General features: G+C 72.5%; 58 protein-coding genes (1 of these 58 cut by a window edge). 36 read left to right on the top strand and 22 right to left on the bottom strand.

Features of this window, described 5'->3' with window-relative positions; all coding sequences use genetic code 11:
* The 3 genes from A6P39_RS31625 to A6P39_RS31635 all read left to right on the top strand — a co-directional run.
* Positions 1 to 340, top strand: the final stretch of a protein-coding gene (locus A6P39_RS31625; protein WP_067048791.1) for a class II aldolase/adducin family protein. Its footprint begins 344 nt before the window's first position; only the last 340 of its 684 coding nucleotides appear in the window; its start codon lies off the left edge, out of view; its stop codon occupies positions 338 to 340.
* 167 nt (positions 341 to 507) lie between these two features.
* A complete protein-coding gene (locus tag A6P39_RS31630; protein WP_067048793.1) occupies positions 508 to 1,635 on the top strand; it encodes an alpha/beta hydrolase in 1,128 nt (375 codons plus the stop codon).
* 364 nt (positions 1,636 to 1,999) lie between these two features.
* Positions 2,000 to 3,352, top strand: a complete 1,353-nt coding sequence (locus tag A6P39_RS31635) for a hypothetical protein (protein WP_067048796.1) — start codon at positions 2,000 to 2,002, stop codon at positions 3,350 to 3,352.
* A 40-nt stretch (positions 3,353 to 3,392) separates the two neighbouring features.
* Here A6P39_RS31635 and A6P39_RS31640 read toward each other — a convergent pair whose 3' ends face one another.
* Complete coding sequence (locus A6P39_RS31640; protein WP_067048800.1) at positions 3,393 to 3,809, bottom strand: VOC family protein; 417 nt, start codon at positions 3,807 to 3,809, stop codon at positions 3,393 to 3,395.
* Positions 3,810 to 4,174: 365 nt separating this feature from the next.
* On the opposite strand from A6P39_RS31640, the gene A6P39_RS31645 reads away from it, so the two are divergent.
* From A6P39_RS31645 to A6P39_RS31655, 3 genes are all read left to right on the top strand, one after another.
* Entirely contained in the window at positions 4,175 to 5,773 is a 1,599-nt protein-coding gene (locus tag A6P39_RS31645) for an ABC-F family ATP-binding cassette domain-containing protein (protein ID WP_067048803.1), read from the top strand.
* A gap of 323 nt (positions 5,774 to 6,096) precedes the next feature.
* Positions 6,097 to 6,318: a helix-turn-helix domain-containing protein gene (locus A6P39_RS31650; protein ID WP_004002281.1), complete on the top strand. Its 222-nt coding sequence runs from the start codon at positions 6,097 to 6,099 to the stop codon at positions 6,316 to 6,318.
* Positions 6,319 to 6,444: 126 nt separating this feature from the next.
* Entirely contained in the window at positions 6,445 to 7,248 is an 804-nt protein-coding gene (locus A6P39_RS31655; protein WP_067048806.1) for an enoyl-CoA hydratase/isomerase family protein, read from the top strand.
* A gap of 24 nt (positions 7,249 to 7,272) precedes the next feature.
* Here the strand turns inward: A6P39_RS31655 and A6P39_RS31660 are convergent, their stop codons facing one another.
* Entirely contained in the window at positions 7,273 to 7,989 is a 717-nt protein-coding gene (locus tag A6P39_RS31660; protein WP_067048809.1) for a nucleopolyhedrovirus P10 family protein, read from the bottom strand.
* 87 nt (positions 7,990 to 8,076) lie between these two features.
* On the opposite strand from A6P39_RS31660, the gene A6P39_RS31665 reads away from it, so the two are divergent.
* The 5 genes from A6P39_RS31665 to amaP are packed head-to-tail and all read left to right on the top strand — an operon-like array spanning position 8,077 to position 10,416.
* Positions 8,077 to 8,547, top strand: a complete 471-nt coding sequence (locus tag A6P39_RS31665) for an Asp23/Gls24 family envelope stress response protein (protein WP_067048812.1) — start codon at positions 8,077 to 8,079, stop codon at positions 8,545 to 8,547.
* A 53-nt stretch (positions 8,548 to 8,600) separates the two neighbouring features.
* Positions 8,601 to 8,795 (top strand): hypothetical protein, encoded by a 195-nt coding sequence (locus A6P39_RS31670; protein WP_023551711.1) that lies wholly within the window; start codon positions 8,601 to 8,603, stop codon positions 8,793 to 8,795.
* A 6-nt stretch (positions 8,796 to 8,801) separates the two neighbouring features.
* Positions 8,802 to 9,221 (top strand): Asp23/Gls24 family envelope stress response protein, encoded by a 420-nt coding sequence (locus tag A6P39_RS31675; RefSeq protein WP_067048821.1) that lies wholly within the window; start codon positions 8,802 to 8,804, stop codon positions 9,219 to 9,221.
* Positions 9,218 to 9,829, top strand: coding sequence for a DUF6286 domain-containing protein (locus tag A6P39_RS31680; RefSeq protein WP_067048824.1), 612 nt, complete (start codon positions 9,218 to 9,220; stop codon positions 9,827 to 9,829). The genes A6P39_RS31675 and A6P39_RS31680 overlap by 4 nt, the downstream gene beginning before the upstream one ends.
* 5 nt (positions 9,830 to 9,834) lie before the next feature.
* Positions 9,835 to 10,416 carry an alkaline shock response membrane anchor protein AmaP gene (gene amaP, locus A6P39_RS31685; RefSeq protein WP_067049000.1) on the top strand — a complete coding sequence of 194 codons (582 nt, stop codon included), beginning with the start codon at positions 9,835 to 9,837 and terminating at the stop codon, positions 10,414 to 10,416.
* Positions 10,417 to 10,434: 18 nt separating this feature from the next.
* Here amaP and A6P39_RS31690 read toward each other — a convergent pair whose 3' ends face one another.
* From A6P39_RS31690 to A6P39_RS31715, 6 genes are all read right to left on the bottom strand, one after another.
* Positions 10,435 to 11,190 carry an SDR family oxidoreductase gene (locus A6P39_RS31690; RefSeq protein WP_067048827.1) on the bottom strand — a complete coding sequence of 252 codons (756 nt, stop codon included), beginning with the start codon at positions 11,188 to 11,190 and terminating at the stop codon, positions 10,435 to 10,437.
* Between the two features lie 5 nt (positions 11,191 to 11,195).
* Positions 11,196 to 12,980, bottom strand: a complete 1,785-nt coding sequence (locus A6P39_RS31695) for a glycoside hydrolase family 15 protein (RefSeq protein WP_067048830.1) — start codon at positions 12,978 to 12,980, stop codon at positions 11,196 to 11,198.
* A gap of 80 nt (positions 12,981 to 13,060) precedes the next feature.
* The gene (locus tag A6P39_RS31700) at positions 13,061 to 13,891 is read right to left on the bottom strand and encodes an SURF1 family cytochrome oxidase biogenesis protein (protein ID WP_067048833.1); all 831 of its coding nucleotides are present in this window, start codon (positions 13,889 to 13,891) and stop codon (positions 13,061 to 13,063) included.
* Between the two features lie 63 nt (positions 13,892 to 13,954).
* The gene (locus A6P39_RS31705) at positions 13,955 to 14,188 is read right to left on the bottom strand and encodes a hypothetical protein (RefSeq protein WP_067048836.1); all 234 of its coding nucleotides are present in this window, start codon (positions 14,186 to 14,188) and stop codon (positions 13,955 to 13,957) included.
* 149 nt (positions 14,189 to 14,337) lie between these two features.
* Positions 14,338 to 15,321, bottom strand: a complete 984-nt coding sequence (locus tag A6P39_RS31710; RefSeq protein WP_107304401.1) for a DEDDh family exonuclease — start codon at positions 15,319 to 15,321, stop codon at positions 14,338 to 14,340.
* A gap of 160 nt (positions 15,322 to 15,481) precedes the next feature.
* Positions 15,482 to 16,174 carry a TetR/AcrR family transcriptional regulator gene (locus A6P39_RS31715; RefSeq protein ID WP_067048839.1) on the bottom strand — a complete coding sequence of 231 codons (693 nt, stop codon included), beginning with the start codon at positions 16,172 to 16,174 and terminating at the stop codon, positions 15,482 to 15,484.
* Between the two features lie 117 nt (positions 16,175 to 16,291).
* On the opposite strand from A6P39_RS31715, the gene A6P39_RS31720 reads away from it, so the two are divergent.
* The 6 genes from A6P39_RS31720 (at position 16,292) to A6P39_RS31745 (ending at position 22,491) form a co-directional block, all read left to right on the top strand.
* Complete coding sequence (locus A6P39_RS31720) at positions 16,292 to 17,092, top strand: acetoacetate decarboxylase family protein (RefSeq protein WP_067048842.1); 801 nt, start codon at positions 16,292 to 16,294, stop codon at positions 17,090 to 17,092.
* A gap of 5 nt (positions 17,093 to 17,097) precedes the next feature.
* A complete protein-coding gene (locus A6P39_RS31725; RefSeq protein WP_067048845.1) occupies positions 17,098 to 17,982 on the top strand; it encodes an SDR family NAD(P)-dependent oxidoreductase in 885 nt (294 codons plus the stop codon).
* Positions 17,983 to 17,995: 13 nt separating this feature from the next.
* The gene (locus tag A6P39_RS31730) at positions 17,996 to 19,306 is read left to right on the top strand and encodes an amidohydrolase family protein (protein WP_067048848.1); all 1,311 of its coding nucleotides are present in this window, start codon (positions 17,996 to 17,998) and stop codon (positions 19,304 to 19,306) included.
* The gene (locus tag A6P39_RS31735; protein ID WP_067048851.1) at positions 19,303 to 20,532 is read left to right on the top strand and encodes an amidohydrolase family protein; all 1,230 of its coding nucleotides are present in this window, start codon (positions 19,303 to 19,305) and stop codon (positions 20,530 to 20,532) included. Before A6P39_RS31730 ends, A6P39_RS31735 begins: the two co-directional genes overlap by 4 nt.
* Before the next feature lie 62 nt (positions 20,533 to 20,594).
* Entirely contained in the window at positions 20,595 to 21,305 is a 711-nt protein-coding gene (locus A6P39_RS31740; RefSeq protein ID WP_067048854.1) for a VIT1/CCC1 transporter family protein, read from the top strand.
* Positions 21,306 to 21,444: 139 nt separating this feature from the next.
* Positions 21,445 to 22,491 carry a zinc-dependent alcohol dehydrogenase family protein gene (locus A6P39_RS31745; protein ID WP_067048859.1) on the top strand — a complete coding sequence of 349 codons (1,047 nt, stop codon included), beginning with the start codon at positions 21,445 to 21,447 and terminating at the stop codon, positions 22,489 to 22,491.
* Positions 22,492 to 22,552: 61 nt separating this feature from the next.
* Here the strand turns inward: A6P39_RS31745 and A6P39_RS31750 are convergent, their stop codons facing one another.
* Positions 22,553 to 23,563 carry a CopD family protein gene (locus A6P39_RS31750; RefSeq protein WP_067048862.1) on the bottom strand — a complete coding sequence of 337 codons (1,011 nt, stop codon included), beginning with the start codon at positions 23,561 to 23,563 and terminating at the stop codon, positions 22,553 to 22,555.
* A gap of 100 nt (positions 23,564 to 23,663) precedes the next feature.
* On the bottom strand, positions 23,664 to 25,052 hold the full coding sequence (locus A6P39_RS31755; protein ID WP_067048865.1) for a CoA transferase: 1,389 nt from the start codon (positions 25,050 to 25,052) through the stop codon (positions 23,664 to 23,666).
* 294 nt (positions 25,053 to 25,346) lie between these two features.
* Between A6P39_RS31755 and A6P39_RS31760 the strand changes: the two genes are divergently transcribed.
* From A6P39_RS31760 to moaA, 3 genes are all read left to right on the top strand, one after another.
* Complete coding sequence (locus tag A6P39_RS31760; RefSeq protein ID WP_067048868.1) at positions 25,347 to 25,703, top strand: DUF485 domain-containing protein; 357 nt, start codon at positions 25,347 to 25,349, stop codon at positions 25,701 to 25,703.
* The gene (locus A6P39_RS31765) at positions 25,700 to 27,325 is read left to right on the top strand and encodes a solute symporter family protein (protein WP_067048871.1); all 1,626 of its coding nucleotides are present in this window, start codon (positions 25,700 to 25,702) and stop codon (positions 27,323 to 27,325) included. The genes A6P39_RS31760 and A6P39_RS31765 overlap by 4 nt, the downstream gene beginning before the upstream one ends.
* Before the next feature lie 156 nt (positions 27,326 to 27,481).
* Complete coding sequence (gene moaA / locus A6P39_RS31770; RefSeq protein ID WP_067048874.1) at positions 27,482 to 28,471, top strand: GTP 3',8-cyclase MoaA; 990 nt, start codon at positions 27,482 to 27,484, stop codon at positions 28,469 to 28,471.
* A gap of 32 nt (positions 28,472 to 28,503) precedes the next feature.
* On the opposite strand, the gene A6P39_RS31775 is transcribed toward moaA, so the two are convergent.
* Both A6P39_RS31775 and A6P39_RS31780 read right to left on the bottom strand, forming a co-directional pair.
* Positions 28,504 to 28,722, bottom strand: coding sequence for a hypothetical protein (locus A6P39_RS31775; protein WP_067048877.1), 219 nt, complete (start codon positions 28,720 to 28,722; stop codon positions 28,504 to 28,506).
* Between the two features lie 212 nt (positions 28,723 to 28,934).
* Entirely contained in the window at positions 28,935 to 29,327 is a 393-nt protein-coding gene (locus A6P39_RS31780; RefSeq protein WP_067049006.1) for a DUF3099 domain-containing protein, read from the bottom strand.
* A 267-nt stretch (positions 29,328 to 29,594) separates the two neighbouring features.
* On the opposite strand from A6P39_RS31780, the gene A6P39_RS31785 reads away from it, so the two are divergent.
* A complete protein-coding gene (locus A6P39_RS31785; protein ID WP_067048880.1) occupies positions 29,595 to 29,876 on the top strand; it encodes a GlsB/YeaQ/YmgE family stress response membrane protein in 282 nt (93 codons plus the stop codon).
* A 123-nt stretch (positions 29,877 to 29,999) separates the two neighbouring features.
* Here the strand turns inward: A6P39_RS31785 and tyrS are convergent, their stop codons facing one another.
* The 3 genes from tyrS to A6P39_RS31800 all read right to left on the bottom strand — a co-directional run bounded on the left by tyrS (position 30,000) and on the right by A6P39_RS31800 (position 34,271).
* Entirely contained in the window at positions 30,000 to 31,268 is a 1,269-nt protein-coding gene (tyrS, locus tag A6P39_RS31790; protein WP_067048883.1) for a tyrosine--tRNA ligase, read from the bottom strand.
* A 79-nt stretch (positions 31,269 to 31,347) separates the two neighbouring features.
* Complete coding sequence (locus A6P39_RS31795) at positions 31,348 to 32,751, bottom strand: metallopeptidase TldD-related protein (protein WP_067048886.1); 1,404 nt, start codon at positions 32,749 to 32,751, stop codon at positions 31,348 to 31,350.
* Positions 32,748 to 34,271, bottom strand: a complete 1,524-nt coding sequence (locus tag A6P39_RS31800; RefSeq protein WP_067048889.1) for a TldD/PmbA family protein — start codon at positions 34,269 to 34,271, stop codon at positions 32,748 to 32,750. The genes A6P39_RS31795 and A6P39_RS31800 overlap by 4 nt, the downstream gene beginning before the upstream one ends.
* Before the next feature lie 248 nt (positions 34,272 to 34,519).
* Here A6P39_RS31800 and fabG point away from each other — a divergent pair, with 248 nt between their 5' ends.
* From fabG to A6P39_RS31815, 3 genes are all read left to right on the top strand, one after another.
* Positions 34,520 to 35,224 (top strand): 3-oxoacyl-[acyl-carrier-protein] reductase, encoded by a 705-nt coding sequence (gene fabG / locus A6P39_RS31805; protein WP_067048892.1) that lies wholly within the window; start codon positions 34,520 to 34,522, stop codon positions 35,222 to 35,224.
* 5 nt (positions 35,225 to 35,229) lie between these two features.
* Positions 35,230 to 35,997, top strand: a complete 768-nt coding sequence (gene fabI / locus A6P39_RS31810; RefSeq protein WP_067048895.1) for an enoyl-ACP reductase FabI — start codon at positions 35,230 to 35,232, stop codon at positions 35,995 to 35,997.
* A 565-nt stretch (positions 35,998 to 36,562) separates the two neighbouring features.
* Positions 36,563 to 36,985: a hypothetical protein gene (locus A6P39_RS31815; protein WP_067048898.1), complete on the top strand. Its 423-nt coding sequence runs from the start codon at positions 36,563 to 36,565 to the stop codon at positions 36,983 to 36,985.
* Here A6P39_RS31815 and A6P39_RS31820 read toward each other — a convergent pair.
* Positions 36,963 to 37,655, bottom strand: a complete 693-nt coding sequence (locus tag A6P39_RS31820) for a FadR/GntR family transcriptional regulator (RefSeq protein ID WP_067048901.1) — start codon at positions 37,653 to 37,655, stop codon at positions 36,963 to 36,965. The genes A6P39_RS31815 and A6P39_RS31820 overlap by 23 nt on opposite strands.
* Before the next feature lie 124 nt (positions 37,656 to 37,779).
* Here A6P39_RS31820 and A6P39_RS31825 point away from each other — a divergent pair, with 124 nt between their 5' ends.
* The 4 genes from A6P39_RS31825 to A6P39_RS31840 all read left to right on the top strand — a co-directional run bounded on the left by A6P39_RS31825 (position 37,780) and on the right by A6P39_RS31840 (position 40,269).
* Positions 37,780 to 39,075 carry a CynX/NimT family MFS transporter gene (locus A6P39_RS31825; RefSeq protein WP_067048904.1) on the top strand — a complete coding sequence of 432 codons (1,296 nt, stop codon included), beginning with the start codon at positions 37,780 to 37,782 and terminating at the stop codon, positions 39,073 to 39,075.
* Between the two features lie 98 nt (positions 39,076 to 39,173).
* Entirely contained in the window at positions 39,174 to 39,293 is a 120-nt protein-coding gene (locus A6P39_RS31830; protein WP_267133403.1) for an SGM_5486 family transporter-associated protein, read from the top strand.
* A gap of 172 nt (positions 39,294 to 39,465) precedes the next feature.
* Positions 39,466 to 39,672, top strand: coding sequence for a hypothetical protein (locus A6P39_RS31835; RefSeq protein WP_067048908.1), 207 nt, complete (start codon positions 39,466 to 39,468; stop codon positions 39,670 to 39,672).
* Between the two features lie 78 nt (positions 39,673 to 39,750).
* Positions 39,751 to 40,269, top strand: coding sequence for a SixA phosphatase family protein (locus A6P39_RS31840; protein ID WP_067048912.1), 519 nt, complete (start codon positions 39,751 to 39,753; stop codon positions 40,267 to 40,269).
* A gap of 72 nt (positions 40,270 to 40,341) precedes the next feature.
* On the opposite strand, the gene serB is transcribed toward A6P39_RS31840, so the two are convergent.
* Positions 40,342 to 41,565 carry a phosphoserine phosphatase SerB gene (serB, locus tag A6P39_RS31845; protein WP_067048916.1) on the bottom strand — a complete coding sequence of 408 codons (1,224 nt, stop codon included), beginning with the start codon at positions 41,563 to 41,565 and terminating at the stop codon, positions 40,342 to 40,344.
* A gap of 1,167 nt (positions 41,566 to 42,732) precedes the next feature.
* Between serB and A6P39_RS31850 the strand changes: the two genes are divergently transcribed.
* Positions 42,733 to 45,306 (top strand): ABC transporter ATP-binding protein/permease, encoded by a 2,574-nt coding sequence (locus A6P39_RS31850; RefSeq protein ID WP_067048918.1) that lies wholly within the window; start codon positions 42,733 to 42,735, stop codon positions 45,304 to 45,306.
* Positions 45,307 to 45,390: 84 nt separating this feature from the next.
* Here the strand turns inward: A6P39_RS31850 and A6P39_RS31855 are convergent, their stop codons facing one another.
* From A6P39_RS31855 to A6P39_RS31865, 3 genes are all read right to left on the bottom strand, one after another.
* Positions 45,391 to 46,137 carry a transglycosylase SLT domain-containing protein gene (locus A6P39_RS31855; RefSeq protein WP_067048921.1) on the bottom strand — a complete coding sequence of 249 codons (747 nt, stop codon included), beginning with the start codon at positions 46,135 to 46,137 and terminating at the stop codon, positions 45,391 to 45,393.
* Between the two features lie 299 nt (positions 46,138 to 46,436).
* Positions 46,437 to 47,510, bottom strand: a complete 1,074-nt coding sequence (locus tag A6P39_RS31860) for an S-adenosylmethionine:tRNA ribosyltransferase-isomerase (protein ID WP_443053077.1) — start codon at positions 47,508 to 47,510, stop codon at positions 46,437 to 46,439.
* An 8-nt stretch (positions 47,511 to 47,518) separates the two neighbouring features.
* Positions 47,519 to 48,214, bottom strand: a complete 696-nt coding sequence (locus A6P39_RS31865) for an SDR family NAD(P)-dependent oxidoreductase (protein ID WP_067048926.1) — start codon at positions 48,212 to 48,214, stop codon at positions 47,519 to 47,521.
* A 226-nt stretch (positions 48,215 to 48,440) separates the two neighbouring features.
* Here A6P39_RS31865 and A6P39_RS31870 point away from each other — a divergent pair, with 226 nt between their 5' ends.
* From A6P39_RS31870 to A6P39_RS45590, 4 genes are all read left to right on the top strand, one after another.
* Complete coding sequence (locus A6P39_RS31870) at positions 48,441 to 49,610, top strand: GAF domain-containing sensor histidine kinase (protein ID WP_067048929.1); 1,170 nt, start codon at positions 48,441 to 48,443, stop codon at positions 49,608 to 49,610.
* The gene (locus A6P39_RS31875) at positions 49,603 to 50,244 is read left to right on the top strand and encodes a response regulator (protein ID WP_067048933.1); all 642 of its coding nucleotides are present in this window, start codon (positions 49,603 to 49,605) and stop codon (positions 50,242 to 50,244) included. The genes A6P39_RS31870 and A6P39_RS31875 overlap by 8 nt, the downstream gene beginning before the upstream one ends.
* A 183-nt stretch (positions 50,245 to 50,427) precedes the next feature.
* On the top strand, positions 50,428 to 50,673 hold the full coding sequence (locus tag A6P39_RS31880) for a chaplin (RefSeq protein ID WP_067048936.1): 246 nt from the start codon (positions 50,428 to 50,430) through the stop codon (positions 50,671 to 50,673).
* Positions 50,674 to 50,969: 296 nt separating this feature from the next.
* A complete protein-coding gene (locus tag A6P39_RS45590; RefSeq protein ID WP_443053002.1) occupies positions 50,970 to 51,110 on the top strand; it encodes a chaplin in 141 nt (46 codons plus the stop codon).
* A 49-nt stretch (positions 51,111 to 51,159) separates the two neighbouring features.
* Here the strand turns inward: A6P39_RS45590 and A6P39_RS31890 are convergent, their stop codons facing one another.
* Entirely contained in the window at positions 51,160 to 51,948 is a 789-nt protein-coding gene (locus A6P39_RS31890) for a hypothetical protein (protein WP_079133517.1), read from the bottom strand.
* A 150-nt stretch (positions 51,949 to 52,098) separates the two neighbouring features.
* Between A6P39_RS31890 and A6P39_RS31895 the strand changes: the two genes are divergently transcribed.
* From A6P39_RS31895 to A6P39_RS31905, 3 genes are all read left to right on the top strand, one after another.
* Positions 52,099 to 52,896 (top strand): ABC transporter ATP-binding protein, encoded by a 798-nt coding sequence (locus A6P39_RS31895; protein WP_067048942.1) that lies wholly within the window; start codon positions 52,099 to 52,101, stop codon positions 52,894 to 52,896.
* A gap of 61 nt (positions 52,897 to 52,957) precedes the next feature.
* On the top strand, positions 52,958 to 53,389 hold the full coding sequence (locus tag A6P39_RS31900) for an NfeD family protein (protein WP_067048946.1): 432 nt from the start codon (positions 52,958 to 52,960) through the stop codon (positions 53,387 to 53,389).
* A 110-nt stretch (positions 53,390 to 53,499) separates the two neighbouring features.
* The gene (locus A6P39_RS31905; RefSeq protein ID WP_067048949.1) at positions 53,500 to 54,459 is read left to right on the top strand and encodes an SPFH domain-containing protein; all 960 of its coding nucleotides are present in this window, start codon (positions 53,500 to 53,502) and stop codon (positions 54,457 to 54,459) included.
* A gap of 113 nt (positions 54,460 to 54,572) precedes the next feature.
* Here the strand turns inward: A6P39_RS31905 and A6P39_RS31910 are convergent, their stop codons facing one another.
* Positions 54,573 to 55,079: an HNH endonuclease gene (locus tag A6P39_RS31910; protein ID WP_067048952.1), complete on the bottom strand. Its 507-nt coding sequence runs from the start codon at positions 55,077 to 55,079 to the stop codon at positions 54,573 to 54,575.
* Positions 55,080 to 55,083: the final 4 nt, after the last annotated feature.

Here is a 55,083-nt window from a genome sequence, read left to right on the forward strand (position 1 = left end):
CTCCACCCTGGTGCCCGAACTCCCACCGGTCCACTACATGACCGCTGCCCTCGGCGGCCCCGTCCGCGTCGCCCCCTACGCCACCTACGGCACCGAGGAACTGGCCGCGAACATGCTCCGCGCCCTCACCGGCCGCTCCGGCTGCCTGCTGCAGAACCACGGCACGATCACCTACGGCGCCACCCTCGACCAGGCCTACGACCGCACCGCCCAGCTGGAGTGGATGTGCCGCCTGTGGCTGGCGGCCGCCAGTGTGCCGGGCCTGACCCCGTCCCTGCTGACCGAGGCCCAACTGGCACAGGCGGGGGAGCGGTTGCGGGGGTACGGGCAGCGGAAGTGACCGCGGCCGCTCCCCGAGTCCCTTCCTCATCTCCCTTCCTCATCCTTTCCCTCCGGTGGTGCCGAGCCCTCCTCCGGTGGTGCCGAGCCGGCCCGTACCACCACGCCCTTCACCCGGCCACCTCCGCTCCGCTGGCCGGGGGAGGCGGCCCCGACGACACTGGACAGGTGCGCCCAGTCAAAGCGACCGCCACCGCAGTCACCGCGGTCCTGGCGGCCGGCGCGGCATCCGTCGCCGCAGGCCGGCTCGCCAGCGACGCCGCGCTCAAGGCACCCGCGGGCCGCCCGCTGCCCACCGAACCCCGCCTGACCGTGCACGGCACCGCCGCCGGCCGGATCACGCTCACCCGAGCCCTCGCCGCCCTGCGCCCCGGCAGCTACGGTCTCGCCGGGGACGGCGTCCACGCGGTCGTCGGCCCCGTCCTGGACGCTGCCCCGCACAGCGCCGACGCCGTCGTACGGCGCCTGGAACGCGTCACGCACGGCACCCTCCGCCCCGGCGACGCGGTGTGGCTCACCCCGAACCTGTACGTCGGCAACCCGCGCACCGCGCTCGGCCTCGACCACGCCGACATCGACGTGCCCGGCGAACTGGGCGCCCTGCCCGCCTGGTTCGTGCCCGGCGCCCGGGACACCTGGCTGATCGCCGTGCACGGGCTCGGCGCCACCCGGGAACAGGCCATGAACCTCATGGCCCCCCTGCACACCCGCCGGGTGCCGGTCCTCGCGCTCGCCTACCGCGGCGACCTCGGCGCCCCGCGCCCGCCCGACGGGCTGAACCACCTCGGCGAGACCGAGTGGCGGGACGTGGACGCGGCGATCCGCTACGCCGTCCGCCACGGCGCCCGCCGGGTCGTCCTGCTCGGCTGGTCCACCGGCGCCACGATGGCCCTGCGCGCCGCCGAGCACTCCCCGGTGCGCGAGCACATCGCCGGGCTGGTCCTCGACTCGCCCGTGCTGAGCTGGGAGGCCACGCTGCGGGCCCTCGCCCGGGCCCGGCACACCCCGCCGCCGCTGCTGCCGCTCGCGGTGCGCGCCGCCCAGGGCCGGACCGGCCTGTACGCCGATAAGGCCGCCGAGCCCACCGACCCGGACCTGCTCACCGTGCCGACCCTGATCTTCCACGGCCCGGACGACCAGGTGGCCCCCTGGGAGTACTCCCGCCGCCTCGCCGCCCGCCGCCCGGATCTGGTCGCCCTGCACACCGTGGCCGGGGCCCCGCACGCGGCGATGTGGAACGCCGACCCGCAGGGGTACCAGGAACGGCTGCGCCGCTTCATGACCCCGCTGGTCTGAGCGCGCCCCGGGCTCGCCCCGGACCCGGTCAGGGCCCGTCCCGTCCCCTCCGGCGTGCGCCGGGCATCCCGGTGCCGCGCATTCCGTTTAAGGCCGTACGACTGGCCTGATCCCCCCTTCCCGCCCCGCGCCGGACCCCGTGCGTTGGCCAGCCCCGTCGCCCGCCGTGACATTCCGTTTGGGTTTTCGGACCGTCAACCGGAAGACTGCACCCGTGACGTCCCGTATCCCGCGCGACTCCAGGCTTCGACTCGTCCGACCGCGACCCCTGGCCGCCGCCCCCAGAGCTGTGAACCAGCGGCGCCAGCAGCGCCCCTCGCCCCGGCCGCCGGAGGGCACCCCCGCCCCGGCCGAACTGGCCAGAATGGCGCGCACAGGCCTCGCGGGCCCGGTCCGCGTCGCCCGCTGGGCCGACGCCGCCCTAGGCCCCGGCAGCCCGGGCGCCACCGTCGACGGCAAGGCCACCCTCTCCGACCCGACCGCCGAACGCGCCGCCGCCGACCTCGGCCTGAGCGCCGCTCAGGTCCGTGCCCACTGGGACACCGCACGTCTGGCCGGACTGGTCGAGGTGCACGGCGACAACGCGCGCCCCAGCTGGCGGCTGCGCGCCTGGGACCGCGACGAGAGCGCCGTACTGCGCGGCTGGGTCGCCCTCTTCGACGCCTGGTCGCTCGCCTCCCCGGAGCCGGAGGACCACGAGCCGGCCGCCGTCGCCGAGGTCGTCTCGGCCATGCCCCAGGTGCTCTCCTTCCTCCAGCTGTCCGCCGGGCCCGTCCCCGTGGAGCAGCTGCTCGACCTGCTCCAGCAGCGCGTCACCGAACTGCGCACCGAGCGCTGCGAGGTCCCCTACGAGTCCGGCACCGACCGGGCCGGCGGGGCCGGGCCCGTACGGCCGGCCGTGCCGGGGGCCCGGCAGCCGGCCGAGTCCGAGTCCGTGCCCGTGACCGGACAGCCTGCCGGGAACCCGGGCCCGGCGGACCCCGCCCCGGCCGCCGACACCCCGCTCGCCCCCCTCCTCGACTGGGCACTGCACGCCCTCGCCGCCGTCGGCGCCCTGACCTACGGCGACGGCCAGGCCACGCTCACCCCGCTGGGCAGCTGGGCGGTGTGGGTCAAGCTCGAGCAGATCTGCGTCGCCGCGCAGAGTCCCGCCGGCAACATCGAGCAGTCCGCCGAGGACATGCTCCGCGGCTGCGCCCAGCTCCGCCCCAACGCGGCCCGCGCCGAGTACCGCGCGTGGCTGGCCGCCCGGCCCGTCGGCGGCGCCGTCACCGAGCTGATCGAGGCCGCGCGCGGCGAGGACGCGCTGCTGCGCGGCCTGGCCTTCGAGGCGCTGCGCGTCGTCGGCGCCCCCGCCGAGCCCGACGTGCACGGGGTGGTGGACGAGCCGGCCCTCAGGCCCTACGCCTTGCTGTGGCTCGCCGAGCACGACGGGGTCGACCCCGAGGACGCCCACGAGGTCCTCACCCGGGAGGAGGCGACCTGGCTGTGGGTGGACACCGCCGCGGCCGTCGCCGACCACGGGGAGGCGCCGATGCTGGTCCGGCATCTGGAATCCGCGGTGCAGCCCACCGTCCCCCAGCTGCTCGACGAGGTCCGCGCCGTCGGTCACCCGCGCACCGTGCAGGTGCTGGTCGCGCTCGCCGCCGCACACCCCGACCCGGCCCTGGCCAAAGCCGTGCGTCGGGCCGCCTTCCAGGTGCACACCGGCGGATGACGGGGGCGCACCGGCGGCCGGTCGGCGCCGGGCGGCCGGCTCACACGCCGGTCTCGGGGCCGATCTCGGGGGCGTACGTCCCGAAGCTCCAGATGTTGCCCTCGAGGTCCCGGGCCATGTAGTCCCGCCCGCCGTAGTCCTGGTCCGTCGGGGGCATGAGGATCTCCACGCCGTGCTCCAGGGCCCGCTGATGGTGGGCGTCGACGTCGTCCACGACGACGTACACCCCGGCGGGTCCCGCGTCCTTCATCGCCGCGTCGAAGCGGCCGCCGCGGCCCTTGGAGCCGATCATCACCGCGCCGTGGCCCTGGACCAGCTCGGCGTGCATCACCCTGCCGTCCGCCGTCTCGTACAGCGACAGCTCCGTGAAGCCGAGGCCCTCCGTCAGCTGTCTGATCGCCGCCTGCGCGTCCGCGTACAGCAGCGAGGGACAGATGCCCGGCCGTCCACCACCCATGCCTGCCACGCCGATCACTCCTTCGTGAGCTTCGTAGGCCTTCGTACGGCTGCGTACGCCGTTCCCGCGGCGTCCCGTCCAGTCTCGCAGCCGCCACCGACAACGCCTCGGCGCAAGATGCCGCGCCGCCGCGCGCCCCCCGTGCGCCAGCCCGCGGCACGGCGACGACCTGCCGGAACGGGCTCCGGGCGTGCGGAGCGACCGGATCCGAACACGGGGACGTCGCACTGATGTGGTGCGGACGCAGGAAAACCGCTTGCCTGGTCCCGTTAGACTTCTTTCATGGCCATTCTCCTTGCGCATTAGACGGCGGGAACGCCCTCAGCCGCCCACCCGCCCCTACCTGTACGCCCTGGAGTCTGTCCGTGATCTCCGCCTCCGGTATCGAGCTGCGCGCCGGTGCCCGAATCCTCATCGAGAGCGCCACCTTCCGCGTCGCCAAGGGCGACCGCATCGGCCTGGTCGGCCGCAACGGCGCCGGCAAGACCACCCTCACCAAGGTCCTGGCCGGTGACGGCATCCCCGCCGCGGGCACCGTCACCCGCTCCGGCGAGGTCGGCTACCTCCCGCAGGACCCCCGCACCGGTGACCTCGACGTCCTCGCCCGTGACCGCATCCTGTCCGCGCGCGGCCTCGACGTACTGATCCGCAAGATGCGCGAGAACGAGCAGCGCATCGCCAACGGCCAGGGCGCCACCCGCGAGAAGGCGCTCAAGCAGTACGAGCGCCAGGAGACCGAGTTCCTCACCAAGGGCGGGTACGCCGCCGAGGCCGAGGCCGCCACCATCGCCGCCGCGCTCAACCTGCCCGACCGCGTGCTCGGCCAGCCCCTGCACACCCTCTCCGGCGGTCAGCGCCGCCGTATCGAGCTGGCCCGGATCCTGTTCTCGGACGCCGACACCCTGCTGCTCGACGAGCCGACCAACCACCTCGACGCCGACTCGATCGTCTGGCTGCGGGACTACCTGAAGACCTACCGCGGCGGCTTCATCGTGATCTCCCACGACGTCGACCTGGTGGAGACGGTCGTCAACAAGGTCTTCTACCTGGACGCGAACCGGTCCGTGATCGACGTCTACAACATGGGCTGGAAGCTCTACCAGCAGCAGCGCGAGGCCGACGAGAAGCGCCGCAAGCGCGAGCGCGCCAACGCGGAGAAGAAGGCCGCCGCGCTCCACTCCCAGGCGGACAAGATGCGCGCCAAGGCCACCAAGACCGTCGCCGCGCAGAACATGGCCCGCCGCGCGGACAAACTGCTGGCCGGCCTGGACGCCGTCCGCGTCTCCGACAAGGTCGCCAAGCTCCGCTTCCCGGAGCCCGCGCCCTGCGGCAAGACCCCGCTGACGGCCGAGGGCCTGTCGAAGTCGTACGGCTCGCTGGAGATCTTCACCGACGTCGACCTCGCCATCGACAAGGGCTCCAGGGTGGTCATCCTCGGCCTCAACGGCGCCGGCAAGACGACCCTGCTGCGGCTGCTCGGCGGCGTCGAGCAGCCCGACACCGGCGAGGTGATCCAGGGCCACGGCCTCAAGCTCGGCTACTACGCCCAGGAGCACGAGACCCTGGACCCCGCCCGGACCGTCCTGGAGAACATGCGCTCGGCCGCCCCCGACATGGACCTGGTCGAGGTCCGCAAGGTGCTCGGCTCGTTCCTGTTCTCCGGCGACGACGTCGACAAGCCCGCCGGTGTCCTCTCCGGCGGCGAGAAGACCCGCCTCGCCCTCGCCACGCTCGTCGTCTCCTCGGCGAACGTGCTGCTCCTGGACGAGCCCACCAACAACCTCGACCCGGCCAGCCGCGAGGAGATCCTCGGCGCGCTGCGCACCTACAAGGGAGCGGTCGTCCTCGTCACGCACGACGAGGGCGCCGTCGAGGCACTCCAGCCGGAGCGGATCATCCTGCTCCCCGACGGCGTCGAGGACCTGTGGGGTTCCGACTACGCGGATCTCGTCGCCCTGGCGTGATCCACTGCGTATGGATCATTCGGCCGAGCCGTGATCCATCATCTGTGTGAGATCTCCTCGTATCGGGGTGTGTCGTACACGGATTTTCCGGCCGATCCCGTGCGCGCCAAGGGATCGGCCGTTGCGCGTCGCTGACCTGGTACTTCGCGAATCCACCCGTTCGGTCGCATGCGTGCCACTCCTTGGAATCGAATATTCCGCTTGTGGGGATCCGCTCCTGTCGTCACAACGATGTCTCACCGACCTTGCCGAATGGGTGGCCATCCCGCCCAAGAGGGGTGATCATGAGGAGACCAGAGCGCACTTCCCATGAGGAGGCACGGGTGGCCGAGACTCTGAAGAAGGGCAGCCGGGTGACCGGCGCCGCGCGCGACAAGCTCGCGGCAGACCTGAAGAAGAAGTACGACTCCGGTGCGAGCATCCGGGCGCTGGCCGAGGAGACCGGCCGCTCGTATGGCTTCGTACACCGGATGCTCAGCGAGTCGGGCGTCACGCTTCGTGGGCGTGGCGGAGCGACCCGGGGCAAGAAGGCCGCATCGTCCTGACTCCGGGCGGCCCATCGGCTTCGATGGTGGCCACCCGGTCGGCGGTGTGATCGGCCGGGTGGTTACTGTGCAGTCACTTAAGCGTGCCCAGCACGCCTGACAGACCGCACCCATCGGAGGCGCCCCATGGCTTCGGCCGACCAGGACCTCGCTCCTGTACTCGACAAGGACGGCGTACGGCTCACCGTCGACGACGCGCTCGCCACGGTGACGCTGACCAACCCGGCCAAGCGCAACGCGCAGAGCCCCGCCCTGTGGCGGGCGCTCACCGAGGCCGGCCGGCTGCTGCCGGGCTCCGTCCGTGTCGTCGTGCTGCGCGGCGAGGGCAAGTCCTTCTCCGCCGGGCTGGACCGCCAGATGTTCACCCCGGAGGGGATCCCGGGCGAGCCGAACTTCATCGAACTCGCGCGCCGTGACGACGCCGGGCTCGACGCGAGCATCGCCGAGTTCCAGCAGGCGTTCACCTGGTGGCGGCGCAACGACATCGTGTCCATCGCCGCCGTCCAGGGACACGCCATCGGCGCCGGCTTCCAGCTCGCGCTCGCGTGCGACCTGCGGGTCGTCGCGGACGACGTGCAGTTCGCCATGCGCGAGACCAGCCTCGGTCTCGTACCCGACCTGACCGGCACACATCCGCTGGTCGGTCTCGTCGGGTACGCCCGCGCGCTCGAGATCTGCGCCACCGGACGGTTCGTCGGAGCCGAGGAGTCGGTGGCGTCCGGGCTGGCCAGTATCGCCGTGCCCGGCGATCAACTGGACGAGTCCGTACGGGACTTGGCCGCGGCGCTGCTGGCCGCGCCGCGGGATGCGGTGGTGGAGACCAAGGCGTTGCTGCGCGGCGCCTGCGACCGCACCTACGACGAGCAGCGTGCGGCCGAGCGGGCTGCTCAGGCGCGCCGGCTGCGGGATCTGGCCGGCGTCGGGGAATGAGTCCTGTGCCGGCGCGTGCGCCGGTCAGCCGACCGAGGTGATCAACACCGCCACCGTCGGCCGGTCCTCCAGTGCCTCCCGCACGGCCGTGCGGACCCCCCGGGCCACCTCGACGGCCCGGTGGTCCGCGTCGGCCGTCAGTTCCACGCGCGCGTGCCGGTGCGGCAGTGCCGTCGTACCGGCCGTGCGCTCCTGAAGACGTACCCCGCGGCCGAGGACGGCGGTCAGCCCCCGCACGCCCGGGACGGACAGCGCGGCCGTCGCCGCCCGTGCCTCGTCCGGGTCCGAGGGCTCCCCGGCAGGCACCGGCCGCGGAGCGCGTACCTGCCGGGGCGGCTCCGGCGCGTCCAGCAGGTCGGTCACCCGTAGGTCCACCTCCCGCACCACCAGCCCGAGCCGGCGGGTCGCGGCCGCGGCCAGTGTCCGCCGCAGGCGGGACGCCACCGCGGGCAGAGGTTCGGCGGCCGTCGCCGCGAAGTCCGCCGTCAGGCGCAGCGGGCCCGGCGGCAGCGCGGCCGGCGGGGGCGGTACGACCGGCTCGTGCACATCGTCCGGATCGGCGAGCGCGAGCCGTAGCGTGCCCAGGCGCACGCCGGGCAGTTCGTCAGCCGCCGCGCGCTCCACCACGGCCACGGCCGCCCCCTCCGCGATCCACGCGCCGTCACGCGGGCCGCCGAGCGGCAGCAGCCTGCCCAGCCCCACGTGCTGCCGCACCGTCTGTGCCCACCGGTCCGCCGTCATTCCACCAGCCTGCCGTATCCCCGGTGTGCGGGCGGGGAACCGTGCGTACGGTGGTCGGGAGACGACGACCGAAAGGGACGTACGGCGATGACCGACATGACGACGACCCCAGAGGGCGATCACGAGGAGCCGCTGCCGGCCCGCAAGCCCACCCGGCGGGGCACCGGCGACCCGGCGGCCCGCGGACGGACGACCATCGCCGACGGTGTCGTGGAGAAGATCGCCGGGCTCGCGGCCCGGGACGTGGTCGGCGTGCACGCCCTGGGCAGCGGGCTGGCCCGCACCTTCGGCGCCGTGCGCGACCGGGTGCCCGGCGGCTCCAAGTCGGTGACACGGGGCGTCAAGGCCGAGGTCGGCGAGGTGCAGACCGCGCTCGACCTGGAGATCGTCGTCGACTACGGCGTCTCGATCACCGGCGTCGCCCGCGCGGTGCGCGAGAACGTGATCGCCGCCGTGGAGCGCATGACCGGACTCGAGGTCGTCGAGGTCAACATCGCGGTGAGCGACGTCAAGCTGCCCGAGGAAGAGGACGAGGAGCCCGAGCCGCGGATCCAGTGAACAGGCCGGACCCGGCTCCGGATCCCGCACACCGACGAGTTGAGGAGCGCTGCATGAGCATGGCCGTGGTCGGCATGATCGCCGGGATGGCGCTGGGATTCGCCGGGTACTTCGGCGGCTTCGGCGCCTTCCTGCTGGTGGCCGCGCTGGGTGCGATCGGGTTCGTCGCCGGCCGGTTCGCGGAGGGCGACCTGGAGCTGGGCGACTTCTTCCGCACCCGTGACGACCGGCGCGACCGGCGGCGGTGACCGGCGGTGAGCGCCGAGACCGTGGCGGCGCACCCGCACCCGCCGCCGGTGCCGCCGGTGCCGCCGGGCGAGCGGGGTGCCCTGCGGATCGCCGACCGGGTCGTGGCCAAGATCGCCGCGCAGGCCGCCCGTGAGGCACTGCCGCCCCTGCCCGCCGACGCGGCCGCCCCGCACGCCACGGTCGTGGTGCTCCCCGGCTCCCGGCCCGGCCCGAGCGGGGGGAGCACCGCCGAGGCGGCCCGCGTCCGGATCCACCTCGAGCTGGGCTACCCCTGCGACATCGGCGCGCACTGTGCCGCCGTGCGTCGTCAAGTCGCCGAGCGGGTAAGCGCGTTGGTGGACATGGAGGTGCCCGAGGTCGCCGTCCGGATCGAGCGGCTGCATCCGGCACCGGAACCCGGCGCGGTCCATGGGAGGGCACGATGAGCGAGCCACCGGCGACCACCCCGACCCTCGACAAGGCCCCGCCCGCGGCCCCGGCCCCCGCCCGGGGCAGCCGCCGCTTCTGGTCGCCGCGCCGGGTGCCGGCCGCCGTCGTCGCCGTCCTGCTCGTGGCCGGCGCGGGCCTGCTGCTGTACGACGTCGCCGCCGTCCGCGCCCACCGGCCGGCGATGCACTGGCGCCGCGCGCTGGCCCGGCAGCTGGCCGAACGACAGCTGGACGACACCTGGGTACTGGCCGGCGCGGGAGTCGCCGTCGCCCTCGGCCTGTGGCTCGTCGTCCTCGCGGCCACACCCGGCCGGCGCGACCTGCTCCCGATGCGCCGCCCGCACCCCGACGTCCGTGCCGCGCTCCGGCGCGAGGCGGCGGCGCTGCTGCTGCGCGACCGCGCGCTGGACGTGTCGGGGGTCCGCTCGGTACGGGTGCGGATGCGCCGTACGAAGGCCGACGTCCGCGCCGTCTCGCACTTCCGTGACCTGGACGACGTATGCGCCGACCTGGCCCTCGCCCTCGAGGACGCGATCCGGGGCCTCGGCCTGACCCGGCCGCCCACGCTGTCGCTGCGGGTGACCCGGCCCGGGCGGAAGGGGTGACGGCGATGCGTACGGGCCGCCTCAACCGCGTCCTGCTGGCCCTCGTCGGCCTGCTCCTGCTCGTGCTCGGCGGGGCGGTGCTGGCCGTCGGCCTGGGCGCGCCGGTCCCCTCCTGGTGGATCCACACCGGCTCGCACGACGTCCTGCTGACCCGGGCCGAACGCACCCGCTGGCGGCACACCACCTGGTGGTGGCCGGCCGTCCTCGCCGGCCTCGCCGCCGTGGTCCTGCTCGCCCTGTGGTGGCTGACGACGGTCCCGCGCCGCCGCCGGCTGACCGAGATCCTGGTCGACACCGGCGACGGCGACTGCGCCCTCCTGCGCGGCAGGGCCCTGGAATCGGCACTCGCCCAGGAGGCCGTCCAGCAGGAGGGGGTGGCCCACGCCGAGGTCGTCCTGCGCGGCCGTCGCACGGCACCCACGGCAAGGATCTGGCTCCAACTGGAGCCGCACGTGGACCCGTCGACGGCCCTGAACGGCTTCACGACCCAGGCCCTCGCCCACGCGCGCGAGTCGGCACGGCTGGAGTCCCTGCCGGCGGAGGTGAGCCTGAGAGCGGTCAAGCACCGTGCGGAAAGGGTCACTTGACGACAGGACCCCGGGGCACTAGAACCCGTGCCGCATGCCCCCGTCCACCGGCACCATGATCCCGGTCAGATAGGAAGCCGCCGGAGACAGCAGGAACGCCGCAACCCGGCCGAACTCCTCCGGTGCCCCGTACCGCCGCAACGGAATCCGGGCCTCGTTCGCGGCCCGAGTGGCCTCGGGGTCGGCGGACAGCCCGTCCAGCTCGCGCACGCGGTCCGTGTCGATGCGGGCAGGCAGCAGCCCCAGCACCCGGATCCCGCGCGGCCCCAGCTCGTCGGCGAGCGACTTGGCGAACCCGGCGAGCCCCGGCCGCAGCCCGTTGGAGATGGTCAGCGCGGGGATCGGCTCGTGCACCGAGCCGGACAGCACGAACCCGATCACCCCGCCCGGCTCCAGCTCGGCCGCCGCCGCCCGCGCGATCCGCACCGCGCCGAGGAACACCGACTCGAACGCGTCGCGCCACTGCTCGTCGGTGTTGTCCGCGACGAACCCGGGCGGCGGGCCGCCCACGCTCACCAGCACGCCGTCGAAGCCGCCGAAGTGCTCACGGGCGGCCGCGACCAGTTGCTCCGGAGCCTGCGCGTCGGAGTTGTCCACGGCCACGCCCAGCGCGTTCGGGCCCAGTTCGGCGGCGGCGTCGGCGACCCGCTTGCCGTCCCGGCCGCTGATCACGACCTTCGCCCCGTCGGCGACGAGTTCCCGCGCGGCGGCGTTGCCCAGCCCGCGCGTCGCCCCGGTGACGACGTACACCCGGTCCTTCAGTCCAAGATCCATGGTCCCTATCCTGCCTGGTCGCCCCCGAACAGTGTGAGCGCGGTGTTCACCAGGGCGATATGGCTGAAGGCCTGCGGGAAGTTGCCCACCTGGCAGCGCAGGTCCGGGTCGTACTCCTCCGCCAGCAGCCCCACGTCGTTGGTGAGGCCCACCAGCCGCTCGAACAGCCCCCGGGCCTCCTCCTCGCGGCCGGTCGCGTGCAGGGCCTGCGCGAGCCAGAACGAGCAGGCCAGGAAGGCACCCTCGCCGCCCGGCATCCCGTCGACGCCGACCGCGTCGGTGTCGTAGCGGCGCAGGAGGCCGCCGTGGTCCAGGTCCGCGCGGATCGCGTCGACCGTGCCGGTCACGCGCGGATCGTCGGGCGGCAGGAATCCGACGAGGGGGATCATCAGCAGGGCGGCGTCCAGCTCGCGCGAACCGTAGTACTGCGTGAACGTGTTGCGCCGGGGGTCGTAGCCCTGCTCGCACACCTCCCGGTGCACCTCGTCGCGCATGGCCCGCCAGCCGTCCAGATCGCCGCGCAGTTCCGGGTGTTCCTCCAGCGTCCGTACGGCGCGGTCGGCGGCCACCCACACCATCACCTTCGAGTGCACGAACTGGCGCCGGCCGCCGCGCACCTCCCACAGGCCCTCGTCGGGCTGGCGCCAGGCCGACGCCAGGAACTCCATCAGCGAGCGCTGGATCGCCCACATGTGCGGTCTGGTCGGCAGCCCGCCGGCGCGGGCCAGCGACAGCGAGTCCATGACCTCGCCGTACACGTCCAGCTGGAGCTGGTCGACGGCGCCGTTGCCCACCCGCACCGGGGCGGACTGCGCGCAGCCGGGCAGCCAGGGCAGCTCCCACTCCGGCAGCCGTCGCTCGCCGGCCAGGCCGTACATGATCTGCAGCTCCGCCGGGTCGCCCGCGACCGCGCGCACCAGCCAGTCGCGCCAGGCCTCGGCCTCCTTGTGGTAACCGGCCGAGAGCAGGGCGCCGAGGGTGAACGTGGAGTCGCGCAGCCAGCAGTAGCGGTAGTCCCAGTTGCGCACCCCGCCCGGCTCTTCCGGCAGTGAGGTGGTGGCCGCGGCGACGATCCCGCCCGTCGGGGCGTAGGTGAGGGCCTTGAGCGTGATCAGGGACCGCACGAAGGCGTCCCGGTACGGCCCGTCGTAGTGGCAGCGGGAGGCCCAGCGCCGCCAGTCCCGGACACTGGCGCTCAGCGCCTCATGGGGGTCGACGAGCGGGGGACGCGGCTGGTGCGAGGGGTGCCAGGTCAGCACGAACGCGACCTGCTGGCCCTTGGCGACGGTGAACTCGCAGTGGGTGCCGAAGTCCTCGCCCCACATGTCCACGTGGGGATCGGTGCGCAGCCACACCGAGTCCGGCCCGGCCACGGCGACCCGGTGGCCGTCGGAGCGGCGCATCCACGGCACGATCGAGCCGTAGTCGAACCGCAGGCGGAGCGTGCTGTGGACGGTGACGTGCCCGCTGACGCCCTCCACTATGCGCACGACGTCGGGCGCGCGGTCGCGCTGCGGCATCAGGTCGGTGACGCGTACGGTGCCCTCCGCCGTCTCCCACTCGGTGTCGAGGACGAGGGTGTCGGGCCGGTAGGCGCGCCGGGTGCACACACCGGCGCCCTCGGGCGCGATCCGCCAGTGGCCGTGGTTCTCGTCGCCCAGCAGCTTCGCGAAGCAGGCACCGGAGTCGAAGCGGGGCAGACACAGCCAGTCGATCGAGCCGTCCCGGCCGACCAGGGCCGCCGTCTGCTCGTCGCCGATGAGTGCGTAGTCCTCGATGCGCGCGTTCACGGGATGCGGTTTCCCGTGGGGCCTGGGGGCCAATCAGGTGGTGCGCCGGGGGAGTGACGTGTCCCCCCTACGCCCCCGGATCACACGGCGGCCGGTTCCGTCTCCTCGGGCTTCTCCGGCGTGTCGGGCGTGTCGGGTGCCTTCGGCGCGGTCTCGGCCGCCGCGGCTTCCTTCCGGTCGCGGATCTCGCGCCGGACCAGGGACCACCAGCCGAACGGGACGGCCGCGGCGAACAGCCACCACTGGATCATGTACGCGTAGTTCAGCGGGGCGTCCTCGCTGCCCGGGTCGGAGATCTGCTCCGGGGAGCCCGTCTGGGGCCCGGTCTGCTCGATGTATCCGCCGAGCACCTGGGCGCCGAGCCGGTGCGCCTCCTGCCCGCTGCTGATCAGCATGATCTGCCGGTCGGGCAGGCCCTGGACGTTCTTGATGCCGCTCGCCGCGGTCGTCTCGTCGGCCATGAGCCGCCCGGTGACGGTGGTCCTGCCGGCGGGCGGGGCGGGGATCTTCGGGAAGGCGGTCTGGGCGCCGTCCGCGGGGATCCAGCCGCGGTTGACGAGCAGCACCTTGCCGTCGGTGAGGACGAACGGGGTGAGCACGTGGTAGCCGACCTCGCCGTCGGCGTTGGTCCGGCGCCGGACCACTTCCTGCCTGGCGGTGTCGAAGGTGCCGGTCGCGGTGACCGTGCGGTACCTCTCGGTGCGGGTCACGGCGTGTCCCGGAGAGGACAGCTGCTCGACCGGGACCGGCCTCGCGTGCAGCGCGGAGGAGACCAGGTTGTTGCGCGCGGTGCGCTCCTCGTACCGGTGCTGCTGCCAGAAGCCGAGCCGGATCATCGTCGGGATCAGCGCGATCGCGACGAGTGTGAGGATCACCCACTGGACGGACAACAGGAAGCGGTAGCGGTGCACCCCACGACGGTACCTCCGGGCCGTGGGACGCCCTCGGGCGGGTACCCGGGTCGCGCGCCGGGATCACACCCGGTCGACGATCCCCACCTTCCCCGCCTCGCGGGCGCAGTGCGCGCCGCAGTAGAAGCTGCCCTCGGCCTCCACGCCCTGGCCGATGATCGAGACCTTGCACTTCTCGCAGACCGGGGCCATGCCCTTGATCGCACAGGAGAAGCAGTCGAAGACGTGCACCGCGCCCTGTGCGTGGACCTCGAAGGTCATTCCGTAGTCATTGCCGCAAACTTCGCATTTCGCCATGAGCCACAGGGTGGAACGTCACCGGGGAACGGGCGAGCGGCCGCCGGGTGAGTCGTCCGACAATCACCCGTTCGTACGGTCGTGCCGCTCGTAGACGGTCGCGTGTCCCTTGCCGGGCGTCCTTTGCCGGGCGTCCTTGGTCGCCCGTGTCATTCGTCGGCCGGCTCGACGTCCCGCAGCAGCTGTCCGAAGGCGGCCTCGTCGAGGACCGGTGTGCCGAACTGCCGCGCCTTGACCACCTTGGACGTGCCCGAGTCGGGGTCGTTTGTGACCAGCAGGCTGGTCAGCCGGGAGATGCTGGACGCCACATGCAGCCCGGCCTCGGTCGCCCGGTCCTCCAGCAGCTCGCGGTCGACGGAGGTGTCCCCGGAGAACGCCACCCGCATGCCCTGTTTGAGTCGTTTGCCGTCTTCGTACCGCCCGGGGTTGGGGTGAGGGCAGGCGGGCCGCTTCCGGGACGGGCGCCAACTGCCCGGGCGGTAGCCGCCGTAGCCGCCGCTCGACTGCCGGGGCACCGGGCGGTCCGACCACTCCGTCAGCGGCCGGCACTCCAGCAGCGGCAGCCGTACGCCGCCCGCCGCCGCGGCCCGCAGGCTGGGCCGGAACGCCTCCGCCAGCACGCGCGCGTCGTCCAGCGCGTGGTGCGCCCGCTGCTGTACGACGCCGAAGTGCGCCGCCAGCGACTCCAGCTTGAAGTTGGGCAGCGGCAGGTCCAGCTCCTTCGACAGCGCGATGGTGCACAGCCGCTGACGCACCGGCGCCTCGCGCTTCGCGCGCGCGTACTCCCGCGCGATCATCTGCCAGTCGAAGACGGCGTTGTGCGCGACGAGCACCCGGCCGTCCAGCCGCGCGGCGAACTCCTCCGCGATGTCCGCGAACAGCGGTGCCGCTTCGAGCACCTCGCTCGTCAGACCGTGTATCCACACGGGTCCCGGATCGCGCTCCGGGTTGACCAGCGTGTACCAGTGGTCCTCGACCTCGCCGCGCTCGTCCAGCCGGTAGACGGCGGCCGAGATGATCCGGTCGTCCCGGGCCAGGCCGGTGGTCTCCACGTCAACGACCGCGTATCCCTTCGGATACGCGGTCGGCCACTGGGTGGGGGAGGACACTGCGGTCGCACGGTCTTCGAGCATGGTCACTGAGGATACGGGCCAGGACTGACAGCGGGGTCCCGCAGGTGCCGGTCGCGACCGCCGGGCTCCGCCCGCACGCTCGGGTGCCGCACGCGCGTGCGTGCCCCGCGCCCCTGAAGCGGCCGTCACGCGTGCGTGCTGGGCCCGCCTGAAGCGGCCGTCACGCGTGCGTGCCGGGCCCGTGCTCTTCGGGCGGCCCGGCCGGGTGGGCGTGCGGGTGAGGAGGGTGCTGCGGCAGCAGGGACCGCACCAGCGCGCGTAGGGACGTCACGAACAGCCGCTCCGTGTCCACCGGGCGGGCCAGCGCACGGGCCAGCGCCGGATCGTCCCCGGTGGTCTCGGCACCCCACAGTTCCTCCTCGCCGGGATGCTGTGCCGGGGCCCGCTCGCGGTTGCGCTCCACCAGCACGTGCCCGACGACCTGGAACTGCACGGCCCGGACGAACTCGGCCGCCCGGGCGCCGCGCAGCCCGGCCGCGTGCGCCTCGCGCACCAGGACCCGCTGGGCGGGCAGGAACATCCGGTCGGTCAGCCCCCGCTCGTGCACCAGGGCCACCAGATGCGGATGGCCGCGCAGTTGCCGGCGCAGGGCGCGCGCGACGCCGGTCACGCGCTGCTCGGGGGTGCGTCCGGACGCGCGGATCTCGCCCAGTTCGGCCACGGTCCGCTCCACCAGGGCGTCGAGCAGCGCCTCACGGCCGCCCACGTGCCAGTAGATCGACGTCACCGCCGTCCCCAGTTCGGCGGCGAGCCTGCGCATGGTGAGCGCGTCCGCCCCGTGCTCCTTCACCAGGACCGCCGCGGCCTCCAGCACCGCCTCCCGGGTCAGCGTGCCCCGCGCCTCGATCGTCATGATCCCCCAACTCCCGTCCGTACGCGTGTCTTTACCCCTCACGAGGACTGCTGTAACTGTGTTACAGATGACGGCCCGTCAGGGAGCGGGCGTGCCGGAAGAAGGGCGGTACGGCGTATGGCACGTGCACGCGTACGGTACGGCGCACGGACCGAGCGGGAGATCGCCGCCACGCGCGGCGCGAGCGCGCGGCTTCCCGGGATCTGGTCCACCGGAGTGGTGGCCGTCTGGGAGAGCGACCCGGACGCCGTCGCGGCGGTGCTGCCGCCGCCCCTCAAACCCACCGGCCACCCGCTCGTCCGGGTGAACATCAGCAAGGTCGACCTGCCCGGACACCCGCTCGGCGCCGGCTCGTTCGCGGTCGCCGCCGCCCACGGCACGGTCGAGGGCTGGTACCCGCTGGTCATGCCGATGACCCAGGAGCGGGCCCTCACCGGCGGGCGCGAGGTCTTCGGCGAGCCCAAGAAACTCGGCGAGGTGACGGTCGAGCGCGACGGCCCCTCCGTGCGCGCGGCCCTGGCCCGGCACGGCATCGCCTTCGTCGAGGTGCGCGGCGCGGTCGGCGGCGACCTGCCCGTGCCCGGGCCCGCCCCGAGGACCGACTTCTACTTCAAGTTCCTTCCCGCCGTGGACGGTTCCGGCTTCGACACCGACCCGGTCCTCGTGCACTGCGTGCGCCACGAAAGGGTGCGCCGGCTGGAGCGGATCACCGGCGAGGTCGTCCTGCGCGAGTCGCCGTACGACCCGGTGGCCGACCTGCCGGTGCTGCGCCTGCGTGAGATCACCATCGGTGAGAAGACCAGCGACCAGAGCGGCCGGGTCGCCGAACGCGTCGACGCCCGGGCCCTGCTGCCGTACGTCCACCAGCGGTACGACGATCCGCTCCAGGCCCACGACGCACCGCCCGAGGGGAGCTGAACGGCATGGACCTGTGCACCGGACAGGTCGCCGTCGTCACGGGCGCGGCGAGCGGGATCGGGCTCGCGATAGCCCGGCGGTTCGCGGCCGAGGGTCTGAAGGTGGTCCTCGCCGACGTGGAGGAGGCCGCCCTCGACAAGGCCGCGGCCGGCCTGCGGGCCGAGGGCGCCGACGTGTACGCGCGCGTGGTCGACGTCGGCGAGCGCGCCCAGGTCATGGAGCTGGCCGAGGCGGTGTACGACACCTACGGCGCGGTGCACGTCCTGTGCAACAACGCGGGCGTCGGCTCCGGTGCCGAGGGCCGGATGTGGGAGCACGACCCGAACGACTGGCGTTGGGCGTTCGCCGTCAACGTGTGGGGCGTCTTCCACGGTGTCCAGGCGTTCGTTCCACGGATGATCAACTCGGGTCAACCCGGTCATGTCGTCAACACGTCCTCCGGCGACGGCGGGATCGCGCCGCTGCCGACCGCCTCCGTGTACGCGGTCACCAAGGCGGCCGTCGTCACCCTGACCGAGTCCCTGTACGCCCACCTGAAGGCCGAGCACGCGTGCGTGGACGCCTCGGTGCTCTTCCCGGGCCCGCACATGCTGCGCACCGGCCTGTGGGAGTCGCACCGCAACCGCCCGGCCCGCTATGCCAAACAGCGCCCGCGCCGCACCCCTTACCGCAGCCTCGACCAGTGGGAGGCGGCGATGCGCGCGGCCGGCAAGGAGGTCCGCTTCACGCCCGTCGAGGAGGTCGCCGAGCTGGTCGTGGCCGGCATCCGCGACGGCCGTTTCTGGCTGCTGCCGGCCGGCGGGCACAGCGACGCCCAGATCCGCGCGCGGGCCCGCTCGATGCTGGACCGGGCGAACCCGTCGTACCTCGAAAGCTTCGTCCTGGACTGAGAGGGGGACTGTGATGACCGAACAGGACCCGTATCTGATCATCTCCTCCGACTGTCACGCCGGGCTGCCCACCGAGGAGTACCGGCCCTACCTGGAGTCCCGTTTCCACCGGGACTTCGACGACTTCCTCGCGGGCCAGGGCCGGCGCCGCGAGGAGATGACCCGGCTCGGCATCCGCAACGAGTCGTTCGCGGCCCAGTGGTTCGAGGACAACGAGGAGGGCCTGCGCGGCGGCTGGGACACCGCGCAGCGGCTCAAGGAACTGGACGGGGACGGCGTGGCCGCCGAGGTGGTCTTCCCGGACGCCGACGCCGTCGACAGCCGCACCGCGGCCCCCTTCGGCGTCGGCCTCGGCCTGAGCGGCGACCAGGACCCGGAGCTGGGCATGGCGGGCGCGAAGGCGCACAACCGCTGGCTCGCGGACTTCGTGTCCGAGCACCCCGAACGGCACTGCGGAGTCGCCCTGTTGCCGGTCACCGGCGAGGTGTCCGGGGCCGTCGCCGAGATCCACCGTGCCAAGGAGTCCGGCCTGGGCGCCCTGATGATCCCTTCGATGTGGGCGGACAAGGAGCCGTACCACGACCGCCGCTACGACCCCGTCTGGGCGGCCGCCGCCGAGTGCGCGATGCCGGTGCTCACCCACTCCGGCGCCGCCCCGCGCGAGGAGTACGGCGACCACCTCGGCATCTATGTGAGCGAGGTGACCTGGTGGCCGGCCCGGCCGCTGTGGTTCCTGCTCTGGTCCGGAGTCTTCGAGCGTCACCCCGGGCTGCGCTTCGGAGTCGCCGAGTCCGGCTGCTGGTGGCTGCCGAACCTGCTGTGGTTCATGGACCGCCTCTACCTCGGCGCGCACGGCGGCAAGAAGCTCTCGCCGTTCGAGGCGCTGCGGCGCCCGCCGCACGAGTACCTGGACCGGCAGATCTTCGTCTGCGCCACCAACACCAAGCGGCGCGAGCTGGCCCAGCGCTACGAGATCGGCGTCGACAACATCCTCTGGGGCAGCGACTTCCCGCACCCCGAGGGCACCTGGCCCGACACGCGCGCGTGGCTGCGCCGCACCTTCCATGACATCCCCGTGACCGAGACCCGCCGCATGCTCGGTCTCACCGCGGCCGACGTCTTCGGCTTCGACGTCGGCAGGCTCACGTCCCTGGCCCGCCGCATCGGCCCGACCCCCGCCGACCTCGGCCAGGCCGAGGACCAGGCGGGCGTCGAGGCGTCCTGGGCGCGCTCGCGCGAGACCGGCCGGCACTGGCTGACGGACCAGGACTTCCCCGTGCTGGGGACCGATGCCGGCCGCCCGGCACCGGGGGCGCGCCGATGAACGACGACCGGTACACGGTGATCTCCGCCGACTGCCACGCGGGCGCCGACCTGCTGGACTACAAGCCGTACCTGGAACAGCGGTACCACGACGACTTCGACGCCTGGGCGGCCACCTACGTCAACCCCCACGAGGACCTGCTGGCCGACTGTGCCGAACGCAACTGGAACTCCGAGCGGCGCCTCGCCGAGCTGGAGGCCGACGGGATCGTCGCCGAGGTGATCTTCCCGAACACCATCCCGCCGTTCTTCCCGTCCGGCTCGCTCATGACCCAGCCGGCCGGCCCCGAGGACTTCGCACGCCGCTGGGCCGGCCTGCGCGCCCACAACCGCTGGCTCGCGGACTTCTGCGCCGCCGCGCCGGGCCGCCGGGCGGGCGTCTTCCAGATCCTCCTCGGGGACGCCGAGGAGGCCGCCAAGGAGATCCGACGGGCCGCCTCGGCGGGCCTGAAGGGCGGCCTGATGCTGCCCGGCACCCCGCCCGGCTCCGGCCTGCCCGAGCTGTACTCGCGGACGTACGACCCGATCTGGGCCGCCTGCGCGGAACTCGGCGTCCCCGTCAACCACCACGCGGGCTCGGCCTCCCCGCCGCTCGGCGAGGAACCGGCCGCCCGCGCGGTGTTCATGGTGGAGACGACCTGGTTCTCCCACCGCGCCCTGTGGCACCTGGTGTTCGGCGGCGCCTTCGGCCGTCACCCGGAGCTGAAACTCGTCCTGACCGAGCAGGGCTCCGGCTGGATCCCCGGCGTGCTCGGCATGCTGGACTACTACCACGGCCGGCTGGTCGCGGCGGGCACGCGGGCCGGCACCGCAGAGGCCCGGTTCGGTGCCGGGCTGGCCGAGGGCATGGGCGCGGCGCCCTCCCGGGCCTGGCGGGACCACTGCTTCGTCGGCGCCAGCTTCATGCGCCCCCACGAGGTGCCGCTGCGCGACCGCATCGGCGTCGACAAGATCATGTGGGGCAGCGACTACCCGCACGACGAGGGCACGTTCCCCTACACCCGCGAGGCCCTGCGGTACGCCTGCGCCGGCGTCCCGCGCGTGGAGCTGGCGGCCATGCTCGGCGGCAACGCGGCCCGCGTCTACGGCTTCGACCTCGCCCTCCTGGACCCCGTCGCGGCGAAGGTCGGCCCGAGGGTCGCGGAGGTCGCCGAGCCGCTGACCGAGCCGCCGGCCGACGCCACCAGCCCGGTGTTCGCCCGGGGCGCGTCGGTCCGGGTGTGGTGAGGCCGGCCCCGGGGGAGCGTCGGTACGGCGCGAGCGGCCCCGTGAGTGCGATCCTCCCTGCTGTGACGGAATCCATCCATGAGGAGGCTCACGGCGGCGCGCTCGGCTCGCGGCTGAACTGGCTGCGTGCCGCCGTGCTCGGCGCGAACGACGGCATCGTCTCCACCGCGGGGATCGTCGTCGGCGTGGCAGGCGCCACCGACGACCGGGCCACCCTGCTCACCGCCGGACTCGCCGGACTGCTCGCCGGATCCATGTCGATGGCGGCCGGCGAGTACGTCTCCGTCTCCACCCAGCGGGACTCCGAGATGGCCGCGCTGGCCGTGGAGAGCCGCGAACTGTGCGAGCAGCCCGAGGCCGAACTGCAGGAGCTGACCCAGCTGCTGCAAGAGCGCGGCCTGACCCGGGAGGTGGCCCGGGAGGCTGCCGAGCAGCTCACCGCGCGGGACGCGCTTCGGGCCCACGCGCGCGTGGAACTCGGCATCGATCCGGAGGCGCTGACCAACCCCTGGCACGCGGCCTGGGCGAGCTTCCTCGCGTTCACCGTGGGCGCGCTGCTGCCGCTGCTGGCCATCGTGCTGCCCCCGGCCGGCTGGCGGCTGCTCGTCACCGTCGTCTCCGTACTGGCCGCGCTCGTCCTCACCGGCTGGACCAGCGCCCGCCTCGGCGCGGCGGACCCCGGGCGCGCCATGCTGCGCAACGTGGTGGGCGGAGCGCTGGCCATGGGGGTCACCTACGCGGCGGGCAGCCTGCTGGGCGCGGCGGGCGTCTGACCGGCGGGCCGGACGGCGGCAGCGGCACAGGGGGGAGCACCCCTCGGCGCGCGGGGCGCGGGGGCGGCGGCGTACCGTGAGGTGCGCTCGACCACCCCCTGAGCGCACCGCACGACCCCGCACGAGAAGGACCCTCGCCATGCGCGCCACCACCATCCACGCCCCGTACGACATGCGCGTGGAGGACGTCCCCGAGCCCGTGGTGCAGCTGCCCACCGACGCCGTCGTGCGCGTGCTGCGCGCCTGCATCTGCGGCAGCGACCTGTGGGCCTACCGCGGCGAGGCGGCCCGTCAGCCGGGGCAGCGCATCGGGCACGAGTTCCTCGGCGTCGTCGAGGAGACCGGCTCCGAGGTGAGCACGGTCCGGCGCGGTGACCTGGTGGTCGCGCCCTTCATGTGGTCCGACGGCGTGTGCGACTACTGCCGCGAGGGCCTGACGACGTCGTGCGAGCACGGCGGCTTCTGGGGCTCCGTCGGCTACGACGGCGGCCAGGGCGAGGCCGTGCGTGTGCCGTTCGCCGACGGCACCCTCGTCCGGCTGCCCAAGGAAGCGGCCTCGGACGACCACCTGCTGTCCGCCCTGCTGACCCTCTCCGACGTGCTCGGCACCGGCCACCACGCCGCCCTCGGCGCGGGCGCCCGGCCCGGTGCCACGGTCGCCGTGGTCGGTGACGGCGCGGTCGGCCTGTGCGCCGTGCTGGCCGCCAAGCGGCTGGGTGCCGAGCGGATCATCGCGCTCGGCCGGCACGAGGTCCGCACCGGTATCGCGCGCCGCTTCGGCGCCACCGACGTCGTCGCCGAGCGCGGGGAGGCGGCGGTCGAGGCCGTCCGCGAGCTGACCCGCGGGCAGGGCGCGCACGCCGTCGTGGAGGCCGTCGGCACCGAGCAGTCCATGCGGACGGCCGTCAACATCACCCGCGACGGCGGCGCGATCGGCTTCGTCGGCGTGCCGCACGGCAGCGGCACCGGCCTGGACCTCAGCATCATGTTCGACCGGAACATCGCCCTGCGCGGCGGCGTCGCCCCGGTCCGCGCCTACATCCCCGACCTGCTCCCCGACGTCCTGGACGGCACGATCGACCCCTCCCCGGTGTTCGACATGACCGTCGGCATCGAGGGCGTGCCCGAGGGCTACAAGGCCATGGACGAGCGCACCGCCCTCAAGGTGCTCGTCACCAACGGCTGAACCGGCACCGCGGTCAACATCACGATCAACATCACGATCAACGCTTGATCAAGGCTGGTCGTCATGTCCAGCGGATCGGCAGCGGCAGCGCCGTGAGCAGACCCGAGACCGCCACCACCGCGCCCAGGGCGACCACCTCGGCCCGCGCGGGCGCGGACGCGGCCAGCGGATCGGACGCGCGCCGCAGCCGGAGCCGCGCCCACAGGGCGAGCAGGGCGACGACGGCGACCAGGACGACCTTGGCCAGCAGGGCGCGTCCGTACGCCGTCGTCGTCAGCTGGTCCAGGAGCGTGGCCGACGGCATCCGCCGCAGCGCGCTGCACACGCCCGTCACCGTGATGGCCGCGAGCAGGACGAGCGCGACGCGCGCGTAGCGGCCGAGCAGCGCGGCCCCCGCCGGATGACCGGGCCACGCCCTGAGCGTGCGCAGGGCGTACGGCAGACCGCCGGCCCACAGCGCCGCGCACGTCAGATGCACCAGAGTCAATGCCGAGCCGGTCAGCGGGTTCTGCTCGGTCGTGGGATGCGCGCGCAGCGCCTCCGCGGCCACCACCGCGGCCAGCGGCCACACCTGCACCGCCGGGCGCCGGGAGAACGCGCACAGGGCCGCCAGCAGGAAGCCGTTGACCTCCAGCAGCGCCAGCCTGCCGTCGCGGGAGCCGTACAGGCCGCCGATGTCGATCTGGCCCAGGCCGTGCGGGATCAGATCGCCGGCGGACACCACCGAGGCGAGCGCCAGCGCGGCGGCGAAACCGGCCGGGGCGGTGAACCGCGCCCAGCTGCGCGGGCGCCCGGGCGGTGCGCCGGGCAGGCGCCGGGCGAGCCGGAGTACGAACAGCTCGCCCAGCGGCACGCTCAGCGCGACGAACAGCACCGCGCGCAGCAGGCCGATACCGCCCGTCCCCGGCGCGGCGGCCTCCCCGGTGCCGTGCAGCGCCACCGGGGGCCCGAGCAGCGGGATCAGGGCACCCAGCGCCGTCAGGACCAGGAGGGCGGCGGCCCGGCGGGGGCCCGGCCGCACGCCGGGCCCGCCCTCGTCGGACCCCTCGGCGGCCGGTCGCATCAGACTCACCCCGAGATCTTCGCCAGACACCGCAGAACCGGGCAAGTACCGGAAAACAATTGACAGTTCGGCATTCCGTGCAATTGCGCTTTCCCGGCCGCCCGCGCGGTCACCGCCAGGCGGCCGGATCCGAGCCGGCGGGCACCGGAGGCCGCGCCCAGTCGGCGGGGCCGCCCGCGAAGGACACCGGAGGCAGGGCGTGCCGCAGCCGGCCGAGCGGGCCGGCCGTCTCGGCCAGCCAGGGGCCGGGACCCTCGTACGGCGTGCCGGTGGCCGCGGCCGGCCGGATCCCGTCCGTCAGCCAGTACGCGGTCCGGGCCAGCGCCAGCCGCACCGACCGGCCGCCGCCGTCGTACGACTGCTCGGTCAGCGCACGCAGGACGGCCGCCGCCAGCAGATAGCCGGTGCCGTGGTCCAGCGCCTGCGCGGGCAGCGCGCCGGGCTCTTCGGCCGAGCCCTCGGCCGCCGCTATGCCGGTCGCGACCTGCACCAGGCTGTCGAAGCCGCGCCGGGCGCCCCAGGGCCCGTACGCGCCCCACGCCGAGACCTGCGCCACGACCAGTCCGGGCCTGCGTTCCGCCAGCGCCTGCGCAGAGAGCCCGAACCGGTCGAGGGAGCCGGGCCGGTACCCGGTGACGACGACGTCCGCCGAGGCCAGCAGTTCCTCGAAGGTGTCCCGGTCGGTGCGCAGGTCGAGCGTGGCGGACCGCTTGCCGAAGCCGGTGTCGGCGTGCTGGTCGGGCAGTTCGGGCAGCCAGGGCGCGTCCAGGCGCAGCACGTCCGCGCCCAGCAGGGCGAGAGTGCGGGTGGCGACGGGGCCGGCGAGGACCCGGGTCAGGTCCAGGACGCGCAGCCCGGCGGCGGGCAGCAGGGCAGTCGCGCCGGGGTCGAGCGGGGCGAGCACGCGCGCGTGCGCGGCGTCCAGGCGTTCGCGCTCGACCAGCGGACGTGCGACCGCCTCGGCGGCCTGCTCATGGGCCGCCCACTCCTTCGGGGTGCGCAGGGCCACGGCGAGGCCGCCGGCGCCGTACACCGCCTCCTCCACCTCCAGGGCGGGCCGCTCGGCGAGCCGGGCAGCGGCCTCCTGGACCGAGGCGTCCGGCGGCAGGCCCAGCGCGCCGAGCAACCGGGCCCGGTGGTGCGGGTAGTTGGCGTGGGTGCGCACCCAGCCGTCGGCCGTCCGCCAGAACCGGGACAGCGGCGCGAAGACGACCGGGGCCCGCCCGTCGACCAGCAGATGCCGCTCACTGTGGAAGGCGGTCGCGACGGCGCCGTCGTCGACCCGGACGGCGGGGACCTCGGCGCGTCCGGTCCGGCGGGCCGCCAGCTCCGCCGCGGCCAGCGCGCAGGCGCCGGCACACGCGCGTGCCAGCTGCCGTACGGGAAGGCGCGCCGGGAGGGTGCCGGGGCGCTCGACCGTCGTCACCCGGGAGAGGAGGGCGGGATCGCCGCCCAGCGCAGCCCACGCGGACGCGATGTCTGTCGCGATGTCTGTCATGACTACACTATGCATTATTGATTGATCAATGTTGATTGAATCAACCTGAGGTGGGATGCGAAACCGCCCGAGACGCGGATGGTGCTCGGGCAGGTACATGACAGATGGCGCACGGTGAAGCCATCCCGCCAGTCGCTGATCACCAATGACTTGGCAATGACTCAACAAGACCGCTTGCGGATCCAGCTCATAGGACTTGAACCGGTCCGCGCGTGGCGCCGTGGACCTTGGGCAGGGAGCACGAGCACCATCGAGCCCCCGTCGTCATGGCAACCGCGAACGCGAGGAGATTCCGTGGCAACCGAGACACCGCCCCCCGCCCCACCAGGCGCCCCACTTCCCTCCACCGAGGAGTTCGCACAGGTGCAGCAGAGCGCGGAATTCGGTGAACTGCGCCGCGCCCACCGCTCCTTCGCCTTCCCGCTCACCATCGCCTTCGCCGCCTGGTACCTGCTGTACGTCCTGCTCTCCAACTACGCGGGCGGCTTCATGGGCACCAAGGTCGCCGGCAATGTCAACGTCGCCCTCGTCCTCGGCCTCGCCCAGTTCCTCACCACCTTCCTCATCGCCTGGTGGTACGCCCGGCACGCCGCCGCCCGGCTCGACCCCAAGGCGCAGGCCATCAAGTCCCGGATGGAGGACGGCGCATGAGCCCCGCGCAGCACACCCTGCTCGCCGCAGGCGAGGCGAGCCAGCACCGGCCGGTGATCATCAGCCTGTTCGCGGTGTTCGTCGCCGCGACCCTCGTCATCACCGTCTGGGCGGGCCGCCAGACCAAGGACGCCGCCGACTTCTACGCCGGCGGGCGCCAGTTCACCGGCTTCCAGAACGGCCTCGCCGTCTCCGGCGACTACATGTCCGCCGCGTCCTTCCTCGGCATCGCCGGCGCCATCGCCCTGTTCGGCTACGACGGTTTCCTGTACTCCATCGGCTTCCTCGTCGCCTGGCTGGTCGCCCTGCTCCTCGTCGCCGAGCCGCTGCGCAACTCCGGCCGCTACACCATGGGCGACGTGCTGGCCTACCGGATGCGCCAGCGCCCCGTCCGCACCGCCGCCGGCACCTCCACGATCGTCGTCTCGATCTTCTACCTGCTCGCGCAAATGGCCGGCGCCGGTGTCCTGGTCTCCCTCCTGCTGGGCATCACCAGCGACGCCGGCAAGATCGGCATCGTCGCCCTGGTCGGCGTCCTGATGATCGTGTACGTCACCATCGGCGGCATGAAGGGCACCACCTGGGTCCAGATGGTGAAGGCGGTGCTGCTCATCGCCGGCGCCGTGCTGCTGACCTTCCTGGTCCTGCTGAAGTTCCACTTCAACATCTCCGATCTGCTCGGCAAGGCGGCCGACAACAGCGGCAAGGGCTCCGCCTTCCTCGAGCCCGGCCTGAAGTACGGCGCCACCGGCACCACCAAGCTGGACTTCATCTCGCTCGGCATCGCCCTTGTCCTCGGCACCGCGGGCCTGCCGCACATCCTGATCCGCTTCTACACCGTGCCCACCGCGAAGGCCGCCCGTAAGTCGGTCATCTGGGCGATCGGCCTGATCGGCGCCTTCTACCTGATGACCCTCGCACTCGGCTTCGGTGCCGCCGCGCTGATCAAGCCGGACGAGATCATCGCCTCCAACAAGGCGGGCAACACCGCGGCACCGCTCCTGGCACTGCACCTGGGCGGCGTCAGCTCCAACTGGGGTGCCGTCCTGCTCGCCACCATCTCCGCGGTCGCCTTCGCCACGATCCTCGCGGTCGTCGCGGGCCTGACCCTGGCCTCGTCCTCGTCCTTCGCGCACGACATCTACGCCAACGTCATCAAGAAGGGACAGGCCGACGAGAAGCAGGAGATCGGCGCGGCCCGCTGGGCGACCGTCGGCATCGGCGCGGTCTCCATCGTCCTCGGCGCCCTCGCCCGCGACCTGAACGTGGCCGGCCTGGTCGCCCTCGCCTTCGCGGTCGCCGCCTCCGCAAACCTTCCCACGATCCTCTACAGCCTCTTCTGGAAGCGGTTCACCACCTCCGGCGCCCTGTGGTCGATCTACGGCGGACTGGTCACCGCGGTCGGCCTGGTGCTGTTCTCGCCGGTGGTCTCCGGCAGCCCGGCCTCGATGTTCCCCGGCGTCGACTTCCACTGGTTCCCGCTGGAGAACCCCGGCATCATCTCCATCCCCGTCGGCTTCCTGCTCGGCGCCGTGGGCACCCTGCTGTCCAAGGAGGTCCCCGACGCCGGCAAGTACGCCGAACTCGAGGTGCGGTCCCTGACCGGCACCGGAGCGCACTGACACCTTCGTACGACGGCCGCGTCGCCCGGGACTGTACGGTCCTACGACGCGGCCGCGCCGCACCTCGTCGGATCCGGCCGCTGTCGTTGTCAGTGGTGTCACGTAGGCTCGCAGATAACGCAAGACGAATGCTCCGGGACGAGGGAGGGGGCCCACGTGCTCATCGACACCTACGGCCGAGTGGCCACCGACCTGAGGGTCTCGCTGACCGACCGGTGCAATCTGCGCTGCACCTACTGCATGCCCGAGGAGGGGCTGCAGTGGCTGGCCAAGCCCGACCTGCTCACGGACGACGAGATCGTCCGCCTCATCGACATCGCCGTGCGGATGCTCGGCATCGAGGAGGTCCGCTTCACCGGCGGCGAGCCGCTGCTGCGCCCGGGCCTGGTCGGCATCGTCGAGCGCGTCGCGGCCCTCACCCCCCGCCCCCAGACCTCGTTGACGACCAACGGCATCGGCCTCAAGCGCACCGCGGCGGCCCTGAAAGCGGCAGGCCTGGACCGGGTCAACGTCTCCCTGGACACCCTGCGCCCGGACGTCTTCAAGACCCTCACCCGCCGCGACCGGCACAAGGACGTCATCGAGGGCCTGGAAGCCGCCCACGAGGCGGGCCTCACCCCCGTCAAGATCAACTCGGTCCTGATGCCGGGCCTGAACGACGACGAGGCCCCCGACCTGCTGGCCTGGGCGATCGAGCACGGCTACGAGCAGCGCTTCATCGAGCAGATGCCCCTCGATGCCCAGCACGGCTGGAAGCGCGAGGGCATGGTCACCGCCGGGGACATCCTCGCCTCCCTGCGCACCCGCTTCGACCTGACCCCCGAAGCAGCCGGCGAGCGCGGCTCGGCCCCGGCGGAGCGCTGGCTGGTCGACGGCGGCCCGCACCGGGTCGGCGTCATCGCCTCGGTCACCCGACCGTTCTGCGCGGCCTGCGACCGCACCCGCCTCACGGCCGACGGCCAGATACGCACCTGCCTGTTCGCCACCGAGGAGACCGACCTCCGCGCGGCCCTGCGCTCCGGCGCGCCCGACGAGGAGGTCGCCCGCATCTGGCGACTGGCGATGTGGGGGAAGAAGGCGGGGGCAGGGCTGGACGACCCGGCCTTCGTCCAGCCGGACCGGCCCATGTCCGCGATCGGCGGCTAGGAACACCCGGACGATCGGGGACCAGGAGAAGGCTAGGAGTTCCCGGACGCTTGCCAGTCCTCGAACTTGACCACGTCCTTCAAAAAGCCCCGCACCCCGAGAAACTGCGAAAGATGCTCGCGATGCTCCTCGCACGCCAGCCACGTCTTGCGCCGCTCCGGTGTATGGATCTTCGGGTTGTTCCACGCCAGCACCCAGACGGCGGCGGTACGACAGCCCTTGGCGGAGCAGATCGGGGTCTCGTCAGTCACAGATTCGTCTCACAGAAAGAAGCCGGACAAGGCGACGCCGAGCAGCCACGGGGGGAGCTGCCCGGCGTCGGTCCGTCGCTCCGACGGGGGATGCGGAGCGCGTACGCAGTATGTCATGGGTACCCCGCCGCCCGGCACTGGAACTGCACGATTGTCTGAGCTTTTCTTGAGCTTCATGGGTAGCCCGTATTCCGCTTGCACGGACGCCCGGGTCACACCGGGCCGTGCTGTTCACCGCGTGCCCCCGTCGGACGGGAAGCGGTGTCCTGCGCAGCCGACTGCGCCCGCGTGTCCTCCGCCCGCGGCGGCATGATCATCGGGTTCGTCGGCACGCTGACGAACGTCGACGGAAGGGACGGCGGCCGCTCACGGCCCGCGTTGGCGATCACCACGGCGACATAGGGGAGAAGCGCACCGAGCACCAGCGCCACGATGGCGACGTACCGCTCGACGTTCCACAGGGCGACCGAGAGGATCACCGACACGGTGCGGACCGACATCGAGATGACGTACCGCCGCTGCCGGCCCCGTACGTCCTCGGCAAGACCCGTCCGGGCTCCGGTGATCCGGAACACCTGGACGCCACCGCCGTGCTGTTTCCGCATCACGATCCACCATTCGCCCGCATCGGACTCTCCCCGGCCCGCACCGTCGTCCGCGCCCGGCCGGGAACCGGGCAGGGACACGTCCCACGTTACGCCGCGGCCTTGCCGCCGACGAGACCGGGGCGCCCACGGCCTGCGGCAACGGTGCCGGACCCGCCCGGCAGCGATGCCGGACCCGCCCCACACGGGCGAGCCCGACATGCGCCGTACGGCCCACCCGCCGACACTGGCCCTAATGCTCAGGTCGAGCCGGACGAGGAGGCAGCCATGGGCTGGTTGTGGGCGATCATCGTGGGATTCGTGCTCGGCGTCATCGCCAAGGCCGTCATCCCGGGCAAGCAGCACAGCCCGCTGTGGCTGACCACCATCTGCGGCATGCTCGGCGCCATCGTCGGCAACGCCGTCGCCCGCGCCGCAGGCGTGGCGGCGACCCGGGGCATCGACTGGAGCCGGCACCTCTTCCAGCTCGTGGCGGCGATCATCATCGTCGCCGCGGTCGACGCCCTCTACATGGCGACGCTGGGGAAGAAGAAGGCCCAGAAAGCCTGACGGCTCCCTGGGCGCAAGCACTCCAGGAAGGGCACGGGGCCGCATCGACGCACGGCTCCGCCACGGCGGTGCCAGAACCCCGGACGAAGCCGCACCCGGCGGCGACCCCCACGCCCTGCGGCGCTAAGCCGGAACAACCTCCACCGCGGCAAGGTTCTTCTTCCCCCGCCGCAGCACCAGCCACCGCCCGTCCAGCAGTTCCTCCTTCGCGGGGACGGCGTCCTCGGAGCCGACCTTCGCGTTGTTCACGTAGGCCCCGCCCTCCTTCACCGTCCGCCGCGCGGCGGACTTGCTGGCGACGAGACCGACCTCCGCGAACAGGTCGACCACCGGACCCAGTTCGGTGACCTTGATGTGCGGCAGCTCGGACAGCGCGGCGGCCAGCGTCGCGCCGTCCAGCTCCGCCAGCTCGCCCTGCCCGAACAAGGCGCGGCTCGCGGCGATCACCGCGGCCGTCTGGTCGGCGCCGTGCACCAGCGTCGTCAGCTCCTCGGCCAGCGCCCGCTGCGCCGCCCGGGCCTGCGGACGCTCCTGGGTCTGCTCCTCCAGCTCCTCCAGTTCCTCGCGGGACTTGAAGGACAGGATCCGCATGTAGGTCGAGATGTCCCGGTCGTCCACGTTCAGCCAGAACTGGTAGAACGCGTACGGCGTCGTCATCTCCGGGTCGAGCCAGACGGCGCCGCCCTCGGTCTTGCCGAACTTGGTGCCGTCCGCCTTCGTCATCAGCGGGGTGGCCAGGGCGTGCACCTCGGCGCCGGGCTCCAGCTTGTGGATCAGGTCCAGGCCCGCCGTGAGGTTGCCCCACTGGTCGCTGCCGCCCTGCTGGAGGGTGCAGCCGTGGCGCCGGTAGAGCTGGAGGAAGTCCATGCCCTGCAGGATCTGGTAGCTGAACTCCGTGTAGCTGATGCCCTGGTCGGACTCCAGGCGGCGGGCCACGGAGTCCTTCGTCAGCATCTTGTTGACGCGGAAGTGCTTGCCGATGTCCCGCAGGAACTCGATCGCGGACAGGTCCGCGGTCCAGTCGAGGTTGTTGACCATGACCGCGGCGTTCTCGCCCTCGAAGGACAGGAACGGCTCGATCTGCGCACGCAGCTTGCCGACCCAGCCGGCCACCGTCTCCGGGTCGTTCAGCGTGCGCTCCGCCGTCGGGCGCGGATCACCGATCAGGCCCGTGGCGCCGCCGACCAGCGCCAGCGGCCGGTGCCCGGCCTGCTGGAGCCGGCGCACGGTGAGCACCTGCACCAGGTGCCCCACGTGCAGGGACGGCGCGGTCGGGTCGAAACCGCAATAGAACGTGACGGGACCGTCCGCGAGCGCCTTGCGCAAGGCGTCCTCGTCGGTGGACAGGGCGAACAGCCCACGCCACTTCAGCTCGTCGACGATGTCCGTCACGGTTCTCGTGTCTCCTCGATGATCTCCGGGCGGCCGGACGGCACCCGACGGTGACACCCGACCACGAACGCCTACGAGGTTATACGCCCTGACTGACAGAGCTCATATTGAAATCCGGGATCCGCAGCGCCGGCATCGCGGCCCGGGTGAACCAGTCGCCCCACTCGCGCGGCAGCGTCTTCTCGGTGCGTCCGGCCTCCGTCGCCCGCCTCAGCAGGTCCACCGGGGACTCGTTGAACCGGAAGTTGTTCACCTGCCCGGTCACCTCGCCGTTCTCCACGAGATAGACACCGTCCCGGGTCAGGCCCGTCAGCAGCAGCGTCGCCGGGTCGACCTCGCGGATGTACCACAGGCAGGTCAGCAGCAGGCAGGGCCCGCGCCCGGTCGTGCCCGCGACCATCTCCTCCAGCGAGCGGTCGTCCCCGCCGTCCAGGATCAGGTTCCCGAGCGCCGGGGCCACCGGCAGCCCGGTCAGGGCGGCGCTGTGCCGGGTGGTCGTCAGGTGCTTCAGCACACCCTCCCCGACCCAGTCGGTGGCCTGCGCCGGCAACCCGTTGTCGAACACCGACTGGTCACCGCCGGAGGAGTGGGCGACCACGAACGGCGCGCACTCCAGGCCCGGCTCGCCGGGGTCGCTGCGCAGCGTCAGCGGCAGCTCGCTCAGCCTGTCGCCGACGCGCGTGCCCCCGCCCGGCTTGGAGAACACCGTCCGGCCCTCGGCCGCGTCCCGGCCCGACGCCGACCACAGCTGGTAGATCAGCAGGTCCGCGACCGCGGTCGGCGGCAGCAGCGTCTCGTACCGGCCCGCAGGCAGCTCCACCCGCCGCTGCGCCCAGCCCAGCCGTACGGCCAGCTCGGCGTCCAGGGCCTCCGGGTCGACGTCCTTGAAGTCCCGCGTGGAGCGGCCCGCCCACGCCGAGCGCAACCGGTCGGGCGACTTGGCGTTCAGCTCCAGCGTGCCGGTGGGCTGGTCGTGGCGCAGGCGCAGGCCCGTGGACGTACCCATGTACGTCGACACCAGCTCGTGGTTGGCGAAGCCGTACAGCTCCCGGCCGCCCGCACGCGCGCGTGCGAACGCCTCGCCGAGCGCCGGGGCGAAGTCGGCGAACACCGCGGAGGAGGTCTCGGCGGGCGCGTCCGCGAAATCGGGGGACTCCGGCACGCCGGTGACCAGGGGCTGGGCGTCCTCGGCGGGCCCGGCGCCGCGCGCGGCGGCCTCGGCGGCCCGCACCAGCGGCTCCAGCTCCTGCGCCGTGACCGCAGAGCGCGACACGACACCGGAGGCGGTGCCCTCCTTGCCGTCCACGGTCGCGATCACGGTGAGCGTACGCCCGCGCGTCACCCCGTTCGTGGTGAGCGTGTTGCCCGCCCAGCGCAGGTTGGCGGTCGAGTGCTCGTCGGCGATGACGACACAGCCGTCGGCCCTGGACAGCGCCAGCGCCTGCTCCACGACCTCGTGCGGCTTGCTGCTGCGGGCGCTCATCGGCCGGCCTCCTGCGTGGTGTTGAGGATGTTGACGCCCTTGAAGAGGGCGGAGGGGCACCCGTGCGACACGGCCGCCACCTGGCCGGGCTGCGCCTTGCCGCAGTTGAACGCACCGCCGAGGACATAGGTCTGCGGACCGCCCACCGCGGCCATCGACCCCCAGAAGTCCGTCGTGGTCGCCTGGTACGCGACGTCCTTCAGCTGCCCGGTGATCCGCCCGTTCTCGATCCTGAAGAAACGCTGCCCGGTGAACTGGAAGTTGTACCGCTGCATGTCGATCGACCACGACCGGTCGCCGACCACGTAGATGCCCCGGTCGACGCCCCCGATCAGGTCCTCGGTGGACAGCCCGGCGGGATCCGGCCGCAGGGACACGTTGGCCATGCGCTGCACCGGCACATGCCCGGGGGAGTCGGCGAACGCGCACCCGTTGGACCGGTCGAACCCGGTCAGCCTCGCGATCCTGCGGTCCAGCTGGTAGCCGACCAGTGTGCCGTCCTTGACCAGGTCCCAGGACTGCGCCTCGACGCCCTCGTCGTCGTAGCCGATGGTCGCGAGGCCGTGCTCGGCGGTGCGGTCCCCGGTGACGTTCATCAGCTCGGAGCCGTACCTGAGCTTGCCCAGCTGGTCGAAGGTGGCGAAGGAGGTGCCGGCGTACGCCGCCTCGTAGCCGAGGGCGCGGTCCAGCTCGGTGGCGTGGCCGATGGACTCGTGGATGGTCAGCCACAGGTTGGACGGGTCGACCACCAGGTCGTACAGGCCCGGCTGCACGCTCGGCGCCCGCATCTTCTCGGCGAGCAGCTCGGGGATCCGCTCCAGCTCGCCGTCCCAGTCCCAGCCGGTGCCCGTCAGATACTCCCAACCGCGCCCGACGGGCGGTGCGATGGTCCGCATCGAGTCGAACTCGCCGCTCGACTCGTCGACCGACACGGCGGTGAGCTGGGGGTGCAGCCGTACGCGCTGCTGCGTCGTCACGGTCCCGGCCGTATCGGCGTAGAACTTGTTCTCGTGCACGGTGAGCAGCGAGGCGTCCACATGGTCGACGCCCTGTGCGGCCAGCAGCCGCGTGCTCCACTCCGCGAGCAGCGCGGCCTTCTCCTCGTCGGGCACCGAGAACGGGTCGATCTCGTACGATGAGATCCACGTCCTGTCGGCGTGCACCGGCTCGTCCGCCAGCTCGACGCGTTCGCCGGACCCGGCAGCCTTGATCACCTGGGCGGACAGCTTGGCCATCGCCACCGCCTGCGAGGCGACCCTGGCCGCCGCGTCCAGGCTCAGATCGACCCCGGAGGCGAAGCCCCACGTGCCACCGTGCACGACCCGGACCGCGTATCCGAGGTCGGTGGTGTCCGACGAACCGGCGGGCTTGGCGTCCCGCAACCGCCAGGACGCGCTGCGCACCCGCTCGAACCGGAAGTCCGCGTGCTCGGCCCCCAGCGCACGCGCGCGTGCCAGCGCGGCGTCGGCGAGGGCCCTTAGGGGAAGCGCCGTGAAGGCTTCGTCGATGGAATGAGGCACGGAGGTCTCCCTGCTGTCGTGGCCTGTCGGCTCCGATCATGTCGCGGACCCGGCCCCGTGGACTACACGGTTTCGGTCCCGTCCCGCTGTTTCTGTAGGGATCCGACAGTGACTCACCCGAGCCACTGTGGGTGCCCACTTCCCCGTGTGTGCGGCGGTACCGATAGGTTTTCGATGAAGCCGCCTGTCATCGACGTGTTCGGGCGGGCGGGCCGACCGCTTCAGACCGCTATCGAAAGGGTGATCCGTTGAGCCGCTCGGTTCTCGTCACCGGAGGAAACCGGGGCATCGGCCTCGCCATCGCCCGCGCATTCGCCGACGCCGGCGACAAGGTCGCGATCACGTACCGCTCGGGCGAGCCGCCGGCCGGCTTCCTGGCCGTCAAGTGCGACATCACCGACCCGGAGCAGGTGGAGCAGGCCTACAAGGAGATCGAGGACCAGCACGGCCCGGTCGAGGTCCTGATCGCCAACGCCGGCGTGACCAAGGACCAGCTCCTGATGCGTATGACCGAGGAGGACTTCACCTCGGTCATCGACACCAACCTCACCGGCACCTTCCGTGTCGTCAAGCGCGCCAACCGCGGCATGCTGCGCGCCAAGAAGGGCCGCGTCGTCCTGATCTCGTCCGTGGTCGGGCTGCTCGGCTCGGCGGGGCAGGCGAACTACGCCGCGTCCAAGGCCGCCCTGGTCGGCTTCGCGCGCTCCCTCGCCCGTGAGCTGGGCTCGCGCAACATCACCTTCAACGTCGTCGCGCCCGGTTTCGTCGACACCGACATGACCAAGGTGCTCACCGACGAGCAGCGCAAGAACATCGTGTCTCAGGTGCCGCTCGGCCGTTACGCGCGGCCGGACGAGATCGCCGCGACGGTGCGGTTCCTCGCCTCGGACGACGCCTCGTACATCACTGGAGCCGTCATTCCCGTTGACGGCGGACTGGGAATGGGTCACTGATCACCATGAGCGGAATCCTCGAGGGCAAGCGCATCCTGATCACCGGTGTGCTGATGGAGTCCTCCATCGCCTTCCACACGGCCAAGCTGGCCCAGGAGCAGGGTGCGGAGATCATCCTGACCGCGTTCCCGCGGCCCACGCTGACCGAGCGCATCGCCAAGAAGCTGCCCAAGCCCACCAAGGTCATCGAGCTGGACGTCACCAACGACGAGCACCTCGGCCGTCTGGCCGACGTCGTCGGCGAGGAGCTGGGCGGCCTCGACGGCGTCGTGCACTCCATCGGCTTCGCGCCGCAGGACGCGCTCGGCGGCAACTTCCTCAACACGCCGTTCGAGTCCGTGGCCACCGCCATGCACGTCTCGGCGTTCTCGCTGAAGTCGCTGACCATGGCCTGCCTGCCGCTGATGCAGAACGGCGGCTCGGTCGTCGGCCTCACCTTCGACGCGCAGTACGCCTGGCCGCAGTACGACTGGATGGGCCCGGCCAAGGCCGCCCTGGAGGCGACCAACCGCTACATGGCGCGCGACCTGGGCAAGCAGAACATCCGCTGCAACCTCATCTCCGCGGGTCCGATCGGCTCCATGGCCGCCAAGTCCATCCCGGGCTTCGCGGAGCTGGCCTCCGTGTGGGACACCCGCGCCCCGCTGGAGTGGGACCTGAAGGACCCGGAGCCGGCCGGCCGTGGCGTCGTCGCCCTGCTGAGCGACTGGTTCCCGAAGACCACCGGCGAGATCATCCACGTCGACGGCGGTCTGCACGCGATCGGCGCCTGATCGCTGCCGCTGAGGCGCAGCCGACGGCCGAGGCCCGCACCCCTTCGGGGGCTGCGGGCCTCGGCCGTATACGGGCGCCGCAGCGGCGAAGGCAGTGTCGGAGGGGTGCGGCAGGGGAGGAGGGCGGCGGGGGAGCGGGCGGTCCGGTCGGTGAGGTGGCGTGGCGGCCTACGCGGTGCCGTGTGCGGCGCGGGTCCGTGCGCCGGAGGGCAGGCCGCCGGCCGCCCGGCGCGGGGACCGGTCCGTGCGGCGACCGGCCTCGGCGGCGACACAGGCGCGCGACGGCAGGAGGCACGGGCGAACCGGCGGGACCGCGGGGTATGGCGTGTGCACATCGTCCTGCTGGACCGCAGCGGGCCGGGCTGGAGTGGAGCGGATCGCCCCGGAGCGGACTGTGCGGTGCGGTGCGCGCCCGGCGGGGGCACCGCCGGCCGGCGCGGCGACGGTGCGCCGGGACGTCACCCGTTCGGCCCACCTGCCGGGCGGCGGGCTACCCCAACGGCGCACTCTGGATTACGCGTTCACCCCACGCGTCCCTCGCCAGCCCGGCCGAGGAGGTCCCGTCGTGCGCCTGTCCCGAAGCCTGGCCCCGGTGACCGTGGCCGTGGCCCTCGTGCTCTGCCTGCCGTACGACGCGAGTCCTTACGCGCGCGCGGACGACGCGAGGCCCTCCGCGCGCGCGGACGACGCGAGGCCCTCCGCGCGCGCGGACGACGCGAGGCTCATGGACGACGCAAAGCCGCCCGCGCCGGGCCTCTTCGGCGCCGCCTGCCGGACGGCCGTCCACGGCTCCCACGTGGTGGCCTACTGCCACAATCCCTATGTCGACACCGATCGCGTCCGACTGCACATCGAGTGCGCCCGCTGGTGGGACATCGACACCGACAGCGCACCGGTGGACACCCCGCCCGCTCTGACCGTGCGGCTCACGGGCCGGTGCTGGAAGGAGGTCCGCTCGGTCTGGATCAGCCACCAGAAGGAGCGCTGAACCGGCCCGGGCGGCACAGGAACGGATAGCTCGCCGCCTCGGCGGCCGCCGCCTCCGCGTCCCGGGTGCGGATCGCGTCCACCAGCCGGGTGTGGTCCATGTGCGTCTCCGGGGTCAGCTCCGCCCCGACGTCCGCGCGCAGCCAGTCCCGCAGCACCTCGCCGAGATCGGCGTACATCGCCGTGATGACGTCGTTGTGGGAGGCGGCCACGACGGCCAGGTGGAAGGTGGCGTCGGCCGCCACGAACGCCTCCGCCTCACCCGTCTCCCAGGCCTCCTCGCGCCGCTGCATGAGCGCGTCCAGCTGCTTGAGGTCCTTCTCGGTGCGCCGCTCGGCGGCCAGCTTCGCCGCGGCCGACTCCAGCGCGGCGCGCAGCTCGGCGATGTGCCGCGGGTCGGCGTCGGCGAACCGGCGGTGCATCACGCCCGCCAGCTCGCTGGTCGCCACCACATAGGTGCCGGAGCCCTGCCGGATGTCCAGCAGGCCGTTGTGGGCGAGCGCCCGGACCGCCTCGCGGACGGTGTTGCGGGCGACGCCGAGCTGCTCGACCAGTTCCGGTTCCGTCGGGATGCGTGAGCCGACCGGCCACTCGCCGGAGGTGATCTGGTTGCGCAGTGCGGCGATGACCTGCTCGGACAGCGCCGAACGGCGCGGGTGGCTCAGGGGCATGGCACACCTTCGCACGACAGGCCCGGGTCCGTACGTCCCGGGGATGGACAGTCAATCATCCCATGATTCTATGATGGGCCTCATGGCTAGTGAGGAAACCCGGACAGTACAGGCCCCTACGGCGATGTCATCGACCGATCGCGGCACCGCCGCAGCGAACACACCCGAGACGACCCCCGGCCCGGTCCGCACGCGCGCGTGGGCGACACGGCTGGTCGTCGTCGGCATCCTGCTGTCCGCGCTGAACCTCCGCCCGGCCATCACGAGCCTCGGCGCCCTGCTGGAGGAGGTCCGCGACGGGCTCGGCATGAGCGGCAGCGTCGCCGGGCTGCTCACCTCCGTACCGCCGCTCTGCTTCGCCGTCTTCGGCGTCACCGCCCCGCGCCTGGCCCGCCGCTTCGGCCCGGCCGCCGTGGTGTGCGCCGGCATGGTCGCCATCACCGCGGGCCTGCTGATACGGCCGTACGCCGGGGGCACCGCCGGGTTCCTGGCCGCCAGCGCGCTCGCCCTCATGGGCATCGCGGTGAGCAACGTGCTCATGCCGGTCATCGTCAAGCGCTGGTTCCCCGACCGGGTCGGCTCCATGACCGGCCTGTACTCGATGGCCCTGGCCATGGGCACTTCCCTCGCCGCCGCGGTCACCGTCCCGCTGACCGACGCCATGGGCGGCGGATGGCGGCCCGGCCTCGTCGTGTGGGCCGTCCTCGCGGCCGCCGCCGTCCTGCCGTGGCTCCCGCTCGTCCGCGACCGCGGCACCGCGCCCGCACAGCGGCCGCAGCCGGAACCGGAGCCGGTGCGGGTGGTGCGGGAACAGCCCGCACCACCCGCGCCCCTGCGCATCACCCGCAGCCGCACCGCGTGGGCGCTCGCCGTCTTCTTCGGCCTCCAGGCCACCGCCGCCTACATCACCATGGGCTGGATGCCGCAGATCTTCCGGGACGCCGGTGTCCCCGCCGGCACCGCGGGCGTGCTGCTCGCCGTCACCATGGTGATGGGTGTGCCGCTGGCCTTCGTCATCCCGCGCGTCGCCGCGCGGCTGCCGCACCAGGGGCCGATCGTGCTGGTCCTGGGCGTGTGCGGGCTCGTCGGATACGCCGGCCTGTACTTCGCCCCGGCCGGCGGCGCCTGGGCCTGGGCCGTGCTGCTCGGCGTCTCCAACTGCGCCTTCCCGCTGGCCCTGACGATGGTCGGCATGCGGGCCAGGAGCGGTGCGGGCGTGGCCCAGCTGTCCGCGTTCGCGCAGAGCACCGGCTATCTGATCTCCATCCCCGGCCCGCTCCTCGTCGGCGTCCTCTACCAGCAGAGCGGCGGCTGGGGCCTGCCGATCGCCCTCATGGCGGGCCTGATGGTGCCGCAGGTCCTGGTCGGCTTCCTGGCGGGCCGCAACCGCACGGTGGAGGACGAGGCGGCGGCGCGCTGAGCGCCACCCCGGCGCCACGCCGAGCGGGCCACCCGGCGCCACGCCGAGCGGGCCACCCCGGCGGCACCCGCGCGCGGGGCCGGTGCGAGACTGACGGCATGCAGCCTGTGCTCGACCCGAACCCGCAGAACGGTCAGAAGAAGATGCTGATCGTCTTCGGCTCGTTCTTCGCCATCTTCGTGATCATCGCCATCATCGCGACCCTCGCCTCCCCGTGACGCGCCTGCCCTGCCTGCGGATGGTGGGGCTGGCCCCACCATCCCCTAGGGGGTAAGGGTCAGGGTCAACTGGGTGGAAGTCCGGATGGGTTGGCGGCCTTCGATTCCGTAGCTTCGAGATGTGACCGCGCAGGGCGGTCACGGACCCGCTCGAAGTCCCACGGAGGCGATCATGCCGGCCCGCACCCACTCCCGGCCCCACCCGGCGACCGCGGGCGGTGTCGACATCAGGTTGCCCTGGTGGGCCCTCGCCCTGCCCGCGCTCGCGTTCGTCGCGTTGCTGTTGCTGATACTGAACCCGTCGGACGCGCACGCGGCGAGCGGCGACCCGGCGATCACGCAGGTCTTCGAGCGCGCCCAGCAGCTCCTCGCGCGCTGATCCGAAGCCCCCGCGCGCGGTGAATCCGCAGACCAACTCCCTGCACCGCTTGGCGTGTTTCATGCGAAGCTGGAGCGCATGAGCGCCGCAGAACCTCGCAGGATCGTCCTCTTCCGGCATGCGAAAGCCGACTGGCCCCAGGTGCCCGACCACGAGCGCCCGCTCGCCGAGCGCGGACGCATGGACGCCGCGGTCGCCGGACGCAAGCTGGCCGACACCGGTATCGCCTTCGACCTGGCCCTGTGCTCCACCGCGGTCCGGACCCGCGAGACCTGGAAGCTCGCCGTCCACGAGCTGCCCGAGCGGCCGCGGACCGTCTACGAGGAGCGGGTCTACGAGGCCTCGCCCGGCGAGCTGATCGCCCTGCTCAACGAGACCCCGGACGACGTGCGCAACGTGATCCTGATCGGGCACAACCCGGGTGTGCACGGCCTGGCCGACATCCTGTCCGGTGAGTCCGGGGGAGATGCCCTGGAGCGGATGCAGCGCCACGGATTCCCGGCCGCCGCCTTCGCGCTGCTGTCCTTGGACGGCCCCTGGAAGAGCCTGGAGCCGGGTGCGGCCACGCTAACGGACTACTGGGCGCCCACTGAATGACCCCGTGCATGCGGGAGGGCCCGGCACCCACGGTGCCGGGCCCTCCCGCATGCACGGGGCCGCCGGGCCTGCTCAGCCCTCGTCGTGCGTGTCGGCCGCCTCGACCTCTTCGCGGGTGATGCCCAGCAGATACAGCACGGTGTCGAGGAAGGGGAAGTTCACCGCCGTGTGCGCCGCCTCGCGGACCACCGGCTTGGCGTTGAAGGCGACGCCCAGACCGGCCGCGTTCAGCATGTCCAGGTCGTTGGCACCGTCGCCGATCGCCACCGTCTGTGACAGCGGCACACCGGCCTCCGCGGCGAACCGGCGCAGCAGCCGCGCCTTGCCCGCCCGGTCCACGATCTCGCCGGTGACCCGGCCGGTGAGCTTGCCGTCGACGATCTCCAGCGTGTTGGCCTGCGCGAAGTCCAGCCCCAGCCGCTCCTTCAGGTCGTCCGTGACCTGGGTGAATCCGCCGGACACGACGCCGACCTGGTAGCCGAGTCGTTTCAGCGTGCGGATCAAGGTGCGGGCGCCCGGCGTCAGCCGGACCTCGTTGCGCACCTTGTCCACCACGGAGGCGTCCAGCCCCTTCAGCAGCGCCACGCGCGCGTGCAGCGACTGCTCGAAGTCCAGCTCCCCGCGCATCGCCGCCGCCGTCACCTCGGCGACCTCGTCCTCGCAGCCGGCGTGCGCGGCGAACAGTTCGATGACCTCGTCCTGGATCAGGGTGGAGTCCACATCCATGACCACCAGCCGCTGAGCGCGCCTGTGCAGGCCCGCCGAGACGACCGCGACATCGACACCCAGTGCCGCCGCATCGGAGGCCAGGGCCGTGCGCAGCGGCTCGGTCTCCACCCCGGAGACGGCGAACTCCACTGCCGTGACCGGGTACTTGGCGAGCCGGAAGATACGGTCGATGTTGCCGCCGGCCTTCGCGATCCGGTCGGCGATGGCGGCCGTCGACTCGGCCGTGAGCGGATGGCCGAGAACGGTCACCAGGGAGCGCCCGAGACCACGCGGGCGGTTGTCGCCGTGCCCCGAGATGATCTCCGCCTGCATCTTCATCGACTCGGCCCAGCTGTGCACGGTGGCCCTCAGGTCGCCCTCCAGGCCTGCCGGGGGCTGGCTCACCAGCACGCACAGCACCAGACGGCCCCGGGTGACGACCTGCTCGATGTCGACCACGTCGACGAGGTAGGCGGCCAGGGTGTCGAACAGGCCCGCCGTGATGCCCGGCCTGTCCTTGCCGAAGATCTTGACGAGGAGAGTGGGGACCTCGGAGGTCTGTGAGGCGGAGGTCTGCGAAGCGCTCATGGTGTCACCACCGTATCCGGCACCCAGTGCCTCGCGCCGCCGAGGTCCGCCTGACGGACACGGAACAATGGATGTCGGGCCGGTGTCAGGAATCTTTCCACCGAAAGACGGTCCAGTCACGACGTTCCGCTCCCGCCGCCGCACGGCACGCCGCCCCCAGGAGCAGCGCGGCGCCGAGATGGCCGTGCAGGGCGAGGCCCGCGCCGAAGGGCCGTAGCCGGGGGAGGACGGACAGGGGGACGGGGTCACGGAGACGGTCGTGAGCCAGGTGAGCAGGGGAAGGGCCAGGACCAGGGCCAGGGGGGCGTGACGCCGAGGCGCAGTGCGCAGCGGGCGGCCAGGCCGAGGGCGCGCTCGGGCGGCCGTGCCACCGGTGTGCAGACCGCTCCCAGCGCACCGGCCACCACCACCATCGCAGCCGCCCCCGCCGACCCGGTCCCCGGCAAGCCCGCCCCGCCGCCCCGGCCCCGCCGCCCCGGCCCTCGCGCAGCCGCCCCCGCCGACCCGGTCCCCGCGCAGCCGCCCCCGCCGACCTGGTCCCCGCCAAGCCCGCCCCCGCCCCGCCGCCGACCGTGACCGTGACGCTGACGGTGGCGACGGCATGCCCTGTCCTGGTGAGGGTGCCCAGCAAGGCCACGAAGTGCACGGCCACCGCCCCCGCGCGTGCGAGGAGTTCGGTGGGCGTGGTGCCAACTCCTGCCGCACGCAAGGATCGTAGGGAGGGCCACGGCAACAGCGGGCATCGGCCGGGCTCTCCCCTGGTGGCGTGATCTCGATGGTGCTGTGCGCCTCGGCGTCTTTCAGAGCGGCGACGGCGACGGCAGGGCGTCCGCCCGTGGCACCGTCCCGGCGGCGCACCCCCGGCACGCACGGCATGCCTCACGGGCAGCTCCCCGGGCACCTCATGGCTGCCCTCCGATCGCCGCATGGCGGACCCTGGTCCACGGCGCGGCGCCACGGCCGAGGTTGTCCGCTCTCGCCGGGATTACCACTCTCCGAGTGGGTTTCAACCCCGGTCGCAGGGCGAGTTGAAGCGCACAGGGGCACACGTGACAAGGCCCGGGTTTCGGTCAGAGCGCCGGGCCTGAAATAGTTCCCCCCGATGTTCGACATCCCTAGACTCCCTGCGATGGGGGTAACTCGGGGGACAACTCAGTGGGGCATGGAGTGCCTGAACTCGTTCTGGAATCAAACGGACGGACCTGGACGCTGGATCCGTCCAGGCCGTACACCCTCGGCCGCGATCCGCAGGGTGACATCGTCTTCGAAGACGCCAGGGTGTCCTGGCGGCACGCCACGGTCAGCTTCAACGGCCGTAGTTGGGTCATCGAGGACCACGGCAGTACCAACGGCACGTTCGTGCAGGGCCAACGGATCCAGCACATGGAGATCGGCCCGGGCTCGGCGTTGCATCTCGGCAACGCGACCGACGGGCCGCAGCTGAATCTGTCCGGGGCCGCCGCCCAGCAGCAGCCGGCGCCGTACGCCGCGCAGGGTGCCGGCGCACCGGGCTGGGCCCAGCAGGCAGCGCAGCAGGCGGCAGCCCAGCAGGCACCGGCCGCACAGCAGGCGCCGGCACCCCAGCAGGCCGGGCAGGCCGGCTGGCAACAGCCGCCGCAGGCATCGGCGTTCCCGCAGCAGCAGGCGGGGCCGGCCGATCCGTACGCGCAGGCGGCACCCGGTGGTGGCGCGGGGGCGCCGCCGGTCTACGGCGACCGCAGCCCGACCACGTTCCACCAGTTCGCCGTCGGCCGGGTGATGCGCATCGGCCGTGCCCTGGAGAACGAGCTGGTCGTCTCCGACCTCCAGGTCTCCCGGCACCACGCCGAGTTCCACTCGACGCCCGACGGCCGCTTCGAGATCCGCGACCTGGGCTCGCACAACGGCACCTACGTCAACGGCCAGCCGATCGCCAAGGGCGGCTCGGTGCTGCTCGGCCCGGCGGACATCGTCGGTGTCGGTCACTCCACCTTCCGGATCGTCGGCGACCGCCTCCAGGAGTTCGTCGACACCGGTGAGGTCTCCTTCTCCGCGCGCCATCTGACCGTCACGGTCGACGGCGGCAAGCAGATCCTGAAGGACGTCTCCTTCGGCGTCCCGGAGAAGTCGCTGGTCGCGGTCATCGGCCCGTCCGGCTCCGGCAAGTCGACCCTGCTCAAGGCGCTCACCGGCTACCGGCCCGCCAACCAGGGCGAGGTCCTCTACGACAACCGGAACCTGTACAAGCAGTTCGCCGAGCTGCGCCAGCGCATCGGTCTGGTCCCGCAGGACGACATCCTGCACAAGGAGCTGAGCGTCAAGAAGGCCCTGAAGTACGCGGCCAAGCTGCGCTTCCCGGCCGACACCACCGCGCAGGAGCGCGACGCCCGCATCGACGAGGTGCTGCGCGAGCTGAAGCTCGACATCCACAAGGACAAGAAGGTCACCTCGCTCTCCGGCGGCCAGCGCAAGCGTGTCTCGGTGGCCCTGGAGCTGCTCACCAAGCCGTCGCTGATCTTCCTGGACGAGCCGACCTCCGGTCTCGACCCGGGCATGGACCGCGACGTGATGCAGCTGCTGCGCGGCCTCGCCGACGACGGCCGTACCGTCCTCGTGGTCACCCACTCGGTGGCCGAGCTGGCGCTGTGCGACAAGCTGCTGGTGATGGCGCCGGGCGGCTCGGTGGCGTACTTCGGCCCGCCGGAGGAAGCACTGAACTTCTTCGGCTACGACAGCTGGGCCGACGTCTTCTCCGCCTTCGAGAACTACCGCGACTACGACTGGGCGGGCCGCTGGAAGGGTTCGCAGCACTACCAGATGTACGCGGCGGACGTCGACTCCGTGGCCCCGCAGTCCGTACACGCGCATCCGGTGCAGGCCATCAGGCCGCCCAAGCCGCAGGCCTGGGGCTCACAGCTGCTGACCCTGATCCGGCGCTATGTGTCGGTCATCGCCTCGGACCGGGGCTTCCTGCTGCTGTCGGTGATCCTTCCGGCGGTCCTCGGCGCGGTCAGCCTGCCGATCCAGCACAGCCGCGGCCTGAAGGTCAACGCGGCGATCAACCCGCAGACCGGCCTGCACGTGCCCAACGGCACGGCCACCACGGTGCTGCTGATCCTCGCCGTCGGCGCGTGTTTCGCGGGCGCCGCGAACTCCGTGCGTGAGCTGATCAAGGAACGGGTGATCTACGAGCGGGAGCGGGCGACCGGCCTGTCCCGGTCGGCGTACCTGATGTCCAAGGTGGTCGTGCTCGGTGCCGTCACCGTGCTGCAGGGCCTGCTGGTCGGCGTGATCGGCTTCTCCAGCCGTGCCGTCCCCGACCAGGGACTCGTCCTCGGCGGCTCCACCCTGCTGGAGCTGTGCCTGCCGATCATGGCCCTCGGCTTCACCTCGATGATGGTCGGCCTGGTGATCTCCTCGCTGGTGAAGACCGCCGAGAAGACCATGCCGCTGCTGGTGATGTTCGCGATCATCCAGGTCGTCTTCACCGGCTGCCTGTTCACCCTGCACGGCACGCTCGGCGTGAACGAGGTCTCGTACCTGATGCCGTCGCGCTGGGGCGTGGCCGCCGCCGGTACCACGCTGGACTTCAACAACATCGCCCCGAACACCGACGACCCGGGCAGTACCGACCCGCTGTGGAACCACACGGCCGGGGCCTGGGGCATGGACATGGTGATACTGATCGCGCTCGGTGTGATCTGCGGTTTCTTCGTGGCCCGCTTCCTGCGCCGCCACGAGCCGGAGGTCATGCGCAAGTAACGGCGCGCACGACAAGGCCGAAGGGCGGCACCCCGTGCTGGGGTGCCGCCCTTCGGCGTGCGTGGCTGAGGTCCGCGCCAGGCCTCAGTACGCGCTGTTGACGTTGTCCATCGAGCCGTAGCGGTGGGCAGCGTAGTTGGCGGCGGCGGTGATGTTGGCGACCGGGTCGTAGATGTTCCACGACGTGCCGGACACGTGGTACGCGTTGAAGGTCGGCTGGATCACCTGCAGCAGACCCTTGGACGGGATGCCGTTGGCGGCGTTGATGTCCCAGTTGTTGATGGCCATCGGGTTGCCCGAGGACTCCCGCATGATGTTGCGGTGCAGGCCGCTGTAGGAGCCCGGGATGCCCTTGGCCCGCATGATGTCCAGGGACTCGCGGATCCAGCCGTCGAGGTTGTTGGCGTAGGTCTTGGTGGCGGCGACCGTCTCCATCTGCGGGCGCTGCGCGGAGCGGCTCGCGGCCTGGTCGGCGCGCTCCTGGGCGGCCTTCTTCGCGGCGGCGTCGGCGGCGGCCTGGGCGGCGGCCTTGGCGGCGGCCTGCTTCTGCGCGGCCTCGGCGGCGGCCTTCTTCTGGGCGGCGAGGGCGTCCAGCTTGACCGTGTCGGTGGCGAGCTGGTCCGTGACCGTGCCCTTGACGTTCTTCAGCGGGGTGCTGCTCGCGGCCTCGGCGGTCACGGCCGGGGCGCCGGTGGTGACCGTCTCGGCGCTGCTGGGGACAGCGGAGAACGCGAGCGCGGCGGTGCCGAGGCAGCAGGCGCCGGCGATGGCGATCTTGCCCCGCTTGGTCAGGGCGCGACTATGGAATCGGGCGAGAACGTTCTTGGGCACGGCTGATGGACCTCTCGTGAGCGCGGAGGTCGCTCCTGCGTCCGCCGGGGGAATCGGCTCCTCCCGCACGAACGCCATGGGCTGTGGACCCACGGCGCTGAGCGACGGGAGCAATTCTTAGCTGGCGCAAAATGCCCAGGCAAAGGTGTGACGTACGATCCCGGGTAGTGGATCACCGAAGGGCAAAACGGGACAGATTGGACCGTCTGTCCCGTTCGTGTGGGGGAGCTATATCTCCTATGCCCCTTCGTACGTGATGTGGACCCTATGTGCGGGCTCACATCGAAGACGTAACAATCTCACCAGGAGTTGCCATCGCAACGCTCTGTGTGAGGCCCCTCCTCCGGGAGGATGAGATGCACGTCGCCGAACTCGTGCCACAGGTAGAGCCCGCTGAGCGCCTCGTCGTAGGCACGCTCGACCGCGGCCCGCCCCGCTACCGCCTCCAGCATCAGCAGGTGCGAGGCCTCGGGCTCGTGCAGCCCGGTCAGCAGCCCGTCCACCACCCGCACGCCGCGCTCCGGCGTGACGACCAGATCCGTCCACCCCCCGGCCGCCCGCACCACCCCGTCCGGTCCGGTGGCCGACTCCACGGCCCGTACGGCCGTGGTCCCGACGGCGACCACCCGTCCCTCGCCCGCCTGCACGGCATTGATCAGCCGTGCGGAGGCCGCCGGCACCGCGAACCGCTCCGGATACGGCGGCTCGTGCGCCTCCGCCGACGCCACCCCCGTGTGCAGCGCGACCGGCGCGAACTGCACCCCGCGGCTCACCAGCTCCGCCACCAGCGGCGCGGTGAACGGCCGCGCCGCACTCGGCATCTCCGCACTGCCCTGCCCATCCGGCGCCGGCAGCGCGAAGACCGTCTGGTACACCGACAGCGGCTGATCCCGCTCCGTGTAGGAGTAGCGAATCGGCCGCCCGCGCTCCCTCAGCACCTCCGTCACGTCCGCCCCGCCGCCCCGCGCCCACCAAAGCCGCGCCCCGCGCGCACTCAGCGGCTCCTCCAGAACCAGCCGCGCCCCACCCGGCAGCGAGACCTCTGTCCCCGCGTACGTGCCCGTACGCGCGCGCGTGCTACCCCGTCCGTCCGGTTCCCGCAGCTCGACCGCCCACCGTTCGTCCTCGCCGCGCGTGGAGAAATGCACCACCACGCGCGCGTGCCCGATCCGCCCGTCCACCGCGGCGGCCCGCGTGGGCGAGGTGTTCACCACCAGCACGTCCCCGGCCCGCAGCAGCCGCGGCAGCTCACGGAACGCGTGATGCGTCACCTCCGTACCGCGCGACACGAGCAGCCGTACGGCATCCCGGTCCAGCCCCGGCCCCCGCTGCTCGGCCGGCACCCGCGCGGCCCGCCCCGCCGGCACCCGCACGCGTCCCCTCACCGCTCCTCCAGCAGGGCCGACGCCACATGGCGCCCGCCGGCCGGCCGCTCGTCCAGTAGCCGCAGGAACGCCGGTACGACAGCGGCCGGCGCCGGACGCGGGTCCGTGTCGCCGGGTACGGCCGCCGCGTACAGGCCGGTCGCCATGTCCCCGGGATCCACCGTCCACACCCGCAAGTCCGGCTCCTCCACGCCCAGCACCGCCATGAGGTGGTCCAGGGCCGCCTTCGAGGCGCCGTAACCGCCCCATGTCCCGTACGCCTCGGCCGCCGCGTCCGAGCTGACCGCCAGCACCGTGCCGGCCGGCGACTCGCGCAGCAGCGGCAGCGCCTCCCGGACCAGGCCCAGCGCGGCCACCACGTTCACCTCCAGCGCCCGCCGCAGCCCCTCCAGCGGCAGCTCGGCCAGCGGCACCAGCGGCTCGGCGCCCAGCGCGCTCGCGTTGCTCACCAGCAGATCGAGACCGCCCAGCTCGCGCGCGGCCGCCACCAGCGCGGACCGGTGAGCGGCGTCCGTGACATCGCCGGGCACCGCCTCCACGCGCGTGCCGTGCCCGGCGACCGCCTCCGCGGCCTCCTCGAGCGGGCCCGCGCCCCGCGCGTCGAGCACCAGATCCCAGCCGCGCGCTGCCAGCGCCCCGGCGAGCGCCCGCCCCAGCCCCTTCGAGCCCCCTGTGATGATCGCTACCGGCATGACAACCGTCCCCTCGTCACCGACCGCCCGCTCCGGCGGTGCCCACACCGTAGGAACGCCCCCGCCCGGGCCGCCTCCGGCGCGGGCCGCAGCACAGGCGGGCCCTTCGGCGTACACCGCACGCCCCGGGCCATGGGTCCTGGGCCGGCGGCCCTAGGCCGAGCGGACCGGTCCCGGCCTCCCCGGTCCGATCCGTGTTGTCACACCCCGCCGGTACCGTGAGGACATGAGTCAAGGCCCCCGGTCCGGCCTCGCCGCGGTGAGTTCCGCGCTGCTGGCCATGAGCAGGCATCTGGAGGTGCGCGACGTCCTCAAGACGATCGTCGCCTCCGCCCGCGAGCTGCTCGACGCGCAGTACGCCGCCCTCGGCGTCCCCGACGACCACGGCGGCTTCGCCCAGTTCGTCGTCGACGGCGTCAGCGACGCCCAGTGGAAGGCCATCGGGCCGCTGCCCCGCCAGCACGGCATCCTCGCCGCGATGCTGCACGAGGCCCGCCCCGAGCGCCTCGCCGACGTGCGCAAGGATCCCCGCTTCGAGGGCTGGCCGTCCGCCCACCCGGACCTGGTCGACTTCCTGGGCCTGCCCATCCGCGACGGCGACGAGGTCATCGGCGCGCTCTTCCTCGCGAACAAGCTGCATTCCGCAGGGGGACACCCCGCGCGCCCGAAGCCCGAGGGGAGCTGTGGCTTCACCGCGCAGGACGAGGAGCTGCTGTCCATCCTCGCCCAGCACGCCGCCATCGCCCTCACCAACGCCCGCCTGTACGAACGCAGCCGCGAGCTGACCATCGCCGAGGAGCGCTCCCGCCTCGCCCACGAACTGCACGACGCGGTCAGCCAGAAACTCTTCTCGCTGCGCCTGACCGCGCAGGCCGCGGCCGCCCTCGTCGACCGCGACCCCGCGCGCGCGAAGGGCGAGCTACACCAGGTCGCCGCGCTCGCCGCCGAGGCGGCCGACGAACTGCGCGGCGCCGTCGTGGAGTTGCGCCCCGCCGCCCTCGACGAGGACGGCCTGATCGCCACCCTGCGCACCCAGACCCGGGTCCTCGACCGCGCCCACACCGCGCGCGTGACCTTCACCAGCAACGGCTTCCGCGCCCTGCCGTCGGCGCAGGAGGAGGCCCTGCTCCGGGTCGCCCAGGAGGCCCTGCACAACGCACTGCGCCACTCCGGCGCCGAGCACGTCGCGGTGAGCGTGGACCGGCGCGGCGGCGGAGCCGTGCTGCGCGTCAGCGACGACGGCAGCGGTTTCGATCCGCAGACGGTCCGCCGCGCCGGGCGGCATCTGGGCCTGGTCTCGATGCGGGACCGGGCGAGCGGGGTCGGCGGCACGCTGACCGTGGAATCGGTGCCCGGCAAGGGCACCACGATCGAGATGGAGGTCCCCGGTGGCTGACCCGATCAAGGTGCTGCTCGTCGACGACCACCAGGTCGTCCGCCGGGGCCTGCGCACCTTCCTGGAGGTGCAGGACGACATCGAGGTGGTCGGCGAGGCCGCCGACGGCGCCGAGGGCGTCGCCCGCGCCGAGGAGCTGCGCCCGGACATCGTCCTGATGGACATCAAGATGCCCGGCATGGACGGCATCGACGCCCTGCGCCGGCTGCGCGCACTCGCCAACCCCGCGCGCGTGCTGATCGTCACCAGCTTCACCGAGCAGCGCACGGTCGTCCCGGCCCTGCGCGCGGGCGCCGCCGGGTACGTCTACAAGGACGTGGACCCCGACGCCCTCGCCGGCGCCATCCGCTCCGTGCACGCCGGCCACGTCCTGCTCCAGCCGGAGGTCGCCGACGCCCTGCTCTCCCAGGAGGAGGCCAACTCCGGCCAGGGCAGAGGCACCTCGCTCACCGAGCGGGAGAGCGAGGTGCTCGGCCTGATCGCGGACGGCCGCTCCAACCGCGAGATAGCCCGCGCGCTCGTGCTGTCCGAGAAGACCGTCAAGACGCACGTCTCCAACATCCTCATGAAACTCGACCTCGCCGACCGCACCCAGGCCGCACTGTGGGCCGTACGCCACGGTGTGTCCGACTGAAGCACCCGACCCGACGCGCCACCGCGGCCGTCACGCACGGCAACCCCGGGGGTCATGCTCCGGACTGAGATTCATACCGTCGTGGGAATGTCACCCGGACGGCGCATCCTCCGGCCGGCCGCGCCGTTCTCCAGTGCGTGCTGCGGCGAACCGCCGTGGTGAACGCCTAGGAGGGGTTGGAAAGTGAAGAACCTGAAGAAGGCAGCCGCCGTGACGATCGCGGCCGGTGGCCTCATGGCCGCCGGTGCGGGCCTGGCCTCCGCCCACAGCGGTGCCCAGGCCGCCGGCGAGGCCCAGGGCTCGCCGGGTGTCGTCTCGGGCAATGTCGCTCAGGTGCCGGTGCACATCCCGGTGAACGCGGTGGGCAACAGCGTCAGCGTCATCGGCGCGCTGAACCCGGTCTTCGGCAACCTCGGCCTCAACCAGTGAGGTCCCGCCGACCGTGACCACAGGCCTCCCGGGCACACCGGGAGGCCTGTCAGCTTGTCGGCCGACTGCACCGAACGGGCGCTCAGGCCCTGGCCGCCGTACCGCATCGGAACCTCCGGCGTTGATGAGCGCACGACCCACGGCCGGGCCGGAACAGCACACGCAGTCGGAACAGCACACGCAGGAGGAACCCGCCGCATGAACATCGCCAAGAAGGCCGCTTTCGCCGTGACCGTCGCCGGTATCGCCGCGGGGCGTCGGCCGGCGCCGCCGTCGCCGCCTCCGACGCCCACGGCGTGGCCGAGAAGTCCCCGGGCGCCGCTTCCGGCCTCGTCGCCCAGTTCCCGCTGCACGTGCCGGTGAACGTCGTCGGCGACAGCGGCAACCTGATCGCCGCGCTGAACCCGGCGTTCGGCAACAAGGCCGCGAACAGCTGACGACGCCCGGGGGCTCCTGCGGGCACCGTCGCCCGGGGGCCCTTCGCGCTCAGCGTGCCCCGCGCTCCCGCTCCTCCACGATGGAGTTGTACGCGGCCACCTGCGCCCGGCGAGCCGTACGCTCGACGGGGCGCAGGGCCTGTGCACGGGCCGCCATCTCGCTGGAGCTGACCGCACCCCCGTGCCCGTTGCCGTACGCCAGCGACACCAGCAGAGCGACCCGCCGCGCCAGCTCCAGCACCCGCACGGCACGCGGCGGATACCCCGGCGCCAGCACCTCCCGCCCGGACTCGGCCCGCGCCCGGTACGCGTCGATCGCCGCCTCAGCCACCGGACCCGACCCGGCGACATCCAGCTTCGACAGCACCTCTGTCGCCTCGCGCAGCGCCTCTGCCAGTTCCCGCTCGGCCTCGCCCAGCGACGGCACATCGGCGGGCGGCGCCGCCCGCACCGGCAGCACATGCCACACCACCTCGGCACGCACATCGCCCTCGGGCCCGGCCTCGTACGCCTGAGGAACCAGCCCGAAAGCGGTCCCGAAGCAGACCACCGCCTCCTCGGCCTCCAGCGCCCGTGCGTTGAACTCCGGCGGACCGCTCAGCCCCAGCGGATGCCCGGGCGCCGGCAGCGCCACCCGCAGCCCGGTCGCCCCCAGCGTGCGCAGCCGCCCCAGCGCGAGCGTGAGCCCGACCGGCGCGGACTCACCGGGCAGCCCCGCCACTCGGTGCACCGTGTCCTCGCCCACAATGGCGAGCGCGGCGTCATCCGGAGAGACAAGTCCGGCCAAAAGGGCATTTCCCCAAGCGGCAAGGCGTCCTGAACGCGGTTCCGAGAGCATGCCCCCACCCTAAGGACCGGACCGATGGAATGGACCGGCGTACTCGTGGCGTAGATTTCATAAGGGCCGCGCCCACCGGCACTACGGCCCGAGCCACAGGCGTACGCGACAGCCGAGACCGGCCACACTGCAAGGGGAGACAACGCGCTCATGAGCGATGTTCTGGAGCTTCAGGACGTATCCGTGGTCCGCGAGGGCCGGGCTCTGGTGGACCAGGTCTCCTGGTCGGTGAAGGAGGGCGAGCGCTGGGTCATCCTCGGCCCGAACGGCGCCGGCAAGACCACCCTCCTGAACGTCGCCTCCAGCTACCTCTACCCCAGCAAGGGCACCGCCACCATCCTCGGTGAGACCCTCGGCAGGCCCGGCACCGACGTCTTCGAGCTGCGCCCGCGCATCGGCGTGGCCGGCATCGCCCTCGCCGAGAAGCTCCCCAAGCGCCAGACGGTCCTGCAGACGGTCCTCACCGCCGCCTACGGCATGACCGCCGGCTGGCACGAGGAGTACGACGAGGTCGACGAGCAGCGCGCCCGCGCCTTCCTCGACCGCCTCGGCATGAGCGACTACCTCGACCGGAAGTTCGGCACCCTCTCCGAGGGCGAGCGCAAGCGCACCCTGATCGCCCGCGCCCTGATGACCGACCCCGAGCTGCTCCTGCTGGACGAGCCCGCCGCCGGCCTCGACCTCGGCGGCCGCGAGGACCTGGTCCGCCGCCTCGGCCGGCTCGCCCGCGACCCGATCGCCCCCTCGATGATCATGGTCACGCACCATGTGGAGGAGATCGCCCCCGGCTTCACCCACGTCCTCATGATCCGCCAGGGCAAGGTCCTCGCCGCCGGCCCGATCGAGCTGGAACTCAGCTCCCGCAACCTCTCCCTCTGCTTCGGCCTCCCGCTCGTCGTCGAGCAGGTCGGCGACCGCTGGACCGCCCAGGGCCTGCCCATGTCCTGACCCCTGCGCGCTTCCCCCGCGCGCCCTGTCCGCCGCCCGACCCCGGCCCTACCATGACCGTGTGAACGACATCGACGCATGGGTGTGGTGGCTCGTCGGCGCGGCGGCACTCGGAATCCCGCTCGTCGTCACCGCCATGCCGGAGTTCGGCATGTTCGCGGTGGGCGCCGTCGCGGCCGCGGTCGTCGCCGGACTCGGCTTCGGCGCCGTGATCCAGGTCCTCGCGTTCGCCGTCGTCTCCGTCGCCCTGATCGCCGTCGTCCGGCCCATCGCGGCCCGCCAGAGCAGACAGCGCCCCCAACTCGCCACCGGCATAGACGCGTTGAAGGGCAAACAGGCCGTCGTACTGGAACGGGTCGACGGCTCCGGCGGCCGCATCAAGCTCGCCGGCGAGGTCTGGTCGGCCCGCGCCCTGGACACCGGCCGCGCCTACGAAATCGGCCAGGAGGTGGACGTCGTGGAGATCGAGGGAGCCACCGCAATCGTCATCTGAGCCATCCGACCGGCGAGTTGGGCGGCAGTCTGTCAGACTCGACCAGCAAGATCTTCAACAGCCATAAGATCTGCCGAAGAGGCGAGGCGGAGAGGGGCACAGGGAGCACGATGGACGCGGTCATCATCGTCCTGGTCATTCTGGTGGTGTTGGTCTTCATCGCCCTGATCAAGACCATCCAGGTCATCCCACAGGCAAGCGCCGCCATCGTCGAGCGCTTCGGCCGCTACACGCGGACCCTGAACGCGGGCCTCAACATCGTGGTCCCGTTCATCGACACCATCCGCAACCGCATCGACCTGCGCGAACAGGTCGTACCGTTCCCGCCACAGCCGGTGATCACCCAGGACAACCTGGTCGTCAACATCGACACGGTCATCTACTACCAGGTGACGGACGCCCGCGCGGCCACCTACGAAGTCGCCAGCTACATCCAGGCGATCGAGCAGCTGACGGTCACCACGCTCCGCAACATCATCGGCGGCATGGACCTCGAACGCACCCTGACCTCCCGCGAGGAGATCAACGCGGCCCTGCGCGGCGTCCTCGACGAGGCCACCGGCAAGTGGGGCATCCGCGTCAACCGCGTCGAACTGAAGGCCATCGAGCCCCCGACCTCCATCCAGGACTCGATGGAGAAGCAGATGCGCGCCGACCGTGACAAGCGCGCCGCGATCCTCACCGCCGAAGGTACGCGCCAGGCCGCCATCCTCACCGCCGAGGGCGAGAAGCAGTCCCAGATCCTGCGCGCCGAAGGTGAGGCCAAGGCAGCGGCCCTGCGCGCGGAAGGCGAGGCCCAGGCGGTCCGTACGGTCTTCGAGGCCATCCACGCCGGAGACCCGGACCAGAAGCTCCTGTCCTACCAGTACCTGCAGATGCTGCCGAAGATCGCCGAGGGCGACGCCAACAAGCTCTGGATCGTCCCGAGCGAAATCGGCGACGCCCTCAAGGGCCTGTCCGGCGCGATGGGCAACTTCGGCCCCCTGGGCGGCGGTTCGGGCAACGGCGGCAGCTCCATCCCGCCCCAGAACAACGGCACGGAGCGCAGGGAGAAGCCGAGCATCGACTGAAGGGCACGTCCAGGACGCCGAGTTCCCCGCCGCCCCCAAAAAAAGGGCGCGGGGAACCGCGCGATCTGCCAGGAACAACCCTCAGCCACCGACGAAGCGCACCCGGCCGACGACTAGGCCGCATCCCGGGCGAGCCACTCGGGAAGCGCGTCAAAGTCCTCCCGCCCCAGAGCCAAGAGCATCGCATCCGCCGGCGTCGGCTCGAACGGCTCCCTCAGCAAGGCCATGCCCGCCTCCACAGGAGTGCGATTGGCCTTGCGGTGATTGTCCTCCGCACACGCGGCGACGGTATTCAGCCACGTGTCCTGCCCACCCTGCGCCCGCGGCACCACATGGTCCACCGTCGTGGCCCTGCGCCCGCAGTAAGCGCACCGGTGCTGGTCCCGGACCAGCACCCCCCGCCTCGACCATGGAGCTTGTCTTCGGAACGGCACCCGTACGTACCTGCACAGCCTGATCACCCGCGGCGCCGGTATGTCCACATCCGCGCCCCGCATCCGCAGTTCGGGATGGGACTGCTCGACGACGGCCTTGTCCTGCAGCACCAGAACGACGGCTCGGTTCAAGGTCACCGTCGACAGCGGCTCGAAGCTCGCGTTCAGCACCAGCGTGTCACGCATCCAG

This window comes from Streptomyces sp. FXJ1.172, assembly GCF_001636945.3.
In the GTDB taxonomy this organism is placed as follows: Bacteria; Actinomycetota; Actinomycetes; order Streptomycetales; family Streptomycetaceae; genus Streptomyces.

Bases quoted from the DNA above. Each gene is read 5' to 3' on its own strand.
- A6P39_RS31680 (WP_067048824.1), top strand. From the start codon at position 9,218: ATGAGCGAGCCACCGGCGACCACCCCGACCCTCGACAAGGCCCCGCCC.
- A6P39_RS31830 (WP_267133403.1), top strand. From the start codon at position 39,174: ATGCAGCCTGTGCTCGACCCGAACCCGCAGAACGGTCAGAAGAAGATG.
- A6P39_RS31720 (WP_067048842.1), top strand. From the start codon at position 16,292: ATGGCACGTGCACGCGTACGGTACGGCGCACGGACCGAGCGGGAGATC.
- A6P39_RS31840 (WP_067048912.1), top strand. From the start codon at position 39,751: ATGAGCGCCGCAGAACCTCGCAGGATCGTCCTCTTCCGGCATGCGAAA.
- A6P39_RS31835 (WP_067048908.1), top strand. From the start codon at position 39,466: ATGCCGGCCCGCACCCACTCCCGGCCCCACCCGGCGACCGCGGGCGGT.
- A6P39_RS31890 (WP_079133517.1), bottom strand. From the start codon at position 51,948: ATGCTCTCGGAACCGCGTTCAGGACGCCTTGCCGCTTGGGGAAATGCC.
- A6P39_RS31655 (WP_067048806.1), top strand. From the start codon at position 6,445: ATGGCTTCGGCCGACCAGGACCTCGCTCCTGTACTCGACAAGGACGGC.
- A6P39_RS31660 (WP_067048809.1), bottom strand. From the start codon at position 7,989: ATGACGGCGGACCGGTGGGCACAGACGGTGCGGCAGCACGTGGGGCTG.
- A6P39_RS31730 (WP_067048848.1), top strand. From the start codon at position 17,996: ATGACCGAACAGGACCCGTATCTGATCATCTCCTCCGACTGTCACGCC.
- A6P39_RS31780 (WP_067049006.1), bottom strand. From the start codon at position 29,327: ATGCGGAAACAGCACGGCGGTGGCGTCCAGGTGTTCCGGATCACCGGA.
- A6P39_RS31635 (WP_067048796.1), top strand. From the start codon at position 2,000: ATGGCGCGCACAGGCCTCGCGGGCCCGGTCCGCGTCGCCCGCTGGGCC.
- A6P39_RS31785 (WP_067048880.1), top strand. From the start codon at position 29,595: ATGGGCTGGTTGTGGGCGATCATCGTGGGATTCGTGCTCGGCGTCATC.
- A6P39_RS31865 (WP_067048926.1), bottom strand. From the start codon at position 48,214: ATGCCGGTAGCGATCATCACAGGGGGCTCGAAGGGGCTGGGGCGGGCG.
- A6P39_RS31905 (WP_067048949.1), top strand. From the start codon at position 53,500: ATGGACGCGGTCATCATCGTCCTGGTCATTCTGGTGGTGTTGGTCTTC.
- A6P39_RS31755 (WP_067048865.1), bottom strand. From the start codon at position 25,052: ATGACAGACATCGCGACAGACATCGCGTCCGCGTGGGCTGCGCTGGGC.
- fabI (WP_067048895.1), top strand. From the start codon at position 35,230: ATGAGCGGAATCCTCGAGGGCAAGCGCATCCTGATCACCGGTGTGCTG.
- A6P39_RS31705 (WP_067048836.1), bottom strand. From the start codon at position 14,188: ATGGCGAAATGCGAAGTTTGCGGCAATGACTACGGAATGACCTTCGAG.
- A6P39_RS31725 (WP_067048845.1), top strand. From the start codon at position 17,098: ATGGACCTGTGCACCGGACAGGTCGCCGTCGTCACGGGCGCGGCGAGC.
- A6P39_RS31715 (WP_067048839.1), bottom strand. From the start codon at position 16,174: ATGACGATCGAGGCGCGGGGCACGCTGACCCGGGAGGCGGTGCTGGAG.
- A6P39_RS31795 (WP_067048886.1), bottom strand. From the start codon at position 32,751: ATGAGCGCCCGCAGCAGCAAGCCGCACGAGGTCGTGGAGCAGGCGCTG.
- A6P39_RS31690 (WP_067048827.1), bottom strand. From the start codon at position 11,190: ATGGATCTTGGACTGAAGGACCGGGTGTACGTCGTCACCGGGGCGACG.
- A6P39_RS31745 (WP_067048859.1), top strand. From the start codon at position 21,445: ATGCGCGCCACCACCATCCACGCCCCGTACGACATGCGCGTGGAGGAC.
- amaP (WP_067049000.1), top strand. From the start codon at position 9,835: ATGCGTACGGGCCGCCTCAACCGCGTCCTGCTGGCCCTCGTCGGCCTG.
- A6P39_RS31895 (WP_067048942.1), top strand. From the start codon at position 52,099: ATGAGCGATGTTCTGGAGCTTCAGGACGTATCCGTGGTCCGCGAGGGC.
- A6P39_RS31735 (WP_067048851.1), top strand. From the start codon at position 19,303: ATGAACGACGACCGGTACACGGTGATCTCCGCCGACTGCCACGCGGGC.
- A6P39_RS31710 (WP_107304401.1), bottom strand. From the start codon at position 15,321: ATGCTCGAAGACCGTGCGACCGCAGTGTCCTCCCCCACCCAGTGGCCG.
- A6P39_RS31820 (WP_067048901.1), bottom strand. From the start codon at position 37,655: ATGCCCCTGAGCCACCCGCGCCGTTCGGCGCTGTCCGAGCAGGTCATC.
- A6P39_RS31670 (WP_023551711.1), top strand. From the start codon at position 8,601: ATGAGCATGGCCGTGGTCGGCATGATCGCCGGGATGGCGCTGGGATTC.
- A6P39_RS31665 (WP_067048812.1), top strand. From the start codon at position 8,077: ATGACCGACATGACGACGACCCCAGAGGGCGATCACGAGGAGCCGCTG.
- A6P39_RS31765 (WP_067048871.1), top strand. From the start codon at position 25,700: ATGAGCCCCGCGCAGCACACCCTGCTCGCCGCAGGCGAGGCGAGCCAG.
- serB (WP_067048916.1), bottom strand. From the start codon at position 41,565: ATGAGCGCTTCGCAGACCTCCGCCTCACAGACCTCCGAGGTCCCCACT.
- A6P39_RS31640 (WP_067048800.1), bottom strand. From the start codon at position 3,809: ATGGGTGGTGGACGGCCGGGCATCTGTCCCTCGCTGCTGTACGCGGAC.
- A6P39_RS31910 (WP_067048952.1), bottom strand. From the start codon at position 55,079: ATGCGTGACACGCTGGTGCTGAACGCGAGCTTCGAGCCGCTGTCGACG.
- A6P39_RS31825 (WP_067048904.1), top strand. From the start codon at position 37,780: ATGTCATCGACCGATCGCGGCACCGCCGCAGCGAACACACCCGAGACG.
- A6P39_RS31870 (WP_067048929.1), top strand. From the start codon at position 48,441: ATGAGTCAAGGCCCCCGGTCCGGCCTCGCCGCGGTGAGTTCCGCGCTG.